This window comes from Priestia sp. RMT2NF4 (assembly GCF_047872835.1).
GTDB lineage: Bacteria > Bacillota > Bacilli > Bacillales > Bacillaceae_H > Priestia > Priestia zanthoxyli.
Genome location: NZ_JBLQZO010000015.1, coordinates 1 through 45,131, shown reverse-complemented (window position 1 = coordinate 45,131; position 45,131 = coordinate 1). Strand labels below are relative to the sequence as shown.

39 protein-coding genes, 1 pseudogene and 1 riboswitch are annotated in these 45,131 nt (G+C 39.3%); of the genes and pseudogenes, 35 read left to right on the top strand and 5 right to left on the bottom strand.

Going from position 1 to position 45,131, the window contains the following annotated elements; genetic code table 11:
* Positions 1 to 242 precede the first annotated feature (242 nt).
* From ACMX9J_RS26745 to purD, 13 genes are all read left to right on the top strand, one after another.
* A complete protein-coding gene (locus ACMX9J_RS26745) occupies positions 243 to 443 on the top strand; it encodes an NETI motif-containing protein (protein WP_016762769.1) in 201 nt (66 codons plus the stop codon).
* Positions 444 to 527: 84 nt separating this feature from the next.
* Positions 528 to 629: riboswitch (purine riboswitch) on the top strand.
* Between the two features lie 128 nt (positions 630 to 757).
* On the top strand, positions 758 to 1,246 hold the full coding sequence (gene purE, locus ACMX9J_RS26740; RefSeq protein ID WP_028412533.1) for a 5-(carboxyamino)imidazole ribonucleotide mutase: 489 nt from the start codon (positions 758 to 760) through the stop codon (positions 1,244 to 1,246).
* Positions 1,239 to 2,384, top strand: a complete 1,146-nt coding sequence (purK, locus tag ACMX9J_RS26735) for a 5-(carboxyamino)imidazole ribonucleotide synthase (protein ID WP_013081438.1) — start codon at positions 1,239 to 1,241, stop codon at positions 2,382 to 2,384. The genes purE and purK overlap by 8 nt, the downstream gene beginning before the upstream one ends.
* Entirely contained in the window at positions 2,381 to 3,673 is a 1,293-nt protein-coding gene (purB, locus tag ACMX9J_RS26730; RefSeq protein ID WP_013055036.1) for an adenylosuccinate lyase, read from the top strand. Before purK ends, purB begins: the two co-directional genes overlap by 4 nt.
* A gap of 74 nt (positions 3,674 to 3,747) precedes the next feature.
* Positions 3,748 to 4,455, top strand: coding sequence for a phosphoribosylaminoimidazolesuccinocarboxamide synthase (gene purC / locus ACMX9J_RS26725; RefSeq protein WP_028412531.1), 708 nt, complete (start codon positions 3,748 to 3,750; stop codon positions 4,453 to 4,455).
* A 7-nt stretch (positions 4,456 to 4,462) separates the two neighbouring features.
* Positions 4,463 to 4,714, top strand: coding sequence for a phosphoribosylformylglycinamidine synthase subunit PurS (gene purS / locus ACMX9J_RS26720; protein ID WP_014461938.1), 252 nt, complete (start codon positions 4,463 to 4,465; stop codon positions 4,712 to 4,714).
* On the top strand, positions 4,711 to 5,397 hold the full coding sequence (gene purQ, locus ACMX9J_RS26715; protein ID WP_013055039.1) for a phosphoribosylformylglycinamidine synthase subunit PurQ: 687 nt from the start codon (positions 4,711 to 4,713) through the stop codon (positions 5,395 to 5,397). The genes purS and purQ overlap by 4 nt, the downstream gene beginning before the upstream one ends.
* Positions 5,381 to 7,612, top strand: a complete 2,232-nt coding sequence (purL, locus tag ACMX9J_RS26710; protein WP_028412530.1) for a phosphoribosylformylglycinamidine synthase subunit PurL — start codon at positions 5,381 to 5,383, stop codon at positions 7,610 to 7,612. The genes purQ and purL overlap by 17 nt, the downstream gene beginning before the upstream one ends.
* A complete protein-coding gene (purF, locus tag ACMX9J_RS26705; RefSeq protein ID WP_013055041.1) occupies positions 7,588 to 9,003 on the top strand; it encodes an amidophosphoribosyltransferase in 1,416 nt (471 codons plus the stop codon). The genes purL and purF overlap by 25 nt, the downstream gene beginning before the upstream one ends.
* Before the next feature lie 26 nt (positions 9,004 to 9,029).
* Positions 9,030 to 10,067: a phosphoribosylformylglycinamidine cyclo-ligase gene (gene purM, locus ACMX9J_RS26700; protein WP_028412529.1), complete on the top strand. Its 1,038-nt coding sequence runs from the start codon at positions 9,030 to 9,032 to the stop codon at positions 10,065 to 10,067.
* On the top strand, positions 10,064 to 10,642 hold the full coding sequence (gene purN, locus ACMX9J_RS26695) for a phosphoribosylglycinamide formyltransferase (RefSeq protein WP_014461934.1): 579 nt from the start codon (positions 10,064 to 10,066) through the stop codon (positions 10,640 to 10,642). The genes purM and purN overlap by 4 nt, the downstream gene beginning before the upstream one ends.
* Positions 10,643 to 10,745: 103 nt before the next feature.
* Positions 10,746 to 12,284, top strand: a complete 1,539-nt coding sequence (gene purH, locus ACMX9J_RS26690) for a bifunctional phosphoribosylaminoimidazolecarboxamide formyltransferase/IMP cyclohydrolase (protein ID WP_025752921.1) — start codon at positions 10,746 to 10,748, stop codon at positions 12,282 to 12,284.
* 13 nt (positions 12,285 to 12,297) lie between these two features.
* Entirely contained in the window at positions 12,298 to 13,572 is a 1,275-nt protein-coding gene (gene purD / locus ACMX9J_RS26685) for a phosphoribosylamine--glycine ligase (RefSeq protein ID WP_033580832.1), read from the top strand.
* Positions 13,573 to 13,602: 30 nt separating this feature from the next.
* Here the strand turns inward: purD and ACMX9J_RS26680 are convergent, their stop codons facing one another.
* Complete coding sequence (locus tag ACMX9J_RS26680) at positions 13,603 to 13,860, bottom strand: DUF2892 domain-containing protein (RefSeq protein WP_016762773.1); 258 nt, start codon at positions 13,858 to 13,860, stop codon at positions 13,603 to 13,605.
* A gap of 102 nt (positions 13,861 to 13,962) precedes the next feature.
* Between ACMX9J_RS26680 and ACMX9J_RS26675 the strand changes: the two genes are divergently transcribed.
* Entirely contained in the window at positions 13,963 to 15,711 is a 1,749-nt protein-coding gene (locus ACMX9J_RS26675; protein ID WP_416226409.1) for an adenine deaminase C-terminal domain-containing protein, read from the top strand.
* Between the two features lie 147 nt (positions 15,712 to 15,858).
* Positions 15,859 to 16,164, top strand: coding sequence for a YerC/YecD family TrpR-related protein (locus ACMX9J_RS26670; protein ID WP_013055048.1), 306 nt, complete (start codon positions 15,859 to 15,861; stop codon positions 16,162 to 16,164).
* Between the two features lie 38 nt (positions 16,165 to 16,202).
* Here the strand turns inward: ACMX9J_RS26670 and ACMX9J_RS26665 are convergent, their stop codons facing one another.
* Positions 16,203 to 17,585 (bottom strand): glycine--tRNA ligase, encoded by a 1,383-nt coding sequence (locus ACMX9J_RS26665; protein WP_028412526.1) that lies wholly within the window; start codon positions 17,583 to 17,585, stop codon positions 16,203 to 16,205.
* Positions 17,586 to 18,097: 512 nt separating this feature from the next.
* Here ACMX9J_RS26665 and ACMX9J_RS26660 point away from each other — a divergent pair.
* The 4 genes from ACMX9J_RS26660 to ACMX9J_RS26645 are packed head-to-tail and all read left to right on the top strand — an operon-like array spanning position 18,098 to position 24,308.
* Positions 18,098 to 18,796: a heptaprenylglyceryl phosphate synthase gene (locus ACMX9J_RS26660; protein WP_033580830.1), complete on the top strand. Its 699-nt coding sequence runs from the start codon at positions 18,098 to 18,100 to the stop codon at positions 18,794 to 18,796.
* Between the two features lie 52 nt (positions 18,797 to 18,848).
* Positions 18,849 to 21,074 carry a DNA helicase PcrA gene (pcrA, locus tag ACMX9J_RS26655; RefSeq protein ID WP_028412524.1) on the top strand — a complete coding sequence of 742 codons (2,226 nt, stop codon included), beginning with the start codon at positions 18,849 to 18,851 and terminating at the stop codon, positions 21,072 to 21,074.
* Between the two features lie 20 nt (positions 21,075 to 21,094).
* On the top strand, positions 21,095 to 23,101 hold the full coding sequence (gene ligA, locus ACMX9J_RS26650) for an NAD-dependent DNA ligase LigA (RefSeq protein WP_028412523.1): 2,007 nt from the start codon (positions 21,095 to 21,097) through the stop codon (positions 23,099 to 23,101).
* A gap of 13 nt (positions 23,102 to 23,114) precedes the next feature.
* The gene (locus tag ACMX9J_RS26645; RefSeq protein WP_182029377.1) at positions 23,115 to 24,308 is read left to right on the top strand and encodes a CamS family sex pheromone protein; all 1,194 of its coding nucleotides are present in this window, start codon (positions 23,115 to 23,117) and stop codon (positions 24,306 to 24,308) included.
* Between the two features lie 55 nt (positions 24,309 to 24,363).
* Here ACMX9J_RS26645 and ACMX9J_RS26640 read toward each other — a convergent pair whose 3' ends face one another.
* A complete protein-coding gene (locus ACMX9J_RS26640; protein WP_047751762.1) occupies positions 24,364 to 24,849 on the bottom strand; it encodes a DUF3920 family protein in 486 nt (161 codons plus the stop codon).
* A 365-nt stretch (positions 24,850 to 25,214) separates the two neighbouring features.
* Here ACMX9J_RS26640 and gatC point away from each other — a divergent pair, with 365 nt between their 5' ends.
* The 12 genes from gatC (at position 25,215) to ACMX9J_RS26580 (ending at position 39,233) form a co-directional block, all read left to right on the top strand.
* Positions 25,215 to 25,505: an Asp-tRNA(Asn)/Glu-tRNA(Gln) amidotransferase subunit GatC gene (gatC, locus tag ACMX9J_RS26635; RefSeq protein WP_013055055.1), complete on the top strand. Its 291-nt coding sequence runs from the start codon at positions 25,215 to 25,217 to the stop codon at positions 25,503 to 25,505.
* A 16-nt stretch (positions 25,506 to 25,521) separates the two neighbouring features.
* A complete protein-coding gene (gene gatA / locus ACMX9J_RS26630; protein WP_013055056.1) occupies positions 25,522 to 26,979 on the top strand; it encodes an Asp-tRNA(Asn)/Glu-tRNA(Gln) amidotransferase subunit GatA in 1,458 nt (485 codons plus the stop codon).
* Positions 26,980 to 26,993: 14 nt separating this feature from the next.
* Positions 26,994 to 28,424 (top strand): Asp-tRNA(Asn)/Glu-tRNA(Gln) amidotransferase subunit GatB, encoded by a 1,431-nt coding sequence (gene gatB, locus ACMX9J_RS26625; protein ID WP_013055057.1) that lies wholly within the window; start codon positions 26,994 to 26,996, stop codon positions 28,422 to 28,424.
* A gap of 234 nt (positions 28,425 to 28,658) precedes the next feature.
* Positions 28,659 to 29,591, top strand: a complete 933-nt coding sequence (locus ACMX9J_RS26620; RefSeq protein ID WP_028410196.1) for a diacylglycerol kinase — start codon at positions 28,659 to 28,661, stop codon at positions 29,589 to 29,591.
* Between the two features lie 95 nt (positions 29,592 to 29,686).
* Positions 29,687 to 31,060, top strand: coding sequence for a 23S rRNA (uracil(1939)-C(5))-methyltransferase RlmD (rlmD, locus tag ACMX9J_RS26615; protein ID WP_047751760.1), 1,374 nt, complete (start codon positions 29,687 to 29,689; stop codon positions 31,058 to 31,060).
* A 250-nt stretch (positions 31,061 to 31,310) separates the two neighbouring features.
* Positions 31,311 to 31,673 (top strand): SMI1/KNR4 family protein, encoded by a 363-nt coding sequence (locus ACMX9J_RS26610; RefSeq protein ID WP_416226408.1) that lies wholly within the window; start codon positions 31,311 to 31,313, stop codon positions 31,671 to 31,673.
* Positions 31,674 to 31,816: 143 nt separating this feature from the next.
* Positions 31,817 to 31,990: a hypothetical protein gene (locus tag ACMX9J_RS26605; RefSeq protein WP_165635405.1), complete on the top strand. Its 174-nt coding sequence runs from the start codon at positions 31,817 to 31,819 to the stop codon at positions 31,988 to 31,990.
* Between the two features lie 265 nt (positions 31,991 to 32,255).
* The gene (locus tag ACMX9J_RS26600; protein WP_013055060.1) at positions 32,256 to 33,071 is read left to right on the top strand and encodes a YitT family protein; all 816 of its coding nucleotides are present in this window, start codon (positions 32,256 to 32,258) and stop codon (positions 33,069 to 33,071) included.
* Between the two features lie 195 nt (positions 33,072 to 33,266).
* Positions 33,267 to 36,005 carry a GTPase domain-containing protein gene (locus ACMX9J_RS26595; protein ID WP_416226407.1) on the top strand — a complete coding sequence of 913 codons (2,739 nt, stop codon included), beginning with the start codon at positions 33,267 to 33,269 and terminating at the stop codon, positions 36,003 to 36,005.
* A gap of 13 nt (positions 36,006 to 36,018) precedes the next feature.
* A complete protein-coding gene (locus ACMX9J_RS26590; RefSeq protein WP_013055062.1) occupies positions 36,019 to 36,249 on the top strand; it encodes a helix-turn-helix domain-containing protein in 231 nt (76 codons plus the stop codon).
* A gap of 171 nt (positions 36,250 to 36,420) precedes the next feature.
* Entirely contained in the window at positions 36,421 to 37,404 is a 984-nt protein-coding gene (locus tag ACMX9J_RS26585; protein ID WP_034266896.1) for a BMP family ABC transporter substrate-binding protein, read from the top strand.
* Between the two features lie 23 nt (positions 37,405 to 37,427).
* Positions 37,428 to 39,233: an ATP-binding protein gene (locus ACMX9J_RS26580; RefSeq protein ID WP_047751757.1), complete on the top strand. Its 1,806-nt coding sequence runs from the start codon at positions 37,428 to 37,430 to the stop codon at positions 39,231 to 39,233.
* A 26-nt stretch (positions 39,234 to 39,259) separates the two neighbouring features.
* Here the strand turns inward: ACMX9J_RS26580 and map are convergent, their stop codons facing one another.
* Positions 39,260 to 40,006, bottom strand: a complete 747-nt coding sequence (gene map, locus ACMX9J_RS26575) for a type I methionyl aminopeptidase (RefSeq protein WP_025752900.1) — start codon at positions 40,004 to 40,006, stop codon at positions 39,260 to 39,262.
* Positions 40,007 to 40,339: 333 nt separating this feature from the next.
* Between map and ACMX9J_RS26570 the strand changes: the two genes are divergently transcribed.
* The 4 genes from ACMX9J_RS26570 to ACMX9J_RS26555 all read left to right on the top strand — a co-directional run bounded on the left by ACMX9J_RS26570 (position 40,340) and on the right by ACMX9J_RS26555 (position 44,863).
* Positions 40,340 to 41,404 (top strand): lactonase family protein, encoded by a 1,065-nt coding sequence (locus tag ACMX9J_RS26570; RefSeq protein WP_033580820.1) that lies wholly within the window; start codon positions 40,340 to 40,342, stop codon positions 41,402 to 41,404.
* Positions 41,405 to 41,676: 272 nt separating this feature from the next.
* On the top strand, positions 41,677 to 42,690 hold the full coding sequence (locus ACMX9J_RS26565) for a nitronate monooxygenase (protein WP_033580819.1): 1,014 nt from the start codon (positions 41,677 to 41,679) through the stop codon (positions 42,688 to 42,690).
* 63 nt (positions 42,691 to 42,753) lie between these two features.
* On the top strand, positions 42,754 to 43,575 hold the full coding sequence (locus ACMX9J_RS26560) for a MerR family transcriptional regulator (RefSeq protein WP_028412508.1): 822 nt from the start codon (positions 42,754 to 42,756) through the stop codon (positions 43,573 to 43,575).
* Positions 43,576 to 43,642: 67 nt separating this feature from the next.
* On the top strand, positions 43,643 to 44,863 hold the full coding sequence (locus ACMX9J_RS26555; RefSeq protein ID WP_047751756.1) for a multidrug effflux MFS transporter: 1,221 nt from the start codon (positions 43,643 to 43,645) through the stop codon (positions 44,861 to 44,863).
* Positions 44,864 to 44,903: 40 nt separating this feature from the next.
* On the opposite strand, the pseudogene ACMX9J_RS26550 reads toward ACMX9J_RS26555, so the two are convergent.
* Positions 44,904 to 45,131, bottom strand: a pseudogene (locus ACMX9J_RS26550) (hypothetical protein); the annotation flags it as partial.

Sequence of the window (45,131 nt, the reverse complement as noted above, 5' to 3'; positions counted from 1 at the left end):
CCGAACACGGAAGTTAAGCTCTTTAGCGCCAATGGTAGTTGGGACTTTGTCCCTGTGAGAGTAGGACGTTGCCAGGCCAATAAAAAGACTAGTCATTCAATGACTAGTCTTTTTTGTTTCTAAAAATTACAGCATGAATTTAACTTTTAAATTATGTTACACTATAGTGGATTCATTTAATTTTTGTTATAAAAGCTCTTTTTGACGCTGTAAGAAACTTTTTTCGAACTGGAGGCTGCATTTTGGGTAAGAAATCAAAAAAAGTACTGTATGAATTACAAGAAAATGAAACAATCGCAAGTTGTTTAGATCGGATGAAAAAAGATGGGTATATGCCTGTTCGACGAATGGAAAAGCCTATTTTTGAAGAAAAAGAAATAAATGGTAAAAAGGACTATGTTCCGGTAAAGCAACAGATTGTTTTCGAAGGGAAAAGTCTCTAAATACGAACATTTTAATGATAAAAATAGTAAACATTCGATTTTTAGGTTGACTTTTTTCTAGTTTGGCTGTTATTATTAAGTTGTCAATTGAGATATCCGAAACCTCATATAATAGTGGGAATATGGCCCACGAGTCTCTACCCGATGACCGTAAATCATTGGACTATGAGGAGAGTACAATTACTAAATAGGTAAACATGATTCCTTTTCAAAAGGAATGTTGATACATGAAACCTAGGGTAGTTGTGGCTTTCCTTTAGTGAGCCATAACTTACCCTAGGTTTTTTTATAACGTGAAAAAGGAGCTTTTATTCATGAATGTAAAAGTTGCTGTTGTAATGGGCAGTCAGTCAGACTGGAGCACTATGAAATATGCGTGTGACATTTTAGATGAATTAAATATTCAATATGAAAAGAAAGTTGTATCAGCACATCGAACGCCGGATTATATGTTTGAATATGCTGAAACAGCGAAAGAACGAGGGATTAAAGTTATTATTGCTGGCGCTGGGGGTGCTGCGCACTTACCTGGTATGATTGCCGCAAAAACAATTTTACCTGTAATAGGAGTACCCGTTAAATCAAGTAACTTAAACGGTTTAGATTCACTTTTATCGATTGTTCAAATGCCAGGCGGCGTACCGGTAGCTACAGTAGCTATTGGGAAAGCTGGTTCTACGAACGCTGGCCTGCTAGCAGCACAAATCTTAGCAACACAGGATCCAACGTTAAGTGATCAACTTGAAAATCGTAGAGAGTCTATTAAATCATCTGTGTTAGAAAGTAGTGATCAACTTGTCTAATTTACTTATACCTCCTGGTAAAACAATTGGAATCGTAGGCGGTGGACAGCTAGGAAGAATGATTGCACTATCTGCTAAAGAAATGGGTTATTACATTGCAGTGCTTGAACCAACAGAAGATTCTCCTTGCGGTCAAGTAGCAGATATTAAAGTCATTGGCAACTATGATGATAGAAAAGCGGTTGAACAGCTTGCTGAAGTGTCAGATGTCATCACCTATGAATTTGAAAACGTTGATGTTGAGATGATGAAATGGCTAGAAACAAAATGCTACGTGCCACAAGGCAGTCATTTACTAGCCGTTACACAAAATCGTCGTTTAGAAAAAGAAATGATTACAAAGCTTAATCTAGACGTTCCTGATTACGCAATCGTTACGACTGAAGAAGAACTTTTAAAAGCTGTCGAAACAATTGGTTATCCATGTGTCGTAAAAACTTGCCGAGGCGGATATGACGGTAAAGGGCAAGTTCTAGTGAAAAATGAGAATAATATTCGTGAAGCAGCTGAGCTATTAGCACAGTCGGAATGCATTGTAGAACAGTGGATGAACTTAGATAAAGAAGTATCAGTTATTGTACACCGAAATGCAAAAGGCGAAACGGTATGTTTACCAGTAGCTGAGAACATTCATAAGCATCATATTTTGCACCAAACGATTGTTCCGGCACGTATTACAGCAGATCAAGAAGCGAAAGCTCTTCAATATGCGCAAGAAATAGCAAAAGGATTAGATTTAGTTGGTACATTAGCAGTTGAGATGTTCCTAACTGAAGAAGGTCAGCTTTATATAAATGAAATGGCACCTAGACCTCATAACTCAGGTCATTATTCAATCAATGCTTGTGATCTTTCTCAATTTCAGCAGCATGTAAGAGCCATTTGTAACTGGACCCTAGCACAGCCGACTTTATTAAAACCTGCTGTGATGGTTAACCTATTAGGGGAACATATTGAGAACACAATGGCAAAAATCGAATGTTTAGATGATATGCACTTACATTTGTACGGAAAAAAAGTTGCAAAAGAGAAGAGAAAAATGGGACATATCACGGTATTAGCTGATAAGATAGATGAGGCGATAGAAAAAGCCGAATCTCTAGGAATTTGGGAAAGAACGGAGGAAGTAACAACATGATTGAACGTTATACAAGACCAGAAATGGCAGCTATTTGGACAGAAGAAAATAAATTTAAAGCTTGGTTAGAAGTTGAAATTCTAGCTTGCGAAGCATGGTCAGAATTAGGACATATTCCGAAAGAAGATGTGAAGTTAATTCGTCAAAATGCATCTTTTGATATTAACCGCATCAATGAAATTGAACTAGAAACGCGTCATGACGTAGTAGCTTTCACTCGTGCAGTATCTGAAACGCTTGGTGAAGAGCGCAAGTGGGTACACTACGGTTTGACTTCAACTGACGTAGTTGATACAGCTCTATCTTATTTATTAAAGCAAGCTAATGAAATCTTGCTAAGTGACGTAGAGCGCTTTGTAGAAGTACTAAAGGAAAAAGCTCAAGAACATAAATATACGGTTATGATGGGACGTACGCACGGTGTACACGCTGAGCCAACGACATTTGGTTTGAAAATGGGATTATGGTATGAAGAAATGAAGCGTAACCTAGAGCGTTTAAAACGTGCTGCAGCTGAAGTGGAATTCGGTAAAATGTCAGGAGCAGTTGGAACGTTCGCTAACATCGATCCTTTCGTTGAAAAATACGTATGTGAGAAGTTAGGAATTTCACCAGCACCAATCTCTACGCAAACATTACAGCGTGACCGTCATGCACACTATATGTCAGTACTAGCGTTAATTGCGACATCTATTGAGAAATTTGCAGTAGAAGTTCGCGGTCTTCAAAAAAGTGAAACACGTGAGGTTGAAGAATATTTTGCAAAAGGTCAAAAAGGCTCATCTGCAATGCCTCATAAACGTAATCCAATCGGTTCTGAGAACGTAACGGGACTTGCTCGCTTAATTCGCGGCTATATGGTTACAGCTTATGATAATGTACCGCTTTGGCATGAGCGTGACATCTCTCATTCATCGGCAGAGCGTGTCATCTTACCTGATGCAACGATTGCTTTGAATTACATGTTAAATCGTTTTGCAAATATTGTTAAAAACTTAACAGTATTCCCTGACAACATGAAGCGCAACATGGATCGTACACTAGGGCTAATTTACTCACAGCGTGTACTTTTAACATTAATTAACAAAGGTATGGTACGTGAAGAAGCATACGACTTAGTACAGCCAAAAGCAATGGAAGCATGGGAAACGCAAGTTCCTTTCCGTTCTTTAATTGAAGGCGAAGAGCGCATTACTCGCCACTTATCGCCAGAAGAGATTGAAGATTGCTTCGATCATAAGCACCATTTAAAAAATGTAGATATGATTTTTGAACGTTTAGGTCTTTAATAAAAAAGGCAAGGCACGTCCTTGCCTTTATCTAAGAAAGTGTATCTGAATATTCTGTATGTAGAGGTGACAGCATGGAAAAGCAAGAGTTACTTTATGAAGGAAAAGCGAAAAAAATTTACGCTACTGATGAGCAAGATGTACTGTGGGTTGCTTATAAAAATGAAGCTACAGCATTCAACGGTCAGAAAAAAGCAGAGATTAGCGGAAAAGCACAGCTGAACAATCAAATTAGTAGTTTACTATTTTCAATGTTACATGAGCAAGGGATTACAACTCACTTTGTGAAGCAGCTTTCAGATCATGAACAGGCGGTTAAGAAAGTAGAAATTGTTCCGCTTGAAGTCGTTGTACGAAATGCTACAGCAGGAAGCCTTGCGAAGCGAATTGGCGTAGAAGAAGGTATTCGTTTTGAACAGCCAATCGTTGAACTTTACTACAAAGATGATGCGCTTGGTGATCCATTAATTCTTGCAGAACATGCGATTTTCCTTAAGGCTGCAACTCAAGAAGAGATTGATAGTTTAAAGGCACAAGCACTTCAAATCAACGAAGTATTATCGAAATTTTTCAAAGATAAAGACATTTTCTTAGTGGATTTTAAATTAGAATTCGGCCGTACTTCTCAAGGCGACATTATTTTAGCGGATGAAATTTCACCTGACACTTGCCGCTTCTGGGATGTTCATACGAACGAAAAATTAGATAAAGATGTATTCCGCAGAGACTTAGGCGGTTTAACAGAAGCATACGAAAAAATCTTACAGCGAATCGGAGGATAACCCAACCATGTATAAAGTAAAAGTATTTGTCACATTAAGAGAAAGTGTATTAGACCCTCAAGGAGTAGCCGTTAAAAATTCATTGCACCGTATGTCTTATGAAGAAGTTCAAGAAGTACGCATCGGTAAATTTTTAGAGCTAACAATCGACAGCACAGATTCATTAGATGAACGCGTAAAAGAAATGTGTGAAAAGCTTTTAGTTAATACAGTAATTGAAGATTACCGTTACGAGGTTGAGGAGGTTGTCGTACAGTGAAATTTGCTGTAATTGTTTTTCCAGGATCAAACTGTGACGTAGATATGTATCATGCTATCAAAGATGAGCTTGGTGAAGAAGTAGATTACGTTTGGCACGATACAGAATCATTAGATCAATATGATGGTATCTTGCTTCCAGGTGGTTTCTCATATGGAGATTACCTTCGTTCAGGTGCTATCGCTCGCTTCTCAAATGTAATGGATGCTGTAAAAAAAGCAGCAAGCCAAGGAAAGCCAGTACTAGGTGTATGTAATGGATTCCAAATTTTATTAGAAGCAGGATTACTGCCAGGTGCTATGCGCCGTAATGAAAACTTAAAATTCATCTGTAAAACAGTGAATTTGAAAGTAGCTAATAACGAAACAATGTTTACAAATGCTTATGGCAAAGATGAAGTAATTGCTATTCCAGTGGCACACGGTGAAGGCAACTACTATTGTGATGAACATACGTTACAAAAATTGATTGAAAACAACCAGATTCTTTTCCAATACGCAGGTGATAATCCAAACGGAAGTCTTCAAGATATTGCAGGGATTACGAACGAAACAGGCAACGTATTAGGAATGATGCCTCACCCAGAAAGAGCGGTAAGCGATCTTTTAGGAAGCGCGGACGGACTTAAATTATTTCAATCAATCGTAAAGCAGTGGAGGGAACAAAATGTCGTTACTTCTTGAACCAAATGTAGAGCAAATTAAAGAACAAAAGTTATATCGAGATATGGGATTAACAGACGAAGAGTTTGCGAATGTAGAGCAACTGCTTGGTCGTACTCCTAACTATACAGAAACAGGCTTATTCTCTGTTATGTGGTCAGAGCACTGTAGCTATAAAAACTCTAAGCCTGTACTGAAAAAATTCCCTATCACGGGTGAAAAAGTATTACAAGGTCCTGGTGAAGGAGCTGGTATCGTTGATATTGGTGATAACCAAGCCGTTGTATTTAAAATCGAAAGTCATAACCATCCATCAGCGATTGAACCTTATCAAGGAGCAGCAACTGGTGTAGGTGGCATCATTCGTGACGTCTTTTCAATGGGAGCAAGACCGATTGCACTTTTAAACTCTTTACGTTTTGGTGAATTAACATCTCCAAAGGTTCGTCATTTGTTTGAGGAAGTAGTAGCGGGAATCGCAGGTTACGGTAACTGTGTAGGAATCCCAACAGTAGGTGGAGAAATTCAGTTTGAAGCTTCATATGAAGGAAATCCGCTTGTTAACGCTATGTGTGTTGGTTTAATTAACCACGAAGATATTCAAAAAGGTCAAGCTAAAGGCGTTGGCAACACGGTTATGTACGTAGGAGCAAAAACGGGACGCGACGGTATCCACGGCGCTACATTTGCTTCTGAAGAGCTATCTGATCAGTCAGATGAAAAACGTCCTGCTGTACAAGTAGGAGATCCATTTATGGAAAAACTTCTTCTTGAAGCTTGCTTAGAGCTTATCAAGTGTGACGCTTTAGTAGGTATTCAAGATATGGGTGCTGCGGGCTTAACAAGTTCTTCGGCAGAGATGGCAAGTAAAGCAGGTTCTGGTATTGAAATGAACCTTGATCTTGTACCTCAGCGTGAAACGGGTATGACACCATATGAAATGATGCTTTCAGAATCTCAAGAGCGCATGCTCATCGTTGTTGAAAAAGGCCGTGAAAATGAAATCGTCGAAATCGTTGAAAAATACGGATTAGAAGCTGTTTCAGTCGGTCACGTAACCGACGATAAGCGCCTTCGTTTAACTCATAACGGAGAAGTAGTAGCAGATGTTCCTGTAGATGCATTAGCAGAAGATGCACCGGTATACCACAAACCATCTCAAGAACCAGCATACTATCGTGAGTTCCAAGAGCAGTCAGCATACGCTCCTACTGTTGAAAATCACAGTGATATGTTAGTAACGCTTTTAAAACAGCCTACGATTGCAAACAAAGAGTGGGTTTACAACCAATATGACTACCAAGTACGTACAAACACAGTTGTATCTCCTGGATCTGACGCGGCGGTTGTTCGTGTACGTGATACAAATAAAGCATTAGCGATGACAACAGACTGTAACTCTCGCTATTTATACCTAGACCCGGAAGTAGGCGGCCGTATCGCAGTGGCAGAAGCTGCTCGTAACCTTGTATGTTCAGGTGCACAGCCTCTTGCGATTACAGACTGCTTAAACTTCGGCAACCCTGAAAAGCCAGAAATCTTCTGGCAAATTGAAAAAGCAACAGACGGTATGAGCGACGCTTGCCGTGAGCTATCGACTCCGGTTATCGGCGGTAACGTATCTCTGTACAATGAGACAAAAGGTGAAGCAATTTACCCAACTCCTGTTATTGGAATGGTTGGTCTAATCGACGATATCAACCATATTACAACTCAATATGCGAAGCAAAAAGATGACTTAATCTATGTTATTGGTAAAGCTGAAGCAGAATTCGCAGGTACTGAGCTTCAAAAAGTACTAGAAAACGGTACGGTATTCGGCCAGTCACCTAAATTAGATTTAGCGGTTGAAAAAACACGTCAAGATCAGCTTCTTCAAGCAATTCGTGAAGGTGCAGTTCAATCTGCTCACGATATTGCAGAAGGAGGATTCGCGGTAGCCCTAGCTGAAAAAGTGATGAACGGCAGCGGGTTAGGCGTAAACGTAACGGTAGACGGTGAAGCAACAGCAGAGCTATTCAGTGAAACACAATCACGCTTTGTCGTAACGGTTTCACCAGAGAATAAAGAAAAATTCGAAATGCTTGTACAAGATGCAACATTAGTAGGACGCGTAACAGAAGACGCAACATTAACTGTTAAACATCAAGAAAATGTTCTTGTTCAATTATCAGTTGAAGAATTAACTACTGCTTGGAAAGGAGCGCTTCCATGCTTGCTGAAATCAAAGGCTTAAACGAAGAATGTGGCGTATTCGGTGTATGGGGACATGAAAATGCAAGCCAGATTGCTTATTACGGTTTGCATAGCTTGCAACACCGCGGACAAGAAGGCGCTGGTATTGCTGTAACAGACGGAGAAAAAGTGACAGTGATGAAAGGCGTCGGTCTTGTTAACGAAGTATTTGGCCACGGAGAGTTAGAGCAACTAAACGGTAAAGCAGCAATTGGACACGTTCGTTATGCAACAGCTGGAGGCGGAGGGTTTGAAAATGTTCAACCCCTTCACTTCCGCTCTCATAGCGGAAGCCTTGCGTTAGCTCATAATGGAAACTTGGTTAATGCAAATGCATTAAAGCATCAGCTGGAAAACCAAGGGAGTATTTTCCAATCAACATCTGATACAGAAGTACTTGCTCATTTAATTAAACGAAGCGGCTATGAAGATATGAAAGATAAAGTGAAAAATGCTTTATCCATGGTTAAAGGCGCATACGCATTCGTTATTTTAACGGAAGATACGATGATGGTTGCACTTGATCCTCACGGACTGCGTCCATTATCAATTGGACGATTAGGTGATGCCTATGTAGTAGCTTCTGAAACATGTGCGTTTGATATTGTTGGAGCGGTTCATGAGCGTGATGTAGAGCCTGGTGAGTTACTTATTATTAATGATGAAGGTATTCAATCAGAGCGATTCACATTAAACGTAAACCGTGCTATTTGCAGTATGGAATATATTTATTTCTCAAGACCAGATAGTAATATTGATGGAATCAATGTTCACTCTGCTCGTAAAAACCTTGGGAAACAACTTGCAGTTGAGTCACCGATTGAAGCAGACGTTGTAACAGGCGTTCCGGATTCAAGTATTTCAGCAGCGATTGGTTTTGCAGAACAGTCAGGGATTCCATACGAATTAGGTTTAATTAAGAATCGATACGTAGGCCGTACATTCATTCAGCCTTCACAAGAATTGCGTGAACAAGGTGTAAAAATGAAGCTGTCTCCTGTACGTAAAATTGTAGAGGGTAAACGTGTTGTCATGGTAGATGATTCTATCGTTCGCGGCACAACAAGCCGTCGCATTGTTCGTATGCTTCGAGAAGCAGGAGCAACTGAAGTACATGTACGCATCAGTTCACCTCCTATTAAAAATCCATGTTTTTATGGAATTGACACATCGTCATCCTCTGAGTTAATTGCTGCTACGCGCTCTGTTGAAGAAATTCGTGAATTGATTGAAGCTGATTCACTTGTTTTCTTAAGCAACGAAGGTTTAGTAGACGCAATCGGCAGACAGTATGAAGGCAACGGCGGACAGTGTATGGCATGTTTTACTGGAAAGTATCCAACTGAAATTTATCCAGATACTGTACACCCTCATGAAAAGGTAACTTGTTAGTTTTAACGTAAAAAAGGAGTGACAACATGTCATATTCATATAAACAAGCTGGAGTTGACTTAGAAGCAGGATATGAAGCTGTTTCACGTATTAAAAAGCACGTAGAACGAACTGCTCGTGCAGGTATTATGGGAACAGTCGGCGGCTTTGGCGGAATGTTCGATTTATCTACATTGAATTTAAAAGAGCCTGTTCTTGTTTCTGGTACAGATGGAGTAGGAACAAAATTGAAACTTGCTTTTCAAATGGATAAGCATGACACAATCGGTGTGGATGCAGTGGCCATGTGTGTAAACGACGTTTTAGCACAAGGAGCAGAGCCTCTCTACTTCTTAGATTATATTGCTTGCGGGAAAGCAGTTCCTGAAAAAATTGAATCGATTGTAAAAGGAATTGCAGACGGCTGTGAACAGTCCAACTGTGCGTTAATTGGCGGAGAAACAGCTGAAATGCCAGGTTTATACGAAGAAGATGAATATGATCTTGCAGGGTTTACAGTAGGAGCGGTAGAAAAGTCAGAAATTATTACTGGAGATGAGATTAAAGCTGGACAGCTGTTGATCGGTATCTCATCTAGCGGTATTCACAGCAACGGCTACTCTCTTGTACGTAAAATTGTTGATGATCAAGGGTTAAATCTTCACGAAACTTACGCTGGTTTTAATGAAAAGCTCGGAGTTGAGTTATTAACGCCAACAAAAATATACGTGAAGCCGGTCCTAAAAGCATTACATGCAGCTAAGATTGCAGGTATGGCTCATATTACTGGAGGCGGATTTGTTGAAAATATCCCTCGTATGCTTCCTGAAGGTTTAGGTGTAGAAATCGATTACGGTTCTTGGCCAATTCCATACGTGTTTGATTTCCTTGAAGAGCAAGGCAAGCTAGACCGTAAAGAAATGTTCGAAGTATTCAATATGGGAATCGGATTTGTTTTAGCTGTTGAACCTGAAGATATGAATAAAGTCATTGAAGCAATTGAAAACGAAGGCGAAAAAGCATTTGTTATCGGACGTGTCAAAGAAGGAACAGGTGTTGAATTTGCTGGAGGGACGTTTGCATGATAAATATTGCAGTGTTTGCTTCTGGAAACGGCAGTAACTTTCAATCCATCTACGAAGCAACTCAGTCAGGTCGATTAAAAGCAAATATTGCGCTTGTTGTTTGTAATAAACCGGATGCATACGTAATTGAACGAGCAAAAGCATGTGGAATACCATGCTTTGTTTGTTCGCCTAAAAACTATGAAAATAAAGAAGCGTATGAAGCAGCAATTCTTGCAGAGCTTACATCAGCTAAAGTAGAATTTCTTGTTTTAGCAGGATATATGCGATTAGTTGGTTCGACGTTGCTTAAGCCATACAAAAATCGTATTGTTAATATCCACCCTTCGCTTTTACCTGCATTTCCTGGGATTGATGCTATTGGTCAAGCTTTTGATGCAGGAGTAAAAGTGATTGGAATTACCGTGCATTTTGTAGATGAAGGCATGGATACAGGACCAATTATTGACCAGCAGGCTATTCGCATTGAAAAAGGCGATACAAGAGAAACAGTTGAGGCCCGTATTCATGAAATTGAACATCAATTTTATCCCGCGGTACTGAATGAATTATTTGAACAAGCCGCAGTTAAATAAATAGGATGTAACCTTGTCAAAAAAGTTTTAATCCTTTACTATGGTAGAGTAGTAGTGAAAGAAAGATTTTAAATGAGAGATCGGATCAGGAGGAGTTTACAAAATGACAGCAAAACGCGCGCTTATTAGCGTATCTGATAAAGAAGGTATTGTTTCATTTGCACAAGAATTAAAGGACTTAGGAGTAGAAATTATTTCAACTGGCGGTACAAAGCGTACCCTAGAAGAAAACGGCATTGACGTTATCGGAATCTCTGAAGTAACTGGTTTCCCAGAAATTTTAGACGGCCGTTTAAAAACATTGCATCCTAACGTTCACGGTGCTTTATTAGCGTTACGCGATAATGAAGAGCATCAAGCTCAAATGAAAGAGCATAATATCTCGCCAATCGACTTTGTAGTTGTAAACTTATATCCATTTAAAAAGACAATTGAAAAAGAGGATGTAACGCTTGCTGAAGCGATTGAGAATATTGACATCGGTGGACCTACAATGCTTCGTTCAGCTGCGAAAAACTATCGTTCTGTCTCAGTTGTAGTAGATCCAAGCGATTACGCAACCGTAGTAGAAGAGTTAAAAGCGGATGGCAATGTTTCATTTGAAACCAACCAACGATTAGCAGCAAAAGTATTCCGTCATACGGCAGCTTATGATGCATTAATCGCTGAATACTTAACAAACATTACAGGTGAAACAACTCCTGAGAAATTAACAGTAACGTATGAGCGCGTTCAAGGCTTACGATACGGAGAAAACCCTCACCAACAAGCTTCTTTTTATAAAAAGCCGTTAACACAAAAAGGTTCTATTGCAACAGCTACGCAGCTGCATGGAAAAGAGTTATCATACAATAATATCAACGATGCAAACGCAGCTCTTCAAATCGTAAAAGAATTCAAAGAGCCGGCTATCGTAGCGATCAAACATATGAATCCTTGCGGTGTAGGTGTGGGTGAAACAATTGCTCAAGCTTATCAAAAAGCATATGAAGCGGATCCTACATCTATCTTTGGCGGCATCGTAGCAGCTAACCGTCCTATCGACCGTGAAACGGCTATTCAGTTAAAAGAAATTTTCTTAGAAATTATCATTGCTCCTGCGTTCGATCAAGAAGCATTAGATGTATTAACAGCTAAGAAAAACCTTCGTTTACTAACGATAGAGCTTGATGAAAAAGCAGAAAAAGAAGCTTTCTTAACGTCTGTAAAAGGCGGCGTGCTTGTTCAGGATGAAGACGTATTCGGATTTGATGATGCAACGATTACTGTTCCAACGAAACGCGAGCCAACAGAAAAAGAGTGGGCAGATTTAAAATTAGCATGGAAAGTTGTTAAAAATGTTAAGTCTAATGCTATTGTACTTGCAAAAGATGACATGACAATTGGCGTAGGTGCTGGTCAAATGAATCGCGTGGGCGCTGCAAAAATTGCAATTGAACAAGCTGGTGAAAAAGCACAAGGTTCAGCTTTAGGTTCAGATGCTTTCTTCCCAATGGGCGATACAGTAGAAGCAGCAGCTAAAGCAGGAATCACAGCTATTATTCAGCCAGGCGGATCAATTCGTGATGAAGAGTCAATTGCAAAAGCAGATGAATACGGCATTGCAATGGTATTTACAGGCGTAAGACATTTTAAACATTAATGAGGTGAAGAACGTGAATGTTTTAGTTATTGGAAAAGGCGGAAGAGAGCATACAATTGCATGGAAAGCTTCAAAAAGTCCACTTGTTAACGAAGTGTTTGTAGCACCAGGAAACCCAGGCATGAGAGATGTGGCAACGATTGTACCAATCGATGAAAGCAGCCAAGAAGAGCTTGTGCAGTTTGCAAAAGAAAATAAGATTGGATTAACAATTGTTGGACCAGAAAATCCGCTAATTGAAGGCATTGTTGATCGATTCGAACAAGAAGGTCTTCCGGTCTTTGGACCGCGCAAACAAGCAGCGATGATTGAAGGAAGCAAAAGCTTTGCAAAAGAGCTCATGAAAAAGTATGATATTCCAACCGCAGCGTATGAAACATTTACGTCTTACGAGGAAGCAAAAGCATATGTGGAAAAGCAAGGCGCTCCAATTGTTATTAAAGCAGACGGCTTAGCAGCTGGTAAAGGTGTAACTGTTGCTTTAACAGTAGAAGAAGCTGTAGATACATTACGTGATTTTCTAGTTGACCAAAAATTTAAAGAAGCAAGTGCCAAAGTAGTTGTAGAAGAATTTTTGGATGGTGAAGAATTTTCATTAATGGCATTCGTACGCGGGACAAATGTGTATCCAATGGTAATTGCACAAGATCATAAGCGTGCTTTTGACGGCGATCAAGGTCCGAACACAGGAGGCATGGGAGCTTACTCTCCTGTTCCGCAAATTAGTGATGCAGAAGTACAAGAGGCTGTAGAAAACATCTTACTTCCAATGGCTAAAGGATTAGCTGAAGAAGGCTGTGAGTATACGGGAATTCTATATGCTGGTCTGATTCAAACACAAAAAGGACCAAAAGTGATTGAATTTAATGCGCGTTTTGGAGATCCTGAAACACAGGTTGTACTGCCCCGTATGAAAAGCGATTTAGTCGATGTGCTTCTTCGCATTTTGAAAGAAGAAAAAGTAGAAATTGAATGGGATAACGAAGCAGCTATTGGAATTGTATTAGCAGCAGCGGGTTACCCAGAAGATTATCAAAAGGGTGCGCCAATTAACGGATTGGATGCGATCAGTGAAGACGCGCTTGTTTTCCACGCTGGTACGGCTTTAGAAAACGACACATACGTTTCGAACGGCGGCCGCGTTCTATTAGTAGGTGCCAAAGGAGCAACTCTTCAAGAAGCGCAGCAAGAAGTATACAAACAAATGGCTCATATCGATGTAGAAAAAGGCTTTTTCTATCGCAAAGACATCGGCCATCGTGCATTAGCAAAAGCAGCTTTAAAATAAAAAAGGAGAGCTCCGGCTCTCCTTTTTACCTTATGAAGGATTATACGTTTCTTCGTTTCCATTTGGATGGTGTTCATGTTCATCGTGTTTTTGACACGAATCATATGCGTACGTAAGGGGGCAAAAACGCGTGATGCCTTCTGCAACTTTTAAAGCTCCCATTAACCCTAAGAAGATGTATGAATCTTTGTACGGCCTGCGAGATAAACGAGATGTTGTCCAAGAAAGAAGGGTAAAGCCCAGTGTAAGTCGAATTAATGCGTTAACAATACCGATATTTGGTTTCATGTTTTATCACCTTTATTCATAAAATTAATAACAGTTTCTGAATGCGTTTACATCACGGATGTGTTACGATAAAAATACATAGTAAATTAGGGGGAATTTAGCATGCCGGAACAGAGATACCGCTGGAAAAGCAAACATATTAGACAGCAGCTTTTAGTATTAAACGGTCAAAAAGCACCAACTATTGTCTTAAAAGATGCAACATATTTGAACGCTCGAATGAAGCAGTGGAAAAAAGCACATATTTGGGTTTACCAAGATCGTATTGTATACGTTGGCTCAGAGATGCCTAAGCACACAGACGCTTCTACAGAGATTATAGACTGCAGTGAGAAATATGTGGTTCCTGGGTATATTGAGCCGCATGTTCACCCGTTTCAGTTATATAATCCCCAGACTTTTTCCCAATATGCAGCCAAGCACGGAACAACCACTTTATTTAATGATAATTTAATTCTCGCTTTACAGCTTAAACAAAAAACGGCATTTTCATTGATTGAAGAAATGAAAACGTTACCACAGTCACTGTATTGGTGGTGCAGATTTGATTCGCAGACAGAAATTGATGAAGAGGCTGATATCTTCTCACATACAAACATTACTTCTTGGCTACAAAATGAAGCTGTCTTACAAGGAGGCGAACTGACAAGTTGGCCGAAGCTTTTAGACGGAGATGATTTAATGCTTCACTGGGTTCAAGAGACAAAGCGGATGAGGAAGCATATTGAAGGACATTTCCCGGGGGCGTCAGCATTTACCTTAGCAAAAATGAAATTGCTCGGGGCAGACAGCGATCATGAGTCTATGACAGGGGAAGATGTTGTTGCTCGGTTAACGCAAGGCTATGACGTTGCTTTGCGCCACTCTTCCATTCGGCCAGATTTGCCAAAACTGCTGCAGGAGTTAAAAGAGCTGCAGGTAGATTATTTTGACCATATTACCATGAATACAGACGGTTCTCCGCCTTCTTTTTACCAAAACGGCGTGTCAGATATGTTAATTACATTAGCTATTTCAGAAGGAGTTCCTGTGTTAGATGCTTATAATATGGTGTCTGTAAATATTGCCCGCTATTACAACATGGAACATTTGCACGGGCATGTAGCAACAGGCTGTGTGGCTAATATTAATATTTTAGAAGATCCTATGCGGCCTACTCCGGTATCTGTGCTAGCAAAAGGAAAGTGGATGAAAAAAGAAGGCAAAGAACAAGCATTAGCCTCGGTGGAATTTCCTTGGGAAAAGTTTGGTTTTTCACCGTTAAAGTTAGACTTTGATTTAACGATGGACGATTTTCAATTTTCAATGCCAGTAGGCGTCAAAATGAAAAATGCTGTTATTATGGAGCCGTATTCAATTCACTTAAATGTGAGCGGAGATGTATTAGCCTCTGATCATGATGAAAGCTTTTTAGTGCTGGTGGACCGAGAAGGCAAGTGGCGCATCAATACGCTGTTAAAAGGATTTGCGACAAATGTATCGGGAATGGCGAGTTCGTTTTCAAATACAGGTGATTTTATTTTAATTGGAAAATCGAAAAAAGATATGATGTGTGCATTCAAACGTATGAAAGAAATTGGCGGCGGTATTGTTATTACAGAAGGTGAGAAAGTAGTATATGAACTGGATCTTCCGTTAAAAGGAGTCATGTCGAATCTGCCGATGGAAGAGCTAAGTAAACGAGAGGTGGAACTCAAGAAAGTGCTGGGTGAGCGAGGATACAAACACGATGATCCTGTCTATTCACTGCTGTTCTTTTCGTCTACACATTTGCCTTATATTCGTATCACGCCAGTAGGAATTTATGACGTTATGAATAAAAAAGTACTTTTTCCGTCTATAATGCGTTAAAATATAAAAGTATCAAAGGAATTTGAAATTTGTATGAAATTGGCTGTCTTCATACAGAATGAATGTATGTGCAAATAAATATAGAAACTGTATTTTATAGATAGAAACAACTAGTAAAGAAAGCCAATGATAAAGGAGTTCGATACGATGCAAATCAACAAACTACGAGGAAAAGAATTAGATCAGCTATTTCAAGCGATTTTATCATTAGAAAACATTGAAGAATGCTATCAATTTTTTGATGACCTATGTACAGTTAATGAAATTCAATCATTAGCACAGCGCTTAGAAGTAGCAAGAATGCTAAGAGAAGGCAACACGTACCATAAAATTGAGACGGAAACTGGAGCAAGCACAGCGACTATTTCCCGTGTTAAACGCTGCTTGAATTATGGAAGCGATGCGTATCAAATGGTGTTAGAACGCCTTCAAGAAGATTCAAATCAAAAGTAAAGCGTATGGCTGAAGCAGCCATACGCTTATTTTTTTAATTAAAATTGAGTTGCTTCTTCAATGATATTTTTCAGGTCGCTAATTGCTACACGTTTTTGTTCCATTGTGTCGCGGTTACGAATTGTTACTTGATTGTCTTCTAATGAATCGAAGTCGAATGTAATACAGAAAGGCGTACCGATTTCATCATGGCGACGGTAACGTTTACCGATTGAACCAGCATCATCGTAGTCAATCATAAAGTGTTTTGCTAAATCTTCAAAGACAGCGCGCGCTTCGTTAGAAAGCTTTTTAGAAAGTGGCAATACAGCAGCTTTAAATGGTGCTAAAGCAGGGTGAAGCTGCATTACTGTACGAGATGAGCCGTCTTCTAACGTTTCTTCTTCATATGCATCAATCATATAAGCCAATGTTACACGGTCAGCACCTAAAGAAGGCTCGATGCAGTAAGGTACATAGCGTTCGTTTGTTTCTTGATCAACGTATTGGAAGTCTTCTCCAGAGTGTTCCATATGCTGCTTTAAGTCATAGTCTGTACGAGAAGCTACGCCCCATAGTTCGCCCCAGCCGAATGGGAATTTGTATTCAAAGTCTGTTGTTGCATTACTGTAGTGAGAAAGTTCATCATCATCATGGTCGCGAAGACGAACGTTTTCTTCTTTCATGCCAAGAGAAAGAAGCCATTTGTTACATGTTTCTTTCCAGTAGTTAAACCATTCTAATTCAGTGCCTGGTTTACAGAAGAATTCAAGCTCCATTTGTTCAAATTCACGTGTACGGAATGTGAAGTTACCAGGTGTAATTTCGTTACGGAAGCTTTTACCCACTTGGCCGATACCGAATGGAAGCTTTTTACGCATTGAGCGCTGAACGTTTTTAAAGTTTACGAAAATACCTTGAGCTGTTTCAGGACGAAGGTAAATTTCATTTGTTGATGTTTCAGTTACACCTTGGTGCGTTTTGAACATTAAGTTAAATTGACGAATTTCAGTGAAGTTAGCTGAACCACACTCAGGACATGTAATTTCATGTTCTTTAATTAAGTCAGCCATTGCATCAAATGAAAGGCCGTCTACGATCATTTCAATGCCTTTTTCTTGAAGCTTTTCTTCAATTAATTTATCAGCACGGTGACGAGCTTTACAATCCTTACAGTCGATCATTGGGTCATTAAAGTTTCCTAAGTGACCAGAAGCTTCCCATGTTTTTGGATTCATTAAAATCGCAGCGTCTAAACCAACGTTATATGGAGATTCTTGAATGAATTTTTTCCACCATGCTTTTTTAATATTGTTTTTTAATTCTACGCCAAGCGGGCCGTAATCCCATGTATTTGCAAGACCGCCGTAAATTTCAGAACCTTGAAATACAAAGCCGCGATGTTTGGCGTGAGATACGATTTGATCCATTGTTTTTGACATTCTAATTCCTCCTGTAAATGGTAGTAATTCAAGCGAAACAAAAAGAGCGGGTACAAAAAAACTCTCGTCCCTGGGCATATCAACAATATGCCCAGGGACGAGAGTTTTTCCCGCGGTTCCACCCTGGTTGATACAAAATGTATCCACCTTCGTCTGTATATACTCCAGATTGCCTTTTCCTTAAACCATTCTCTAGGCTCCCACCATCCCTAGTTCGCTTTGTGAAGAGGATTTAAGTACTATTGATCCTTCAGCGTATATCATATGAATTTTAGTAGCTATATATTAGCATATCCTATGCAGAGAAACAATAACCTTGTGCAAAATGGGCTTTTTTTGTGATGTTTTCTTCCGGAATTTGAGGATGAAACCATATCTTTTATCCATATTTTTTGAAAACAAAAAACGTGATGAAAAGTTCGGTTTTCCTTTCATTTCACCCTCTTAGTTTTGTTATAATGAACAAATGGACGAGCGCGAACTTTTAAGTGTAAAGAAATGGAGGAACCTATATGTATGATATTAAAGAGTGGAGACATGTCTTTAAATTAGATCCTAATAAAGAAATTTCAGATGCAGATTTAGAAAAAATTTGCGAATCCGGCACGGATGCGGTTCTTGTTGGAGGATCAGACGGAGTAACTTTAGACAATGTGCTGCAGCTGTTAATGCGTATTCGCCGCTACACGGTGCCGTGTGCGCTAGAAGTATCAACAATTGACTCTGTAACGCCTGGTTTTGATTCTTATTTCATTCCGACCGTTTTAAACAGCAAGGATCCAAAGTGGATTGTTGACTTACATCATGCGGCGATGAAGGAATACGGTGAAATCATGGACTGGGATGAAATTTTTGTAGAAGGATACTGCGTACTTAACCCCGAAGCAAAAGTAGCTGCGCTAACGGAAGCGAAAACCGATTTGGATGCAGAAGATGTTGTAGCGTATGCTCGCATGGCTGAACGCATGTTTCATTTGCCCGTTTTCTATCTAGAATACAGTGGAACATATGGAGACCCTGCATTAGTGGCAGAAGTGAAAAATTCGCTAAATGAGACGAAGTTATTTTACGGCGGCGGTATTGAGACAAAAGAGCAAGCAAGTGAGATGGGAGAGCTAGCTGATACAGTTATTGTAGGAAATGTTATTTATACAAATTTATCGGAAGCATTAAAAACGGTAAAAGCGGTAAAAAAGAATATTGCACAGTGAAAAATAAATAAAGTAGAATAGAGAATATATGTTCGATATAGGCGGTGAAAACGTGAATTTTTTAAGTGAAAAATTATTAACAGGATTAAACCCTCAGCAGCAAGAGGCAGTTAAAACAACAGACGGACCATTATTACTTATGGCCGGTGCAGGAAGTGGGAAAACACGCGTATTAACGCATCGAATTGCGTTTTTAATGGCGGAAAAAGAAGTTGCACCTTGGAATATTTTAGCTATTACCTTCACAAACAAAGCAGCTCGTGAAATGAGAGAGCGTGTGGCAAGTATCGTTGGCGGAGTGGCAGAAGATATCTGGATTTCAACGTTCCACTCGATGTGCGTACGTATTTTACGAAGAGATATTGATCGTATTGGCTTTAATCGCAACTTTACGATTTTAGATTCAACGGATCAGCTGTCCGTTATTAAAAACATTTTAAAAGATCAAAACATCGACCCAAAAAAATTCGATCCGCGCTCGCTATTAGGAAGCATTAGTTCAGCTAAAAATGAACTGAAAGTAGCGGAAGAATTTGATAAAACAGCAGCAGGACCATATGAAGAAGTTGTAAGTAAAGTCTATAAAGAGTATGAAAAGCGTTTAAAGAAAAACCAAGCGCTCGATTTTGATGATTTGATTATGACAACGATTCAGTTATTTAAACGAGTTCCTGAAGTGTTAACGTACTATCAGCGCAAGTTTCAATATATTCATGTGGACGAGTATCAAGATACAAACCATGCACAATATATGCTGGTTCGCTTGCTAGCCGCACGATTTGAAAATGTATGCGTAGTAGGGGATTCAGATCAGTCTATTTACCGCTGGCGCGGGGCTGATATTACAAATATCTTGTCATTTGAAAAAGATTACCCAAAAGCCAAAACCATTTTGCTTGAACAAAATTATCGTTCAACGAAAACGATTTTGGCTGCGGCAAACGGCGTCATTGCAAACAATATGAATCGTAAAGTGAAAAACTTATGGACGGAAAACGATGAAGGCCAGAAGATTTATCATTACCAAGCAATGAGTGAGCATGATGAGGCACAGTTTGTAGCACGTAAAATCAAAGAAGCAGTAGACAGCGGCAAACGTAAATATAGCGATTTTGCCATTTTGTATCGTACAAATGCACAGTCGCGTGTAATGGAGGAAGTACTGCTAAAATCCAATATTAACTATACGATTGTCGGCGGGATTAAGTTCTACGACCGCAAAGAGATTAAAGATTTGCTTGCGTACTTGCGCTTAATTGCCAACCAAGATGATGACATTAGCTTAGCTCGTATTGTGAACGTTCCAAAACGCGGAGTTGGAGCTACTTCAGTCGATAAAGTAGCCAATTACGGAAACGTTCATGACATTTCTATTTTCAAAGCGCTTGATGAAGTAGAATTGATGGGGTTAACGGGTAAAGCAACAAAAGCACTTCGTGATTTCCAATCCATGATTTCAAACTTAGCTCAAATGCAAGACTATATGTCTGTAACAGAGCTTGTGGAACAAGTATTAGAAAGAACAGGGTACCGTGAAGCGCTTAAAGTAGAAAAAACAATTGAAGCACAAAGTCGCTTAGAGAATATTGATGAGTTTTTATCTGTTACAAAAACGTTTGAAGAAGCAAGTGAAGATAAGAGCTTAGTAGCATTTTTAACCGATTTAGCGCTTGTTGCTGATATCGATAAGCTTGACGACGAGGAAGAAGAAGAGAACGAACAAGTGATTCTGATGACGCTTCACTCAGCAAAAGGTCTAGAGTTCCCGGTTGTTTTCCTAATGGGTATGGAAGAAGGCGTATTCCCTCATAGCCGATCGTTATTCGAAGATAATGAAATGGAAGAAGAACGACGCTTAGCCTACGTAGGGATTACACGTGCTGAACAAGAATTGTATTTATTAAATGCTCAAATGCGTACACTATTTGGTAAAACAAACGTCAATCCAAAATCGCGCTTCATTGGAGAAATCCCAAGCGAGCTTGTGGAATCTTTAAATGAAACGATGCGCAAGCCTGCTGCTGGTCGTTCAGGGGCTTCAGCTTCGCCGTTTGCAGCGCGCCGACAAGCGGCCGTGGCAAAAACGAAGCTTGTATCAACGGGCAGTGAATCGATTGGATGGAGCGTTGGAGATAAGGCCGAGCATAAAAAATGGGGAATTGGTACAGTTGTAAGTGTAAAAGGAGAAGGAGACTCAAAAGAATTAGACATTGCTTTTCCTAGTCCTACAGGTGTAAAAAGACTGCTTGCTAAATTTGCCCCGGTTACGAAAGTGTAATCGTGAAAAGGAGCTAGAATATGGAGTTTGAGACAGCAAAATCACGAGTTCAAGAATTACGTGACTTATTAAATCAATATGGTTATGAATATTATGTGTTAGATCAGCCATCTGTTCCAGATGCAGAATACGATAAATTAATGAATGAGTTAATTGAAATAGAAGAATCGTTTCCAGAATTAAAAACAGCTGACTCACCTACTCAGCGCATCGGTGGCCAAGTGCTCGATGCGTTTGAGAAGGTTCAGCATCAAACGTCTATGCTAAGTTTAGGAAATGCATTTAATGAAGAAGACCTTCGAGATTTTGATCGCCGAGTGCGCCAAGCCGTTGAAGACGAGTTTTCTTATGTATGCGAACTTAAAATTGACGGCCTTGCTGTATCTCTTCGCTATGAAGATGGATACTTAGTGCTGGGTGCTACGCGCGGAGATGGTACGACTGGTGAAAATATTACTGAAAACTTAAAAACAATTCGCTCGATTCCACTGCGAATTAAAGAACCGTTATCAATGGAAGTTCGCGGAGAAGCATTTATGCCGAGGAAATCATTCGAAGCACTTAATGAAGCAAAAATGGAAAGAGATGAAGTTCCGTTTGCTAACCCCCGTAACGCAGCTGCTGGCTCACTGCGTCAGCTAGATCCTAAAATTGCGGCAAAACGTAATTTAGATATCTTTGTCTATGCCATGACTGATACAGGAGAATTAGAAATCGACTCTCACAGCGAAAGTTTGAATTTACTCGATGATCTTGGCTTTAAAACAAATAAAGAAAGACAGACGTGTGAAACCATTGATGATGTGATTGCTTATATCGAAAGCTGGCAAACGAAACGTCCAGAACTATCTTATGATATTGATGGCATTGTTGTAAAAGTAGATTCATTTGATCAGCAGGCTGAGCTTGGAACAACGGCCAAGAGTCCACGCTGGGCTATTGCTTATAAGTTTCCTGCTGAAGAAGTTGTAACCAAGCTTGTAAATATTGAGCTGACGGTAGGCCGGACAGGTGTCATTACGCCAACAGCTATTTTGGAGCCGGTTCAAGTAGCAGGTACGACGGTACAGCGTGCGTCTCTTCACAATGAAGATTTGATTCGTGAAAAGGACATTCGCATCGGAGATTATGTCGTGGTGAAAAAAGCAGGAGATATTATTCCTGAAGTAGTGAATGTGATTGAAGAGAAGCGAACGGGAGAAGAGCAAGAGTTTACGATGCCTACTCACTGCCCTGAATGTGAAAGTGAACTGGTACGTTTAGAAGGAGAAGTTGCGCTTCGCTGCATTAATCCAAGCTGTCCTGCTCAAATTCGTGAAGGACTTATTCATTTCGTGTCCCGCAATGCGATGAACATTGATGGACTTGGTGAAAAAGTTATATCACAATTATTTCGTGAACAGTTAATTAAAGATGTAGCAGATATTTATACGCTGACAAAACAGCAGTTAATCGAGCTTGAGCGCATGGGTGAGAAATCTGCTGATAATTTGATTGCGGCCATCGAAGCTTCTAAAGAAAATTCACTTGAGCGTTTGCTTTTTGGTTTGGGCATTCGCCACGTTGGAGCAAAAGCTGCAAAGACGTTAGCTCAGCACTTTGAAACCATAGACAAGTTAACAAAAGCAACGTATGATGAATTAGTGGCAATTAATGAAATTGGTGCCAAAATGGCTGATGCTATTGTCGCTTACTTTACACAAGAAGAGGTTCAAGAACTTATACATGAATTAAAAGAGTATGGAGTAAACCTTACATACAAAGGACCCAAGCTTGTAAGTGTAGAAAATGTAGATTCTGTTTTTGCTGGTAAAACCGTTGTATTAACAGGTAAGCTTGAACAGCTATCTCGCAATGAGGCAAAAGCACAAATTGAAGCACTTGGCGGTAAAGTCACAGGAAGCGTAAGTAAAAAGACAGACCTTGTTGTGGCAGGGGAAGAGGCTGGTTCCAAACTGACAAAAGCTAACGAGCTTGAAATTGAAGTATGGGATGAGGCAAGGCTACTTACGGAATTAAATAAATAAGAGGTGTGTGTAGTTGAAAAAGATATTGTTACTTTCTCTTGCGGTCATGCTTGTAACTTCAGCGTGTGCACCGAACCTTTCGGACGATAAAGAGACTGTTCAACAAACCAACAACAAGAAAGAAAAAGCAGTTATTCCGAAGTATAGTATTTCAGATGATTATTACCGAACAATTCTTCCATTTAAAGCGGGAGTGGCAAGAGGCTTAGTCGCAGCAAACTTAAATAACCGCTTGGATGCGCAAGAATTTGAAACAGGCTTAATGCGCTTATCGACAGATAGCTATTCTCCGAAAAAATATGTGTATCAAGAAGGCCAGTACCTTGATAAAGATACCATTCGCTCATGGTTAAGCCGTAAGCTGAGTGATAAACAGTTTAAAGATCTTCAAAGCAAAGCAAAAGATGATACGGCGAAAAAGAAGCTTAAAAACACTGGGTTAAACCCAATTGATACAGAAAAAGGCGATTTGAAAACGCGCAACGAAACAAGTCCAATGTACTTAGCGAACATTACTGAACAAGACTACCTTATTCAAGACGGAGACGACAAGGTAAAACTTGGAGGCGTCACAATTGGCTTAGCGATGAATTCTGTTCATTATTATACAGAGGAAAATGGTTATGCACGTGAAGTGAAGCTTACAAATAAAGAGATTGAAGCGCAAGGAAAGCAAATGGCAGATGAAATTGTTAAGCGTATGCGCAACATCAAAGGCTTAGAAAATGTTCCAGTTCGAGTAGCATTATTCAAACAAAGTGCTAAGTCCTCTTTAACACCGGGTAACTTTATAGCTGTCGGAAATGCAGGTTCAAATGATACGGCCGTTGGCAGCTGGGATAATTTAGACGAGCAATATTATTTATTCCCATCATCAGATGCAACAAAAGATCACCGAGATGATGCGATGAAGTTTGATGAGTTTAAAGCGCAAATCGAAGACTATTTCCCAAACTTTACAAGCGTAGTAGGGAAAGGGTATTACAAAGATGGACAGCTTCAAAAAATGACGATTGATATTCCCGTACAATTTTATGGAAAAGGTGAAATTGTAGGATTTACTCAGTACGTTGCTGGTTTAATGCTTGATCATTTCCCTTCATATATGGAAACGAGTATCTCTATTAACTCAGTAAGCGGACCGGAAGCTCTCATTGTTAGAAAAGCAGATGAAGACAAGCCGTTCGTTCATATTTACGAAGAGTAAGCAAAAAAAGACACTGCTCAAGCAGTGTCTTTTTTTAATTCTATGAAATTGCCTCCTATGAAGAAATGGCGTGAGAATTTTGTCTCGTAAACTTAGCAAGATAATAAGCAGCAAATGCAAATGCATCTTGTTCGGTTGTCCGCTCTTCATACGGGCGTTTTTTATCCAGCTCAAATTCTTTCTGATAATAAGGGATGTGATCTTGAATATAGTGACGCAGCTCGTGAAAGATGGTTTCAACAAGCGGAAGGTAGTCATCAAATTTAAAAATAAATATAATGCCGACTTCTCGCCAGTAAACACCTGAGGCAAACTGCAGGTATTCTGCTTCTTCTTCTCCAAGAGCGGAGACAATTTTATTGGCTTCACATGAATCACAAAAAATGATAGGAATATGAAAGGCTTTATTTAAACAAGCAAAAACATCTTTTTGCAAGGTGGATAAATCCCACTTGAATTCTTCATCTAATACAAACCATCTTCCGCTTTGCTGATACACAGGGCGCTGGTGGATGACTGACTGTATAAGTATTTTATTCAATTTTTATAGCACCTCTTTTACGGTAAAGTAGTTATTCGTTTTCTTTACTTTCCCAAAGACTAGTGAAATTAAAACATGGTGGTGTGTTCTTCTAAAGCATGTTTCTCTTTCTATCTATCTTTTCTAAAAAGAAGGTTATTTTATACCTATGCAAGAGAGAAATATTTTATGACGAAGGAAAAGTATGGAATGTTGTTTGAATGAAATAGATTTGGTATAAAATAGAAGTGATAAATGTAAGCCCTGTCTTGTCTGGCGGGGTTTTTAATATTTTAGGAACTAGTCTCAGAAATGTTGCCTGTTGCTAGTGAAGTTTGGTATTATCAGTATATTGTAGTGGGACGAATATTCGGAGGTGAAGGAACATGTCAAGAATTTCTGTTGATCAAGTAAAACACGTTGCAAACTTAGCGAGACTTGCGGTGACGGATGACGAAGCAGAACTATTTACAAAACAATTAGATGCTATTATTACATATGCAGAACAATTAGATGAGCTAGATACTACAAATGTAAAACCAACTTCTCACGTATTGGATATGAAAAACGTGATGCGTGAAGATAAGCCAGCTAAAGGCTTACCAATTGAAGACGTAGTAAAAAACGCGCCAGACCACAAGGATGGCTACATTCGAGTACCAACTATTTTAGAATAAGGAAGGAGGCTTTACGATGTCTTTATTCGATCGTAAACTTTCAGAACTACATAGCCTTTTACACAAGAAAGAAGTACGTGTACAAGATTTAGTAGACGAATCATACAAACGTATTAATGAAGTAGATGATAAAGTAGGTGCGTTCTTAGCGCTTAATGAAGACAATGCTCGTGCTTATGCAAAAGAGCTAGATGAAGCATTACAAACAAAAGATGAATTTGGCCTATTATTTGGTATGCCGATCGGTGTAAAAGATAATATTGTCACAAAAGATTTACGTACAACTTGCTCTAGTAAAATTCTAGCAAACTTTGATCCGATTTATGATGCAACAGTTGTTCAAAAACTGCAGGCAGCTGAAGCAGTAACAATCGGTAAATTAAATATGGATGAATTCGCAATGGGTTCTTCAACTGAAAACTCAGGTCTTCAGTTAACGCGCAACCCATGGAATTTAGATTACGTACCGGGTGGATCTAGCGGTGGTTCAGCTGCAGCTGTAGCAGCAGGCGAAGTTCCGTTCTCTTTAGGTTCTGATACAGGTGGTTCAATTCGTCAGCCAGCTGCTTATTGCGGTGTTGTTGGATTAAAACCAACGTATGGTCGCGTATCTCGTTACGGATTAGTGGCATTTGCATCTTCTTTAGATCAAATCGGACCAATCACAAATTCTGTTGAAGATAATGCATACTTACTTCAAGCAATTTCAGGCGTAGACCCAATGGATTCTACTTCTGCTAATGTTGATGTACCGGATTATGTATCTGCTTTAACAGGTGACGTAAAAGGCCTTAAAATTGCTGTTCCAAAAGAATACTTAGGCGAAGGTGTGGGCGAAGAAGCTCGCCAGTCTGTTTTAGATGCACTAAAAGTGTTAGAAGGACTAGGCGCAACTTGGGAAGAAGTATCGCTTCCACACTCTAAATACGCATTAGCTACGTATTATCTATTATCTTCTTCTGAAGCGTCTGCTAACTTATCTCGTTTTGACGGCGTTCGCTACGGATACCGTACAGATAATGCTGAGAACTTAATCGAAATGTACAAGCAGTCTCGAAGCGAAGGCTTTGGAAACGAAGTAAAACGCCGTATCATGCTTGGGACATTTGCGTTAAGCTCTGGTTATTATGATGCTTACTACAAAAAAGCACAGCAAGTACGTACGTTAATTAAGCAAGACTTTGAGTCTGTATTTGAAAACTATGACGTTATCATTGGACCAACTACACCAACTCCATCATTCAAAATTGGTGAGAAAACAGATGATCCATTAACAATGTATGCAAACGATATTTTAACAATCCCAGTAAACCTTGCTGGAGTACCTGGTATTTCTGTGCCTTGCGGCTTATCAAATGGATTGCCATTAGGGTTACAAATTATCGGTAAGCATTTCGACGAAAGCACAATCTATCGTGTTGCTCATGCATTCGAACAAGCAACTGAGCATCATAAAGCGAAACCAGCACTGTAAGGGGTGAGATAAAGATGAACTTTGAAACGATTATTGGTCTTGAAGTACACGTTGAGCTTAAGACAAAATCTAAAATTTTCTCAGCAAGTCCAAACGCATTTGGTGCGGCTCCAAATGCTAACACAAGTGTAATTGACTTAGGTTATCCTGGCGTACTACCTGTGTTAAACAAAGAAGCAGTTGATTTTGCAATGAAAGCGGCGCTTGCGCTAAACTGTGAAATCGCAACAGATACAAAGTTTGATCGTAAAAACTATTTCTATCCGGATAACCCAAAAGCTTATCAAATCTCTCAATTTGATAAACCAATTGGCGAGAACGGTTGGATTGAAGTAGAAGTGAAAGGTGAAACGAAGCGCATTCGTATTAACCGACTTCATTTAGAAGAAGATGCTGGTAAGTTAACGCATACAGGCGATGGCTATTCACTAGTAGACTTCAACCGTCAAGGTACACCTCTAATTGAGATTGTATCGGAAGCAGATATGCGTTCTCCTGAAGAAGCATATGCTTATTTAGAAAAACTAAAATCAATCATTCAATATACAGGCGTATCTGACTGTAAAATGGAAGAAGGTTCACTTCGCTGTGATGCCAATATTTCTTTACGTCCAGTTGGACAAGAAGAGTTTGGTACAAAAGCTGAGCTAAAGAACTTAAACTCATTTAACTATGTGCGCCGCGGTCTTGAACACGAAGAAATTCGTCAAGAAAAAGTGTTATTGTCTGGTGGCCTAATCGAGCAGGAAACACGCCGTTTTGATGAGTCTACGGGTGAAACAATTCTGATGCGTGTAAAAGAAGGATCTGACGACTACCGCTACTTCCCAGAGCCTGACTTATTAGAATTACACATCGACGAAGAGTGGAAAGAACGCGTTCGTGCTTCGATTCCTGAACTTCCAGATGCTCGTAAAAAGCGCTATGTAGAAGAGCTTGGCTTACCTGCTTATGATGCAATGGTATTAACGCTAACAAAAGAAATGTCTGATTTCTTTGAAGCAACACTTGCTGCAGGCGGAGATGCTAAGCTATCTTCTAACTGGTTAATGGGTGAAGTTTCTGCTTACTTAAACTCAAATCAAAAAGAACTTTCAGATGTAGCATTAACACCTGAAGGTCTAGCTGGTATGATTCAATTAATTCAAGAAGGTACAATTTCGTCTAAAATTGCGAAAAAAGTATTCAAAGAATTAATTGAAAATGGCGGAGATGCAAAGAAAATTGTAAAAGAAAAAGGTCTTGTACAAATTTCTGATGATGCAACTTTACGTAAATTCGTAACAGATGCATTAGATGCAAACCCTCAGTCTATTGAAGATTTCAAAAACGGTAAGGATCGTGCAATCGGCTTCTTAGTTGGTCAAATTATGAAAGCTTCAAAAGGTCAAGCGAACCCACCGATGGTTAATAAAATTCTTTTAGAAGAAATTAATAAACGCTAAATTTGATAACTAAATGTGAGGTGGGTATCCATCTCACATTTATTATGAGTAAGGGCGATCGCGCTGAAGGTATGAATAAAAACCGAAACGTGAATATTGTATATCAAGGTTAATTTCTTTATAATATGTTTGTTCATGCCCCCTCTTGTTGATGATGTAATGTGAGGGGGCATTCTTTCACTGATAAAAGTAGGCAAAGATTTGTGACAAATTATCATTATTAGGATGATGAATATGAAAAGAGCGAGAATTATTTATAACCCGACATCGGGCCGTGAAATTTTTAAGAAAAACTTACCGGAAGTTTTGCAAAAGCTAGAGCAAGCAGGCTACGAAACATCTTGTCATGCTACAACTTGCGCTGGCGATGCAACAGAAGCTGCCAAAGTAGCAGTAGAGCGCCGCTTTGATGTTGTAATTGCAGCCGGTGGAGACGGTACCATCAATGAAGTCGTAAACGGTATTGCCGGACAAGACTATCGTCCGCAGCTAGGTATTATTCCTGTTGGAACAACCAATGACTTTGCTCGTGCCATTAATGTCCCGCGTACAATTGAAGGCGCTGTTGATGTTATTGTAGAAGGTGTAACGAAGCCAATTGATTTAGGCTGTGTAACAAACGACGGAGAAACGCATTACTTTGTAAATATCGCCGGAGGCGGCCGTTTAACTGAATTAACGTATGAAGTGCCAAGCAAGTTAAAAACAATGCTTGGACAGCTAGCTTACTATTTAAAAGGCATGGAAATGCTTCCTTCTATTAAACCAACATCCGTTGAAATTGAGTATGACGGAAAATTCTTTGGCGGCGAGATTATGTTCTTCCTCGTTTCCTTAACGAACTCAGTCGGCGGTTTTGAAAAGCTGGCACCAGACTCTTCTTTAGATGACGGCATGTTTGATTTAATTATTTTAAAGAAAGCAAATTTAGCTGAGTTTATTCGAATTGCGACACTTGCGCTGCGAGGAGAACATATCAATGATCCTCATATTATTTATACAAAAGCGAACCGTGTTAAAATTCATACGAATGATAAAATGCAGCTAAATCTAGATGGCGAGTACGGTGGGTTATTGCCTGGGGAATTTGTAAACTTATATCGCCATGTAGAAATCTTTGTTCCAAAAGCAACAGCTGAATTGATGGAAAAAAATGAGATCGCCTAATTGCGATCTTTTTTCATGCTTTCCTTTGTTTGGCTTTCGCTCTTATGGTACAATCAGTTCAGCATTTTCAAATGACTAAAAGGATGTAACGATAAATGGAAAAATTAAAACCACCTGTAGAAAAAAATGAATATATAGATGTTGCGTTTGAAGATTTAACGCATGACGGAGCGGGTGTAGCGAAAGTGAACGGATTTCCTATTTTCGTTCAAAATGCGCTGCCCGGCGAAAGCGGCCAAGTAAAAGTCATTAAAGTAAAAAAAGGCTATGCGTTTGGCAAGCTTATCAAGCACCATACAATTAGTGAGCAGCGTGTTGAAGCACCCTGTCCGGTATACAAGCAGTGCGGAGGCTGTCAGCTGCAGCATGTAAGCTATGAAGGACAGCTGCAATTTAAACAAAAGCAAGTAAAAGACGTCATGGCGCGAATTGGCCATTTACCTGACGTTCCGGTACATTCGACGCTAGGAATGAACGATCCTTGGCGCTATCGAAACAAAGCTCAAGTTCCCGTAGCAGAGCGAGAAGGCGGTTTGGTCGCTGGATTTTATCAGCAGCGAAGCCACGATATCATTAACATGGATGCCTGTTTGATTCAGCAGCAGGCAAATGATGATGTTGTTCAAGCTGTCAAATCAATCTGTGAAAAGCATGGGGTTTCTGCTTACCAAGAACAAAAGCATAAAGGCTCGCTTCGTCATATCATGGCGCGCTACGGACTTGTAACGGGTGAAATTATGGTTGTAATTGTGACTCGTACAGCTGAGTTGCCAAACAAAAAGCGTATTATAGAAGACATTATCGAAGCCGTGCCGAACGTGAAATCAATTGTTCAAAACGTCAACAGCAAGCGCACGAACGTCATTTTAGGGAACCAAACGAACGTACTTTGGGGAGAAGAATATATTTACGACTATATCGGCGACGTTAAATTTGCCATTTCAGCAAAATCATTCTATCAAGTAAACCCTGAGCAAACGAAAGTGCTTTATGACAAAGCGCTCGAGTATGCAGATTTAACAGGAGAAGAAACGGTCATTGACGCCTACTGTGGAATCGGAACAATCTCGTTATTTCTCGCTCAAAAAGCGAAAAAAGTATATGGCGTTGAAATCGTGCCTGAAGCGATTGAAGATGCAAAGCGCAACGCTGAGCTAAACGGTATTCACAACGCTGAATTCGAAGTAGGCGAAGCAGAGGTCGTCATTCCAAACTGGTACAAACAAGGCATCAAAGCGGACGTCATCGTCGTAGATCCACCGCGAAAAGGATGCGACGAAGCCCTTTTAAATACCATCATCGAGATGAAGCCGAAAAAAGTTGTCTATGTTTCATGCGGACCAGCAACTCTTGCGCGTGATCTAGCTATTCTAGAAAAAGGCGGCTATGAGACGGTTGAAGTTCAGCCTGTTGATATGTTCCCGCATACGACACATGTGGAGAATGTGGCGGTGCTTACATTAAAATAAGAAAAATGTTTGAAACACCACTATCATTAGGAATGGTAGTGGTGTTTTATATTGGCTTTTATTTTTAATACAGTACGGAATATACTAAAAGATTTATAGAGAAACAAATAAAAGCAATTATAAATGGGAGTAAAAAGATTCCTAAATATACATAAGGCAAAATGGAGGAAGCAAATTGATTACGTGGGAAACGGATGAAAAAGAGGTAAGTTTAGAAACCATTTTGAATGTAGAAAAAGTATAGGATGTATTGTCTCCAATCCACTTTATTGAATGTGTAACAAAGTATCATGGTGGAGAACCTTCAGCTGATGGATTTAATGTTGGAAAGAGAGAATGTTCTTTTTACCACTTACTAAGTTTTAATCAGGAGAAAAAGGATTACATTTTAAACGTGTATCATGATATTAAATACCAGCTAGTTGATGGTATTTGCCCATTTGGAGATGACATAGCGGATAATCATGTATGTTTTGACTACCGTTCTAACTCTCAGCGGCCTATTATCGTTTTTATAAATCATGAACTAGCATACGAGAATCCTGAAAGCAGTATTTTTTTCGTCGCCCATTCATTTGAAGAATTTATTAATGGTCTATATGAAGAAGAATAAAATTAAAATAACTTTCCACCAAGAGGCTGGGACAAAAGTATTTTAACCCAAGTAAAAAACGAACCATTAATTAACATGTTTGATTCATGGTTTATTTTTTTGTTAGGGCAAATAAGTGTCGTCTGTTTCGTTCCTTCTAGCAGTTGATTGGAGGGCAAGGCGAAGACTCCTGCGGGAAAAGCGGAACAGGTGAGACCCCGCAGGAGCGCAAGCGACGAGGAGGCTCAGCGGCCGCCCGCGGAAAGCGAAGTCTTGCACGGAAATCAACTGCGGTTCCATACAAGCTCATCTATACTAGTTGTTCGCCTTTAAATTAGATTCATTTCATTATGATGTCTCAACTTCTTTTAGGTTAAATAAGTACGGAAAAGGTAAAGTTAGCATTTTTATACCAAAAGCAGCAAAAGCTTGATATAAAAGCATTATCCGCTTGTATGTCCGTTTTATTTTGCCGTTTGTCCACCCCACCAACACAGCAAATTTCTGAATATACTTTTTTTAAGGTTTTCAATATTTTAGGAATTATAATAAAGAAGCAATAAATGAAAACATTATATTTGTGGTAAGAGGTGAAGGGACATCATGTATAGAGCAATTGCTATTATAGCGGGTTCTGTGTTAATTGGATTTGCATACAATTGGTTTTTAATCCCCCATAAAGTGCTAAGCAGCGGCATTAGCGGTATTGCTATGATTATAGGAATTTTAACGCCTGCAAGCACGGGAACAATGAATTTTTTGTTGAATTTACCCCTTTTAATTATTGGTTTTATGAAGTTAGGAAAGCGGTTTGTTTTACATACGCTGCTGTCCGTTGTGGCTTTATCAATTGCTTTATACGTGATTCCCTTGAGAGCCGTTAGTACAGATCCTATTCTGTCAGCTGTTTTTGGAGGAGTTTTAACTGGAATTGGCGTAGGGTTTGTTTTTCGTCAGTCAGCCTCAACAGGTGGATTTGATATTATTGCGATGCTTCTTACGCATAAAAAAGAATTTCCGCTTGGCGCTATATTATCAGCGATGAATGCCGTGGTCGTATTTGTTTCAGGTTTCTTTGTGAATTGGGACGCGGCTTTATATACGATGCTTTCGATTTTCGTCACAGGAAAAGTAGTGGATGCGATTCATACTCGCCACATTAAGCTCACGTTAACCATTATTACGAGAAAAGGCGAAGAAATGAAGCAGCAGCTTCTTACGAATTTGGTGCGCGGTGTGACGTTAATGAACGGTGAAGGAGCTTATTCAAGAGAAGACCGTAAGATATTAATGACGGTGATTTCACGCTATGAGCTTGCAAACCTCAAGCAGTTAATTCAATCTGTGGATCCTGAAGCTTTCGTAAATATTACGGAAACGGTAGAAGTAATGGGGCTGTTTCGACGGGATGCCTATTAATATATTTGTTATTTCAGCGCCGATTTATGATAAATAGCCATTTTTATAGTATAAAAGTTATAAAAAAAGCCTTAAGAGTAGTTCTTGAGGCTTTTTTTGCGTAAAATATGAGTAAGAAAATATCGTGTATGAAAAGTATAAAAAAGGGAATTTGATAGAGTACATAAAATATTGACATCAAAAAGGAGAGACTATATGACGGTAGAATATCAGTTAACGAAAAAGAAATATTACGAAACGTTTATGCAAGAAAATGAAAATCAGCCGCCTGTAAAAGTCCTTGGACAAGCTTATTACGAAGAGCAGCAAAAAGAGTGGTACGACTTATCGCTCATTCGCTTAGCTCAGGGAGAAGTGTACTTCCACAATCAAGATTTTGAATCCGCGATTTTTAAGTGGGAGAATGTAAATGGCGAGTTTAAGCTGTGGGCGAAGAAAAATACAGCCGACGCACATTATGAATTGGGGTTGTCTACGCTCGCTGAAGAGCTTTACCTATCCATCGAAACGGATTCAAAAGTATTAAAAGCTGAAATAGCGCTAAAGCTGTTTTCGCTTTATACGGACCATAACAATATTGAACGAGCTTATGAAGTTATTAACGAGCTGGTTGCTTCTCAGCCGGATTATCCAAACGTCACGGCGATTGCGCGAAGATTTTATGAAGAGCAAGAAGATTTTAATAGCGCAGTGGAGCTTGCAGTAGATGAGTGTATTCGAACAGAATCGCTGAATTGGTTTGCGGTATTAAAGACTTACGTAGATAAAGGATATACAGCAAACTTTATCCCTAACTATTTTTATCAAGTGATGATTTCATTTTACAAAGTGGACCAAGTATATTTCAAACAGCTTGTCTCAGCTTTATGGAAACAATATAAGAGTCAGCCTCCTTATCTTGCTTGGATTAAAACCATCAATGATATTTTCTTGAATATTGAAGTGGGTCTCTATGATTATTGGCAAGAGATTTCAACTCTTTATCAAGAGACGTACACTGACTTAATGGAAAGTGATCATTCTGTAAAGGAATTGCATGAAGTCATTCCGAACGTATTAACAAACTGGCTTAAAATTACTAATAAGTCACGTGCGTTATTTCCGTCTGCGGCCGTGCTTTCATGGAATGAAAAGTTTCCGTCAACTATTGATACCATTACAATCGAAAATGCAGGCAGATTAATTTTTGAGGCGCGTAACGACATTGATGGTCTTGAATATCACTACAAACTTTGCCATGGCATTATTAAATGGGCTAATGAAAATGGTTTAGAAGTGGGGCACACCTTTAAATGGTGGGTAGACTTTTTATTAGATGCTCATACGACACACTTATTAATTACAGGAACAAATGCTGCAACGTCTTCATTTGTGGGATCGATTACAGAAGAACAGGTACCGCAAAATCATGAAACAACCTTTGTGTTCATTCATGATGAAGAAGAATCTATCCAGCAAATCGCTGATCAAGAAATCATTCCGATGGAAACGATTGACGGAGCGGAGCAATCTTCTCACCAGGCGCTTGTAGAAGTGAAAAAACCTTTTGCGTTCCTTGATAAGCATAATTGTTCATGCATTGTTACGCCAAGCTTTACAGAACAAGAGGCGCGTGAGCAGGATGCATTTAAATATGCTCCTTTAGCAGATGGTTTACTGTTTGTGCTTGATGCAAAAGAATCGCTGCTTGATGAAGAAAGAGAATTATTGCTGGAGATTAAAGAATATGCGCCAAATACGCCAGTTCATTTTGTGATCAACAATATGGACAGTCTTTATAATCAAACAACGATTGAGCGAATTACAAAAGAATTTGAGGCAAGCATTGGCGCTGATTTCCCGCAGGCGCATGTATTAGCCTATACGCCTCACTACGTATCGAGTCAGCACCACGGAGACTTGGCTCAGTTTATTAAAGCTAATTTCTATTACGATCCAAACGACGTTGGAGTAGAAGAGCGTGCGCGCAGACTGCTGTTCTTTATTCAAAGCATGCTAAAGGGCTTAGTGGAGAAGAGAAATCACACAGAAAATCATTTGATTGAAAGTATTAAATGGAACGAAGATATGCTTGTGCGATTAAATGGCTTCTTGCATCGAGTGGATGACTTAGAACAAGAAAAAGCAAGTAGTATTGTTTCGGCTTATCACGGCATCAAAGAGGATATCAGCAAAAAGCTAAAAAATAAAATTCCTCGTTTACTCAAAAAGTCTTCAGAATTAGTGAAGGAAGACAGTGATTTTAGTACGGTTCATATTGAGCTGAATAAACAAATGAATATGCGCGTGGAAGAGCACTTGCAGCAAGATGTCCTACCTAAGTTCCGTATTTCTTTAAAGGACTGGATTGCTACATCAAATGAAGAGCTGATTGCGAGTCAAGTAGATATTGAAGAAGTAGCAGAGTCATTAAATAAGATGTACAATGAGCAAAAATTAACGTTAGCCTGCGATTTTAAAGTGCTGGATGACTGGCGTCGCGACGTTAATCGGATGGCTAATCGGGTTCAGCTGGATGAGGAAAATATTTTACTTCGCGTTAATCCAACGCAGCTTTTGTTAAAAGGAGCAGGAAAGCTGTTTTCTTCCATTCTTCAAAATCAAACGCTGCTTTATAATCAATATAAAAAGTACATTGAAAGTCAAGACTATCAAGATATCACAGAATCTATGCTGGCAAAGTTTTTTATGCAATTTAATTTATTTGAGAAAAATTTAGAAGTTGATATTGAACTATTCTTTGAAAAGCCAAAAGAGGTTTTAAAAGAAACGATTGAAGAAACACAGGCGCATATTAATGAAAATCAAGACGTGTTAAGTCATATGAAAGCCAATCCTGAAGCTTACTATGATCCGTTAACATTATTCCAGCTTCGCTTGCGTCAGTATGAGTTAATGGTTAAAGCTACAGAAGAAGTACACTATAACGTCTAAAAGGTGGAGCAGGATGTATTTAACGATAAAAGAAGCAGCAGAGTATCTATCTTTTCCTGAAGAATATGTACAGAAATTGATTCAAGAAGGAAAAGTAAGGGCTATATTTGATGGTGAAAACTACTTATTAAATAAAGAGCAGTTTAACACCCATTTAGAGCAAATGGAAAAGTACAAAAAACAAATTGAAGAATACCTAAATGAGCCAATCCCTGAAGATATGGACGTAAAGGATGAAGATTGAAGGCCGAAGCAGAAAACAGATGTTTTCTGCTTTTTCTTTTGGAGTGAAAGTGTTAAAAAAGGTAAGATATGAAAGAAATGTCGAAAAAAGTTGGAATTTCGTTAAAGATGTAGTCTTTTTAGATGCTTTTTTTATATAATGAAAGTATGCTAAACAAAAAGGAGAAGGTCTATGCAACGATCAAGACAGTTAAGGCTGATTTTATTGCTTGCCCTGATTGTTGTCGCTTCGTTTTTAATTATTATTGTTTCGAAAACACAAGGGATTATAAGTCAGCAAACGACAAAAAAAGTAGAAAACACAAGCGTTGCAATTCTCACCTCTGATGTACTGACAGATCAAAGCTGGGGCAGTCTAGCTTATAAAGGAAAAATCAACATCGAGCAGAAGTACCCCGTTTCGGCTCAAGTTATTAGCGAAGTAAATACGAACCAAAAAATGAAGGAAGCTGCTGAAAAAGTTATTCAAAATGGAACAAAAGTCGTAATTGGACATGGAAGAGAATTTTCTACCGTTTTTACAGAACTAGCTCCTAAGTATCCTCATGTTCATTTCGTCACCATTCACGGTACTTCAATGTATAAAAACCAAACTGTATATACATTTGATCAAACAAAAATAGAACACCTGGCAGGCACGGCAGCTGCCATGAAGACAAAAACGAAAAAAATTGGATTACTCGATACATTTGCAAAAGAAAAAAATCCAGGATTCGAACAAGGAATCAAAGCGTATGATTCATCGATTGCTTTTTATTATCAAGTTGTAAACAGCCGAGACGATGGAGCAAAAGCAGTAAAGCTGCTCCGCGAGTTAAAAGCTCAAGGTGTCGATATCGTCTATGCTAAAGGAAATTCGTATAATCAAGAAGTTATTCAAGAAGCGAAAACACAAGGAATGTACGTAATAGGATATTTAGATGATCAGGCGTACATGGGTAGGTCTGTTATTTTAACAAGTGTGATAAATGATGTTCCTCAAGCTTACAACGTGATTATGAAGAACTATTTTAGTAAAAAAGGTCTTCCATCTGGAGAAGTCAAACTTGACGCCAGGGACGGTGTTTATAAACTAGCGCCTTTTGGACCGATGTACAGTAAACAAGAAAAACAAATTTTATATTCGAAAGTTAGAATGTCTACACAGCCGAAGTAACTATGAAAAAGAAAGAGATGATTATGAATCAATTATTTCGCAACATGTCATTCCGTAGCCAAATATTAACGATTCTTCTTTTGATTACATTCATGTTAAGCGGGTTCTCTTTAGTTTTAGTGCATGCCATTGATAAAATGAATCATGTAAGCAACGAAATTAAAGATGAAGATGTTCCTCAAATGGTGTGGCTTTCTTATTGGGAAGAGCAGCTGAACATAAAAGAATACATTGTGAAAAATAATCTAAAGAACCCCACTGTCTCTTTGATAGAAGAATATCAATCATATGATACACGAGTTATCGAAAATAATGAAAGATATAAGCAGCCTGTGCCAAAATCGTTGATTCCACTAAAGGAAAAAATTGAGCTGCTGGATTTTAAGATTTCTAATAACGTGCAGGGACTGTTGAAGTACGGAGATATAGAGGGAGCAAAAGAGTATCTTAAGAGAAATTATTTGCCGGATCTGCATCAGATAAAAAAAGATATTAATAGTTCAAAAGAAGAGACGGTTGATTCACTTGATACACTATCAGATACACTGTCTGTTATTATTAAAGATTCATTAATTTTACTATTGATTTTAACAGTAAGTGCTATTGTGGCTTCCCTTTATGTTTCTTATCGTATGAGTGCGAGCCTTACGAAACCAATTGAACAAATGATTGAAAAAGTGAATGACATTGCAGACGGAGAATACGGTCTTGTTCTTCAAGACACAAAGCAAATCGAGCTGAAGCAGCTTTCGGCTTCTATCAATCAAATGTCGGTTAGTTTAGAAGATTCATTTTGGAAAATCATTAAAGATAAAGCATATCGCCAGCAGATCTTAAATTCACTGCCTGTTGGAATTATCACAATAGAAGATGAGACAAATAGTATATTTGCTAATACCTCAGCAAAACAGTTTTTAGATCTCGATGAAAAGGATATTTGCGGGTATATGAAGGAATGTCCTGAATATAATACTGAATTTTGGAGCATGTTGAATTCGGGAGAAATTCACGAAAATAAAAAAGTATTATTTGGAACGAAAGAGACGTGCTATTGCTTTTTAGCCTCTCAAACGCAGCTGTTTAATGAGAAGAACGAAAGCATTGGAAGGATTTTTTATTTCATTGATATATCGGATACCGAAGAATTAGAAAAGCGAATGCATCAGTCTGAGAAACTTGCCTTGGTTGGAGAAGTGGCAGCCGGAGCTGCTCATGAGATTCGTAATCCTCTTGCCGTGATTCATGGATTTATATCTCTTATGAATCAGTCTCTTTCTGATGAGGAGAAAAAGCGTTTTTACCTGCCTCTGCTTATGAAAGAGCTAGAGAGGATTAATTACATCATTGAAGAAATGCTGTTGTTATCAAAACCTGGGACTCCGGTGATGAAAAAAGTCAGCATGCAGGATATTATTAATGAGTTATTGCCTTTGATTACTCACTCAAGCAAATTTACAGAAAAAGATAAGCTTATTTTCGATGTGAATTTGCAGCCGCATGTATTAAAGGTAGATGAAAAACAAATCAAACAAGTTCTTCATAATTTAATTCGAAACAGTATGGAAGCCATGGATGGAGAAGGAGTCATTACAATCTACTCGCAGGTTCATGAAGATAGCTACTGTCTATACATTGAAGATACTGGAAAAGGTATTCCGGTTCATATGCAGCAGTCGCTGTACCAGCCTTTTTCCACTTCGAAGGATAGCGGCACAGGTCTTGGTCTGCCCATTGCTCAGCGTATTCTAGAAAGCCACGGAGGACAGATTAAATTATTATCTACTTCTTCCCGCGGCACAGTTTTTGTTATTAAATTTCCTCTACATTAAGAAAACAGCCTCAAAAGGGCTGTTTTTTAATGTGCTGTTAAAATAAGAGGACCGTTTTTCGTAATCGCAAGCGTATGTTCAAATTGAGCAGATAATTTACCGTCTGTTGTACGAGCAGTCCAACCGTTTTTATCCATTTTAGAATGCCATGTACCAGCGTTTACCATTGGCTCAATTGTAATAACCATACCTTCTTTTAAACGTGTACCTTTGCCAGCTTTTCCGTAGTGAAGAATTGTAGGCGCTTCGTGCATGGTATTTCCAATTCCATGTCCTGTGAAGTCGCGTACGACAGAGAATTTTTCGCCTTCTACATAGCTTTGAATAGCGTGGCCGATGTCACCTGTACGGTTTCCTGGCTGTGCTTGCTCGATTCCTTTTAAAAGCGCTTCGTATGTAACATCTACTAGACGCTGTGCTTCGTCTGAAATGTCTCCAACGGTATGAGTCCATGCAGAATCTGCTAAGCCTCCGTTTAAATTTACAACCATATCAATGGTTACGATATCCCCGTCTTTTAACGGTTTAGTTGTTGGAAAACCGTGGCAAATTTCATCATTTAAAGAAGCGCACGTTGCATATTGATATCCTTTGTATCCTTTTTGTTCCGGCGTTGCTCCGTGCTTTGCTAAGTACTCTTCAACAAATTTATCAATTTGCATTGTTGTTATGCCTGGTTTGATCATTTTAGCGATTTCTTTATGACAAGAAGCTAATAATTTACCTGCTTCGTGCATTAAATTAATTTCGCGTTCACTTTTTAATGTGATCATTGTTGTTCACTCCTTTTTTGATGTAACTTTACGAAAAAAGTTGAGCAGCGGTTATGGCGATGGAAGTCGACTATTCATCAGTTCATTTTTCTTTATTTAAAAATCTAAGAAATACAGGAACCGTCTGCTATTGGGCGATATAAAATCATCCTTAATCATAACGCCCAATGGTAGGAAAATGCAAGATGCAGGCTTAAAAAGGAAGGGTTTGACGCTAGGCATGTAGGGAAAACTGATAAATGAACGTTGAATTGGAGCATTCTCTATAACAAATGCGGTATGATATAGTAAAATAAATGAAACAAAACAATTCTTTAGGAGGGGTATAGGAAAATGAGTGAACATGGAAAATTTATTGGATTTGCAGGTACATATACAAAAGCAGGCAGTGAAGGTGTCTATACATTTACGTTAGATACAAAGGCTAAAAAAATTGTAGAAGTAAAAGCCGTGGCTAAAATTGAAAATCCTACATACTTAAATGCGAGCAAAGACAATGAACATCTTTATACAGTTATTAAAGAAGGAGAAAAAGGCGGCGTAGCTGCTTTTAAGATTGATCCAAACACAGGGCAATTGAAATTTGTAAACAAACAGCTGCTAGACGGCGCGCCTCCTTGCTACGTTTCAGTGAATGAAGATAATACGCTTGTTTTATCTGCTAATTTTCATAAAGGGAGCGTTGAGACGTATTCTGTTAACGAAGAAACAGGAGAAATTGAATATGTAGCATCCGTAGTGGAACATCCTCATTCAGACCTTAAAAAAGGACAACAAGGAAAACCACACGTACACTATGCCGATTTTACTCCTGGAGAAAAACACGTGGCGGTTGTAGACCTAGGTATTGATGAAATTGTGACATATGAAGTGGAAGAGAATAAATTGAAGGAAGTCAACAGCCTTTCTACATCTGTTGGTTCGGGCCCTAGACATTTAACGTTCCATCCAAATGGCCGCTATGCGTATGCAATGACAGAATTCAGCTCCGAAGTTTTATTTTTAACGTATGACGAAAGCACAGGAAGCTTTACTCAACAACAAGCTACTTTAGCAATTCCGGCTGATTTTACAGAAAATAATCAAGGGAGTGCGATCCACATTTCTTCAGACGGCCGCTTTGTCTATGCAGGAAACCGCGGACATAACTCGATTGCAACATTCAAAGTAGACCAGGATTCTGGACAGTTAACATTCGTAGAATGGACAGGCACTGAAGGCGACTGGCCGCGCGATTTTGTTTTAGATCCAACGGAACAATTTATTGTGGCGTCTAATCAAGAGACAGGAAACTTGGTGCTGTTTGAAAGAGACCAAGAAAATGGAAAGCTAACGCTTCTTCAATCTAACGTTACGGTTCCAGAAGCTGTATGCGTAAAGTTCCTCCACTATAAGTAATCGATGTAGAAAGCCAGACCTGATCCAAAAACAATCAGGTCTGGCTTTCTAAACCTAAGCGGCTGTCACTCCCCTTTCGGGGTTAGTGCCATCCGCATAGGTGAACCTTTGAGGGAATAGTCAGGTAGTGCGCATTCCTAAGCGTCATTTATGATCCCAATTTTTGAAATGAGCATAATCTATATATGGAAGAAAAGCCCTTTTGGAGGGCTTTTTTTTCTGGTGTTGTAGTAGAATGAAGAGAGAACGCATGAAGGGCTGAGGTGATAAGTGTGGAAAATATATGTGAGTATCCAATTGTACAAGCTCCTATGGCAGGAGGAGTTTCGACGCCTAAACTAGCTGCAGCTGTATCTAATAGCGGAGGGCTAGGGTTTTTAGCCGCGGGATATAAAAGTGCGCGTGAATTGGAGCAGGAAATTATAGAGATGCACTCACTTACGAAAAAACCTTTTGGAGTAAATCTGTTTGTTCCGACAAATGAAAAAGTAGCAGTTGATGCACTTGATTGTTATCAAAAAGAATTGTCAAAAGCCGCTGGATATTTGGAGTGTCAAGTTGGCATACCAAAGAATGATGATGATGAATGGAGTGCCAAGCTCGACATCATTCAAAAACATAGAGTACCTGCTGTGAGCTTTACATTTGGGTGCCCGGATCGAGAGATTGTAGCAAGCTTAAAGGGAATTGGAAGTCATATTTTCGTTACGATTACAACACCTCAAGAAGCCGAAGTGGCTTTGAGAGCAGGAGCAGATGCGCTGTGCTTGCAAGGAATTGAAGCCGGCGGCCATCGGTCTACTTTTTTAGAGAGTTCGGTGGACTTTTCGCTTATAAATTTGCTAAAAGAAGTCCGTCTAATCACTAAAAAGCCATTAATTGCTGCGGGAGGCTTGATGACGGGGTCTGACATTAAACGCGTGTTACAAGAAGGTGCTTCTGCTGCGCAGTTAGGTACGGCTTTTATTTGTTGTCCAGAAAGCGGAGCGAGTGCTCTTCATAAAGAAAGCATTCTTCAAAAGCGTTTTAATGAAACAGGTGTTACAAGAGCTTTTACAGGGAAACGTGCTAGAGGATTTGTGAATGCTTTTTTTATTTCCTATGATAAATCAGCACCATCCGCTTACCCTCATATTCATTACATGACAAAGCCTATTCGAACAAAAGCTACACAAATGAATAATCCAGAGTACACTTCTTTGTGGGCAGGAACTGGATTTACGCTGGCAAAAGAACTGCCTGCACATCTTATTGTGGAAGAGCTTGTACAAGAACTAAATGAATGATGAGAATTACGGTGTTGCTTGCTTTAAGTGCAAGCAGCTTTACATAAAGAAGGTGAACTTATAGTGCAAAACAAATTTACGATTGGGCAAATGGCCAGACTGCACGATATTCCAATTAAAACACTTCGCTATTATGATGAAATTGGCCTGTTTGAGCCTTATGAAGTTGATCCGCAAACTGGATATCGTTATTATACGTTAGAACAATTTAAGAAATTAGATATCATTGTCTATTTAAAGCTGATGGGAGTTCCGTTAAAAGAAATTAAAAGAAAAATGGAGCACAGCAGCTTGGATGAATTTATTGAAACCTTAGCGGAATATCAGAAGGTAACAAAAGAAAAAATTCGTCACCTTCAAAGAGTGAATGCGCAGTTAACAACTCGAATGAAGGAATTAGAACAGACGAGACATATTAACCAAATAGGAGCCCCGTTCATCAAACACCTTCCTTCTCGTGAAGTTGTGCAAGTAAAAGCAGAGGTAGGTACGTTAGACGGAACTGAAAGTGTTCTGCGTGATTTAAAAAAGAAAATCAGTCATATTACCCCGATTATGATTGGTAAAGTAGGGTTTATACTATCTGTAGAAAACACAAAAAAACAACAATTTACAGATTACGATGGCATTTTTTTATTGGTCGAAAGCGATGTTTCTTTTAAGCATGAACTCGTTACGTTAATACCTGAAGGCGATTACGCATCTATTTATATGAGAGAAAAGAGAGATACCACAGGAGTCTATTACGATACGTTACTGAACTTTATTAAAGCCGAAGGATACAAAGCAGAAGGGCCTTTTTTAATTCGGCGAATTGTAGATTCATTTATTTCTCATCATGAAGAAGAGCGGCTGACGGAAATTCAAATTCGAATTACGTCTTGACTATCCAGTTGCTGGAGGGTTTAAGATGAGACTATTGTAAAACTGCTGAAGGGAGAGACAACAATAGATGAATCAGCAAAGTATTTCCCAAGGAATGTCTTTAAGCCGAGGAAATCGCATTTTATTTATTTTAATTTTGGGTTCACTAAGCGCATTTGGACCGTTATCAATCGACATGTATTTGCCAGCGCTGCCGACGCTTGCTAAAGAACTGCATACGTCAGCTTCTTTAGCCCAGGTCAGTCTGACAGCTTGCTTATTGGGCTTGGCATTCGGGCAAGTGGTAATGGGGCCATTCAGTGATATCCGGGGAAGGAAAAAGCCGCTTGTAGCAGCATTAATCACCTATGCAGTTGCCTCTGTTTTATGCGTGTTTGCGCCTTCTATTTGGATTTTTATCGTTTTACGATTTATTCAAGGCATGGCGGGAGCAGCAGGAATGGTTATTTCAAGAGCAAGCGTGCGAGACTTGTTTTCAGGTTCGGATTTAACAAAGTTTTTCTCCATGCTCATGCTCGTAAATGGTTTAGCTCCCATTTTGGCTCCGGTTGCCGGCGGACAGCTGCTGACGGTTATGTCGTGGCGCGGAGTATTTGGTGTGTTAGCCGTAATTGGTGCACTAATGTTTTTTGCCGTTTTATTTGGCTTGAAAGAAACGCTGCCGGCTGAACGCCGTAAAGAAGGTGGATTAACAGAAGTACTGCGTACATTTAGCGTATTGCTAAAAGATAGTGTCTTCGTGGGATATGCACTGGCGCAAGGTTTTATTATGAGTGCTATGTTTGCTTATATTTCAGGCTCTACATTTGTCCTTCAAGACATTTACGGGCTGTCTCCGCAGATGTTCAGCTTTGTTTTTGCTATTAACGGTTTTGGTCTCATTATAGCTACTCAAGTGACAGGACGTTTAGCTGGTAAAGTAAAAGAAGCTACTCTTCTCATGTATGGATTGCTTCAAGCAGCCGTTGGAAGCGTGCTTTTAGTGGCTGTAATTGCTACTCACACGTCCGTTATTTTGGTCTGCATCTTGCTTTTCTTTGTTGTATCAAGCGTAGGAATTGTGAACACCACCGTTTTTTCACTTGCTATGCAAAATCAAGCTTCCAATGCGGGAAGTGCTTCAGCGCTTCTTGGATTGCTGCCGTTCTTGCTCGGAGCAGCCGTAGCTCCTCTTGTGGGACTTGGAGGAGGGCAAAATGCTCTGCCGATGGGCATTGTGATTATGGTCTGTGATTTATTAGCATTAGGTGTATACATGGCATTAGTGAAACGGAAAACTGCATCATAAAAAAGCTACTTGGCTCTCAACAGCCAAGTAGCTTTTTTAGTTATTGAACTTTGTGCTCGTTCTTTTCAAACGGCATTGTGACACCGAGTTTTTGAATTTCTTTTTTTGCATTTTCTAAAATGGTTTCGGCCTTAGCTTTTGTTTCAGCATCTAAACCATTTAGAAAATCTTTCTTTTTAGAAGGAAGGTTGACGCCAAGTTCTTTTAATTTGGCTTCAGCTTGTTCCTTAGTCAGGGTACCGTCGCGAAGCTGATCCATAATAGCTTT

Coding starts and splice junctions, on each gene's coding strand:
- ACMX9J_RS26555 (WP_047751756.1), top strand. CDS start 43,643: ATGAATCAGCAAAGTATTTCCCAAGGAATGTCTTTAAGCCGAGGAAAT.
- ACMX9J_RS26670 (WP_013055048.1), top strand. CDS start 15,859: ATGCAAATCAACAAACTACGAGGAAAAGAATTAGATCAGCTATTTCAA.
- purC (WP_028412531.1), top strand. CDS start 3,748: ATGGAAAAGCAAGAGTTACTTTATGAAGGAAAAGCGAAAAAAATTTAC.
- ACMX9J_RS26675 (WP_416226409.1), top strand. CDS start 13,963: ATGCCGGAACAGAGATACCGCTGGAAAAGCAAACATATTAGACAGCAG.
- ligA (WP_028412523.1), top strand. CDS start 21,095: ATGGAGTTTGAGACAGCAAAATCACGAGTTCAAGAATTACGTGACTTA.
- ACMX9J_RS26580 (WP_047751757.1), top strand. CDS start 37,428: ATGAATCAATTATTTCGCAACATGTCATTCCGTAGCCAAATATTAACG.
- purF (WP_013055041.1), top strand. CDS start 7,588: ATGCTTGCTGAAATCAAAGGCTTAAACGAAGAATGTGGCGTATTCGGT.
- gatA (WP_013055056.1), top strand. CDS start 25,522: ATGTCTTTATTCGATCGTAAACTTTCAGAACTACATAGCCTTTTACAC.
- ACMX9J_RS26680 (WP_016762773.1), bottom strand. CDS start 13,860: ATGAAACCAAATATCGGTATTGTTAACGCATTAATTCGACTTACACTG.
- purE (WP_028412533.1), top strand. CDS start 758: ATGAATGTAAAAGTTGCTGTTGTAATGGGCAGTCAGTCAGACTGGAGC.
- ACMX9J_RS26665 (WP_028412526.1), bottom strand. CDS start 17,585: ATGTCAAAAACAATGGATCAAATCGTATCTCACGCCAAACATCGCGGC.
- purH (WP_025752921.1), top strand. CDS start 10,746: ATGACAGCAAAACGCGCGCTTATTAGCGTATCTGATAAAGAAGGTATT.
- ACMX9J_RS26570 (WP_033580820.1), top strand. CDS start 40,340: ATGAGTGAACATGGAAAATTTATTGGATTTGCAGGTACATATACAAAA.
- ACMX9J_RS26660 (WP_033580830.1), top strand. CDS start 18,098: ATGTATGATATTAAAGAGTGGAGACATGTCTTTAAATTAGATCCTAAT.
- ACMX9J_RS26600 (WP_013055060.1), top strand. CDS start 32,256: ATGTATAGAGCAATTGCTATTATAGCGGGTTCTGTGTTAATTGGATTT.
- ACMX9J_RS26585 (WP_034266896.1), top strand. CDS start 36,421: ATGCAACGATCAAGACAGTTAAGGCTGATTTTATTGCTTGCCCTGATT.
- purS (WP_014461938.1), top strand. CDS start 4,463: ATGTATAAAGTAAAAGTATTTGTCACATTAAGAGAAAGTGTATTAGAC.
- rlmD (WP_047751760.1), top strand. CDS start 29,687: ATGGAAAAATTAAAACCACCTGTAGAAAAAAATGAATATATAGATGTT.
- map (WP_025752900.1), bottom strand. CDS start 40,006: ATGATCACATTAAAAAGTGAACGCGAAATTAATTTAATGCACGAAGCA.
- gatB (WP_013055057.1), top strand. CDS start 26,994: ATGAACTTTGAAACGATTATTGGTCTTGAAGTACACGTTGAGCTTAAG.
- gatC (WP_013055055.1), top strand. CDS start 25,215: ATGTCAAGAATTTCTGTTGATCAAGTAAAACACGTTGCAAACTTAGCG.
- purB (WP_013055036.1), top strand. CDS start 2,381: ATGATTGAACGTTATACAAGACCAGAAATGGCAGCTATTTGGACAGAA.
- purL (WP_028412530.1), top strand. CDS start 5,381: ATGTCGTTACTTCTTGAACCAAATGTAGAGCAAATTAAAGAACAAAAG.
- purM (WP_028412529.1), top strand. CDS start 9,030: ATGTCATATTCATATAAACAAGCTGGAGTTGACTTAGAAGCAGGATAT.
- ACMX9J_RS26595 (WP_416226407.1), top strand. CDS start 33,267: ATGACGGTAGAATATCAGTTAACGAAAAAGAAATATTACGAAACGTTT.
- purN (WP_014461934.1), top strand. CDS start 10,064: ATGATAAATATTGCAGTGTTTGCTTCTGGAAACGGCAGTAACTTTCAA.
- ACMX9J_RS26620 (WP_028410196.1), top strand. CDS start 28,659: ATGAAAAGAGCGAGAATTATTTATAACCCGACATCGGGCCGTGAAATT.
- ACMX9J_RS26590 (WP_013055062.1), top strand. CDS start 36,019: ATGTATTTAACGATAAAAGAAGCAGCAGAGTATCTATCTTTTCCTGAA.